Annotated in this window: 49 protein-coding genes and 3 pseudogenes (1 of these 52 only partly in view); 18 read left to right on the top strand and 34 right to left on the bottom strand. The window is 71.1% G+C overall.

Features of this window, described 5'->3' with window-relative positions; all coding sequences use genetic code 11:
• Positions 1-356 precede the first annotated feature (356 nt).
• Entirely contained in the window at positions 357-1,112 is a 756-nt protein-coding gene (locus tag IEZ19_RS35105; protein ID WP_189315433.1) for an LPXTG cell wall anchor domain-containing protein, read from the top strand.
• Positions 1,113-1,607: 495 nt separating this feature from the next.
• Here the strand turns inward: IEZ19_RS35105 and IEZ19_RS52745 are convergent, their stop codons facing one another.
• The 3 genes and pseudogenes from IEZ19_RS52745 to IEZ19_RS35120 all read right to left on the bottom strand — a co-directional run bounded on the left by IEZ19_RS52745 (position 1,608) and on the right by IEZ19_RS35120 (position 6,690).
• Positions 1,608-3,011: a DUF11 domain-containing protein gene (locus IEZ19_RS52745; protein ID WP_189315434.1), complete on the bottom strand. Its 1,404-nt coding sequence runs from the start codon at positions 3,009-3,011 to the stop codon at positions 1,608-1,610.
• A gap of 360 nt (positions 3,012-3,371) precedes the next feature.
• A pseudogene (locus tag IEZ19_RS35115) lies at positions 3,372-3,695 on the bottom strand (transposase); the annotation flags it as partial.
• Positions 3,696-3,963: 268 nt separating this feature from the next.
• A complete protein-coding gene (locus IEZ19_RS35120; RefSeq protein WP_189315435.1) occupies positions 3,964-6,690 on the bottom strand; it encodes a helix-turn-helix transcriptional regulator in 2,727 nt (908 codons plus the stop codon).
• 88 nt (positions 6,691-6,778) lie between these two features.
• Between IEZ19_RS35120 and IEZ19_RS35125 the strand changes: the two genes are divergently transcribed.
• Both IEZ19_RS35125 and IEZ19_RS35130 read left to right on the top strand, forming a co-directional pair.
• Positions 6,779-7,468 (top strand): alpha/beta fold hydrolase, encoded by a 690-nt coding sequence (locus IEZ19_RS35125; protein ID WP_189315436.1) that lies wholly within the window; start codon positions 6,779-6,781, stop codon positions 7,466-7,468.
• Positions 7,461-8,069, top strand: coding sequence for a sigma-70 family RNA polymerase sigma factor (locus IEZ19_RS35130; RefSeq protein WP_189315437.1), 609 nt, complete (start codon positions 7,461-7,463; stop codon positions 8,067-8,069). Before IEZ19_RS35125 ends, IEZ19_RS35130 begins: the two co-directional genes overlap by 8 nt.
• Positions 8,070-8,263: 194 nt before the next feature.
• On the opposite strand, the pseudogene IEZ19_RS35135 reads toward IEZ19_RS35130, so the two are convergent.
• Positions 8,264-8,572, bottom strand: a pseudogene (locus tag IEZ19_RS35135) (nitrile hydratase subunit beta); the annotation flags it as partial.
• A 348-nt stretch (positions 8,573-8,920) separates the two neighbouring features.
• Here IEZ19_RS35135 and IEZ19_RS35140 point away from each other — a divergent pair.
• Together IEZ19_RS35140 and IEZ19_RS35145 are read left to right on the top strand one after the other, a co-directional pair.
• Positions 8,921-8,998 (top strand): annotated as a pseudogene (locus IEZ19_RS35140) (3-oxoacyl-ACP reductase); the annotation flags it as partial.
• Between the two features lie 129 nt (positions 8,999-9,127).
• Positions 9,128-9,502 (top strand): YybH family protein, encoded by a 375-nt coding sequence (locus IEZ19_RS35145; protein ID WP_189315438.1) that lies wholly within the window; start codon positions 9,128-9,130, stop codon positions 9,500-9,502.
• A 220-nt stretch (positions 9,503-9,722) separates the two neighbouring features.
• On the opposite strand, the gene IEZ19_RS35150 is transcribed toward IEZ19_RS35145, so the two are convergent.
• Complete coding sequence (locus IEZ19_RS35150) at positions 9,723-10,079, bottom strand: SpoIIAA family protein (RefSeq protein ID WP_189315439.1); 357 nt, start codon at positions 10,077-10,079, stop codon at positions 9,723-9,725.
• 250 nt (positions 10,080-10,329) lie between these two features.
• Here IEZ19_RS35150 and IEZ19_RS35155 point away from each other — a divergent pair, with 250 nt between their 5' ends.
• Entirely contained in the window at positions 10,330-12,180 is a 1,851-nt protein-coding gene (locus IEZ19_RS35155) for an alkyl/aryl-sulfatase (protein ID WP_229841196.1), read from the top strand.
• A gap of 25 nt (positions 12,181-12,205) precedes the next feature.
• Here the strand turns inward: IEZ19_RS35155 and IEZ19_RS35160 are convergent, their stop codons facing one another.
• Positions 12,206-13,543 (bottom strand): aminotransferase-like domain-containing protein, encoded by a 1,338-nt coding sequence (locus IEZ19_RS35160; RefSeq protein WP_189315494.1) that lies wholly within the window; start codon positions 13,541-13,543, stop codon positions 12,206-12,208.
• Between the two features lie 91 nt (positions 13,544-13,634).
• Between IEZ19_RS35160 and IEZ19_RS35165 the strand changes: the two genes are divergently transcribed.
• A complete protein-coding gene (locus IEZ19_RS35165) occupies positions 13,635-14,258 on the top strand; it encodes a LysE family translocator (protein WP_189315440.1) in 624 nt (207 codons plus the stop codon).
• A 16-nt stretch (positions 14,259-14,274) separates the two neighbouring features.
• Here IEZ19_RS35165 and IEZ19_RS35170 read toward each other — a convergent pair whose 3' ends face one another.
• Together IEZ19_RS35170 and IEZ19_RS35175 are read right to left on the bottom strand one after the other, a co-directional pair.
• Positions 14,275-14,994, bottom strand: a complete 720-nt coding sequence (locus tag IEZ19_RS35170; RefSeq protein ID WP_189315441.1) for a TIGR03943 family putative permease subunit — start codon at positions 14,992-14,994, stop codon at positions 14,275-14,277.
• Positions 14,991-16,016, bottom strand: coding sequence for a permease (locus IEZ19_RS35175; RefSeq protein ID WP_189315442.1), 1,026 nt, complete (start codon positions 16,014-16,016; stop codon positions 14,991-14,993). Before IEZ19_RS35175 ends, IEZ19_RS35170 begins: the two co-directional genes overlap by 4 nt.
• Positions 16,017-16,178: 162 nt before the next feature.
• Between IEZ19_RS35175 and IEZ19_RS35180 the strand changes: the two genes are divergently transcribed.
• Positions 16,179-18,065: an NAD-binding protein gene (locus IEZ19_RS35180; RefSeq protein WP_189315495.1), complete on the top strand. Its 1,887-nt coding sequence runs from the start codon at positions 16,179-16,181 to the stop codon at positions 18,063-18,065.
• Positions 18,066-18,092: 27 nt separating this feature from the next.
• On the opposite strand, the gene IEZ19_RS35185 is transcribed toward IEZ19_RS35180, so the two are convergent.
• On the bottom strand, positions 18,093-19,880 hold the full coding sequence (locus IEZ19_RS35185; protein ID WP_229841202.1) for a S9 family peptidase: 1,788 nt from the start codon (positions 19,878-19,880) through the stop codon (positions 18,093-18,095).
• A gap of 171 nt (positions 19,881-20,051) precedes the next feature.
• On the opposite strand from IEZ19_RS35185, the gene IEZ19_RS35190 reads away from it, so the two are divergent.
• Positions 20,052-20,855: an SURF1 family protein gene (locus IEZ19_RS35190; protein ID WP_189315444.1), complete on the top strand. Its 804-nt coding sequence runs from the start codon at positions 20,052-20,054 to the stop codon at positions 20,853-20,855.
• A 27-nt stretch (positions 20,856-20,882) separates the two neighbouring features.
• Here the strand turns inward: IEZ19_RS35190 and IEZ19_RS35195 are convergent, their stop codons facing one another.
• The 7 genes from IEZ19_RS35195 to IEZ19_RS35225 all read right to left on the bottom strand — a co-directional run bounded on the left by IEZ19_RS35195 (position 20,883) and on the right by IEZ19_RS35225 (position 27,352).
• On the bottom strand, positions 20,883-21,935 hold the full coding sequence (locus tag IEZ19_RS35195; RefSeq protein WP_189315445.1) for a hypothetical protein: 1,053 nt from the start codon (positions 21,933-21,935) through the stop codon (positions 20,883-20,885).
• A gap of 113 nt (positions 21,936-22,048) precedes the next feature.
• Positions 22,049-22,723: a SigE family RNA polymerase sigma factor gene (locus IEZ19_RS35200; protein ID WP_189315446.1), complete on the bottom strand. Its 675-nt coding sequence runs from the start codon at positions 22,721-22,723 to the stop codon at positions 22,049-22,051.
• A gap of 360 nt (positions 22,724-23,083) precedes the next feature.
• Entirely contained in the window at positions 23,084-24,163 is a 1,080-nt protein-coding gene (locus IEZ19_RS35205) for an aspartate-semialdehyde dehydrogenase (RefSeq protein ID WP_189315447.1), read from the bottom strand.
• On the bottom strand, positions 24,163-25,440 hold the full coding sequence (locus IEZ19_RS35210; protein ID WP_189315448.1) for an aspartate kinase: 1,278 nt from the start codon (positions 25,438-25,440) through the stop codon (positions 24,163-24,165). Before IEZ19_RS35210 ends, IEZ19_RS35205 begins: the two co-directional genes overlap by 1 nt.
• A gap of 223 nt (positions 25,441-25,663) precedes the next feature.
• Positions 25,664-26,323 (bottom strand): DUF5063 domain-containing protein, encoded by a 660-nt coding sequence (locus IEZ19_RS35215; protein ID WP_189315449.1) that lies wholly within the window; start codon positions 26,321-26,323, stop codon positions 25,664-25,666.
• Positions 26,316-26,915, bottom strand: a complete 600-nt coding sequence (gene recR / locus IEZ19_RS35220; RefSeq protein ID WP_189315450.1) for a recombination mediator RecR — start codon at positions 26,913-26,915, stop codon at positions 26,316-26,318. Before recR ends, IEZ19_RS35215 begins: the two co-directional genes overlap by 8 nt.
• Positions 26,916-27,010: 95 nt before the next feature.
• Positions 27,011-27,352, bottom strand: coding sequence for a YbaB/EbfC family nucleoid-associated protein (locus IEZ19_RS35225; protein WP_189315451.1), 342 nt, complete (start codon positions 27,350-27,352; stop codon positions 27,011-27,013).
• A gap of 315 nt (positions 27,353-27,667) precedes the next feature.
• On the opposite strand from IEZ19_RS35225, the gene IEZ19_RS35230 reads away from it, so the two are divergent.
• The gene (locus tag IEZ19_RS35230) at positions 27,668-28,414 is read left to right on the top strand and encodes an SLATT domain-containing protein (RefSeq protein WP_189315452.1); all 747 of its coding nucleotides are present in this window, start codon (positions 27,668-27,670) and stop codon (positions 28,412-28,414) included.
• A 6-nt stretch (positions 28,415-28,420) separates the two neighbouring features.
• Here IEZ19_RS35230 and IEZ19_RS35235 read toward each other — a convergent pair whose 3' ends face one another.
• Positions 28,421-29,959, bottom strand: a complete 1,539-nt coding sequence (locus IEZ19_RS35235; RefSeq protein WP_189315453.1) for a substrate-binding domain-containing protein — start codon at positions 29,957-29,959, stop codon at positions 28,421-28,423.
• Between the two features lie 142 nt (positions 29,960-30,101).
• Positions 30,102-32,417: a serine/threonine-protein kinase gene (locus IEZ19_RS35240; RefSeq protein WP_189315454.1), complete on the bottom strand. Its 2,316-nt coding sequence runs from the start codon at positions 32,415-32,417 to the stop codon at positions 30,102-30,104.
• A gap of 255 nt (positions 32,418-32,672) precedes the next feature.
• On the opposite strand from IEZ19_RS35240, the gene IEZ19_RS35245 reads away from it, so the two are divergent.
• The 4 genes from IEZ19_RS35245 (at position 32,673) to IEZ19_RS35260 (ending at position 37,996) form a co-directional block, all read left to right on the top strand.
• Positions 32,673-34,028, top strand: a complete 1,356-nt coding sequence (locus IEZ19_RS35245) for an aspartate aminotransferase family protein (RefSeq protein WP_189315455.1) — start codon at positions 32,673-32,675, stop codon at positions 34,026-34,028.
• A 102-nt stretch (positions 34,029-34,130) separates the two neighbouring features.
• Positions 34,131-34,823 (top strand): GntR family transcriptional regulator, encoded by a 693-nt coding sequence (locus tag IEZ19_RS35250; RefSeq protein ID WP_189315496.1) that lies wholly within the window; start codon positions 34,131-34,133, stop codon positions 34,821-34,823.
• Complete coding sequence (locus IEZ19_RS35255; protein ID WP_189315456.1) at positions 34,820-37,279, top strand: dolichyl-phosphate beta-glucosyltransferase; 2,460 nt, start codon at positions 34,820-34,822, stop codon at positions 37,277-37,279. Before IEZ19_RS35250 ends, IEZ19_RS35255 begins: the two co-directional genes overlap by 4 nt.
• Positions 37,280-37,345: 66 nt before the next feature.
• A complete protein-coding gene (locus tag IEZ19_RS35260; protein WP_189315457.1) occupies positions 37,346-37,996 on the top strand; it encodes a putative DNA-mimic protein in 651 nt (216 codons plus the stop codon).
• A gap of 68 nt (positions 37,997-38,064) precedes the next feature.
• Here the strand turns inward: IEZ19_RS35260 and IEZ19_RS35265 are convergent, their stop codons facing one another.
• Complete coding sequence (locus tag IEZ19_RS35265; RefSeq protein WP_189315458.1) at positions 38,065-39,348, bottom strand: adenylosuccinate synthase; 1,284 nt, start codon at positions 39,346-39,348, stop codon at positions 38,065-38,067.
• A 212-nt stretch (positions 39,349-39,560) separates the two neighbouring features.
• Here IEZ19_RS35265 and IEZ19_RS35270 point away from each other — a divergent pair, with 212 nt between their 5' ends.
• A complete protein-coding gene (locus IEZ19_RS35270) occupies positions 39,561-40,397 on the top strand; it encodes a diacylglycerol kinase family protein (protein WP_189315459.1) in 837 nt (278 codons plus the stop codon).
• A 49-nt stretch (positions 40,398-40,446) separates the two neighbouring features.
• Here IEZ19_RS35270 and IEZ19_RS35275 read toward each other — a convergent pair whose 3' ends face one another.
• Positions 40,447-40,947 (bottom strand): GbsR/MarR family transcriptional regulator, encoded by a 501-nt coding sequence (locus IEZ19_RS35275; protein ID WP_189315460.1) that lies wholly within the window; start codon positions 40,945-40,947, stop codon positions 40,447-40,449.
• 74 nt (positions 40,948-41,021) lie between these two features.
• Between IEZ19_RS35275 and IEZ19_RS35280 the strand changes: the two genes are divergently transcribed.
• Positions 41,022-41,969, top strand: coding sequence for an ABC transporter ATP-binding protein (locus IEZ19_RS35280; RefSeq protein WP_189315461.1), 948 nt, complete (start codon positions 41,022-41,024; stop codon positions 41,967-41,969).
• Positions 41,966-43,570, top strand: a complete 1,605-nt coding sequence (locus tag IEZ19_RS35285) for an ABC transporter permease (protein WP_189315462.1) — start codon at positions 41,966-41,968, stop codon at positions 43,568-43,570. The genes IEZ19_RS35280 and IEZ19_RS35285 overlap by 4 nt, the downstream gene beginning before the upstream one ends.
• A 3-nt stretch (positions 43,571-43,573) precedes the next feature.
• Here the strand turns inward: IEZ19_RS35285 and IEZ19_RS35290 are convergent, their stop codons facing one another.
• The 8 genes from IEZ19_RS35290 to IEZ19_RS35325 all read right to left on the bottom strand — a co-directional run bounded on the left by IEZ19_RS35290 (position 43,574) and on the right by IEZ19_RS35325 (position 51,411).
• The gene (locus IEZ19_RS35290; protein WP_189315463.1) at positions 43,574-44,167 is read right to left on the bottom strand and encodes a Uma2 family endonuclease; all 594 of its coding nucleotides are present in this window, start codon (positions 44,165-44,167) and stop codon (positions 43,574-43,576) included.
• A 96-nt stretch (positions 44,168-44,263) separates the two neighbouring features.
• Positions 44,264-45,484, bottom strand: coding sequence for a cytochrome P450 (locus IEZ19_RS35295; RefSeq protein ID WP_189315464.1), 1,221 nt, complete (start codon positions 45,482-45,484; stop codon positions 44,264-44,266).
• 108 nt (positions 45,485-45,592) lie between these two features.
• Positions 45,593-46,258 carry a response regulator gene (locus IEZ19_RS35300; RefSeq protein ID WP_189315465.1) on the bottom strand — a complete coding sequence of 222 codons (666 nt, stop codon included), beginning with the start codon at positions 46,256-46,258 and terminating at the stop codon, positions 45,593-45,595.
• Positions 46,255-47,610: a sensor histidine kinase gene (locus IEZ19_RS35305; protein WP_229841204.1), complete on the bottom strand. Its 1,356-nt coding sequence runs from the start codon at positions 47,608-47,610 to the stop codon at positions 46,255-46,257. Before IEZ19_RS35305 ends, IEZ19_RS35300 begins: the two co-directional genes overlap by 4 nt.
• Before the next feature lie 104 nt (positions 47,611-47,714).
• Positions 47,715-48,605, bottom strand: coding sequence for an alpha/beta hydrolase (locus tag IEZ19_RS35310; RefSeq protein WP_189315467.1), 891 nt, complete (start codon positions 48,603-48,605; stop codon positions 47,715-47,717).
• Between the two features lie 189 nt (positions 48,606-48,794).
• Positions 48,795-50,012: a kynureninase gene (gene kynU / locus IEZ19_RS35315; protein WP_189315468.1), complete on the bottom strand. Its 1,218-nt coding sequence runs from the start codon at positions 50,010-50,012 to the stop codon at positions 48,795-48,797.
• Positions 50,005-50,853: a tryptophan 2,3-dioxygenase family protein gene (locus tag IEZ19_RS35320; RefSeq protein ID WP_189315469.1), complete on the bottom strand. Its 849-nt coding sequence runs from the start codon at positions 50,851-50,853 to the stop codon at positions 50,005-50,007. The genes kynU and IEZ19_RS35320 overlap by 8 nt, the downstream gene beginning before the upstream one ends.
• 144 nt (positions 50,854-50,997) lie before the next feature.
• Entirely contained in the window at positions 50,998-51,411 is a 414-nt protein-coding gene (locus IEZ19_RS35325; protein WP_189315470.1) for a DUF3151 domain-containing protein, read from the bottom strand.
• 127 nt (positions 51,412-51,538) lie between these two features.
• On the opposite strand from IEZ19_RS35325, the gene IEZ19_RS35330 reads away from it, so the two are divergent.
• The gene (locus tag IEZ19_RS35330; protein WP_189315471.1) at positions 51,539-52,099 is read left to right on the top strand and encodes a hypothetical protein; all 561 of its coding nucleotides are present in this window, start codon (positions 51,539-51,541) and stop codon (positions 52,097-52,099) included.
• Between the two features lie 27 nt (positions 52,100-52,126).
• On the opposite strand, the gene IEZ19_RS35335 is transcribed toward IEZ19_RS35330, so the two are convergent.
• The 6 genes from IEZ19_RS35335 to IEZ19_RS35360 all read right to left on the bottom strand — a co-directional run.
• On the bottom strand, positions 52,127-53,608 hold the full coding sequence (locus IEZ19_RS35335; RefSeq protein WP_189315472.1) for an MFS transporter: 1,482 nt from the start codon (positions 53,606-53,608) through the stop codon (positions 52,127-52,129).
• Between the two features lie 85 nt (positions 53,609-53,693).
• Positions 53,694-54,716: a class II fructose-bisphosphate aldolase gene (fbaA, locus tag IEZ19_RS35340; protein ID WP_189315473.1), complete on the bottom strand. Its 1,023-nt coding sequence runs from the start codon at positions 54,714-54,716 to the stop codon at positions 53,694-53,696.
• Positions 54,717-54,859: 143 nt separating this feature from the next.
• Positions 54,860-55,432 carry an orotate phosphoribosyltransferase gene (gene pyrE, locus IEZ19_RS35345; protein ID WP_189315474.1) on the bottom strand — a complete coding sequence of 191 codons (573 nt, stop codon included), beginning with the start codon at positions 55,430-55,432 and terminating at the stop codon, positions 54,860-54,862.
• A gap of 10 nt (positions 55,433-55,442) precedes the next feature.
• A complete protein-coding gene (locus IEZ19_RS35350) occupies positions 55,443-56,231 on the bottom strand; it encodes an aldose epimerase family protein (RefSeq protein WP_189315475.1) in 789 nt (262 codons plus the stop codon).
• Between the two features lie 36 nt (positions 56,232-56,267).
• Positions 56,268-57,098: an SRPBCC family protein gene (locus tag IEZ19_RS35355; protein WP_189315476.1), complete on the bottom strand. Its 831-nt coding sequence runs from the start codon at positions 57,096-57,098 to the stop codon at positions 56,268-56,270.
• Between the two features lie 63 nt (positions 57,099-57,161).
• Positions 57,162-57,396, bottom strand: partial view of a polyamine aminopropyltransferase gene (locus tag IEZ19_RS35360; protein ID WP_189315477.1) — the 3' portion only. Its footprint extends 1,418 nt past the window's final position; only the last 235 of its 1,653 coding nucleotides appear in the window; the start codon falls outside the window, past its right edge — the gene reads right to left on this strand; its stop codon occupies positions 57,162-57,164.

Below are 57,396 nucleotides of genomic sequence, written 5' to 3' on the forward strand. Positions count from 1 at the left end.
CCCCGGCGAGAAACCTGTTCGACTTGCATGTTCCATGATCGGTTGAGATACGGCTTCTCACTCCAGCGCAAGCGTGAGGCCCCCGGGGCCGGCACACCCCGAACCTCTGGCCCGTCCGGTAATGAGTGGTCGCGCGCGAAGGCGGCGGTCGAACACTTCCACAGGAAGCCCAGGATGGCCGCCGCCACGGCGACTGACGGGTGCTCACAGAAACTTCAAATTCCCGTACAACCACCCCCACTGGTGAGGGATCTGATCATGTGAGTCAAACAGACTCCATGATCATTTGGCCCCGCGCCGAAGGCGAACCGCGAGGAACGACCGGCGCCTGGCCCCTTTCTCCACCTGAGGAACGCATGCGTATACGAGTCCCCGTGGCCACCGTCTCCGGCGCCCTGGCCCTCTCCGCCCTCGCCATGCCCGCCGCGCACGCCACCGCTCCCGGTGACAACGGAACGGTGAAGATCCACGACGCCAAGACAGGCGAAGAGCTGCGCCGCAACGAACCGCACGTCTGCACGTTCTACCTCGACGCCTTCGGCTTCGACGCTGTCCAGCAGGTCGACTGGCACATCGAGGCCTGGGCCCCGACCGCCGCCACCAAGGGTGAGACCGTGAAGTCCGGGGCCATCGTCCTAGATACCAAGGGCCACGGCCGTACGGCGGACCTGTCCCTGCCCGACGGGCACTACAAGCTGTTCTGGAACTTCGACGGAGAGAAGGGGGCCGCCAAGCACAAGGTGTTTTGGACGGACTGCAAGGGCTCCGAGAACGGTGGTGGCGGTACGACGCCGTCTACCTCGGTGTCCCCCTCCTCGCCGGAGTCGTCCTCGCCTTCGGGCCCGGCAGATTCGACCGCGCCGAGCGACTCCTCCTCGTCGGCGTCGTCCGCGCCCTCGGGCCCGGCCGATACGACGGCGGCGCCGAGCGCCTCCTCTGGCGAGGGCGGGGCGGCCCCGTCGGCTACCGCCTCCCCGTCCGCGCAGGGCGGCGGCGATCTGGCCGAGACTGGTAGCAGCGCCCCGGTGGGCCTGCTCTCGGGCGTCGCGGCAGCGCTGGTGGCCGCGGGCGGTTACCTGGTGCTGCGACGTCGTAGGGCCTCCCGAGCCTGACTTCCGCCGTGCATGAGGGTGCCCCCGCGCTCGTCCGGGTGACGAGTATGGGGGGCACCGTCGTGTGCAGGGAGGCATCAACCGGCCCTGCACAGGCCGACGGCCACGCCGTTCATCTCTGCGCACTTTGTCGATCGCCTGACGGAGCGCCGGGACGCACGACGACAAAGGGGACCTTCCCGTCGGTGCCGCGAACGCGTTGGATGATCGTGCCGAGCACGTCGGCGAGCTCGGGGCTGACCAGCAGGAGACGTTCCTCGTCGGTCTTCGACGGTGTGATCTGCAGCAGCGGGGTGTGCTGCCGCGGTACGCCATGAAGAGCACCGGGGACTCCCCGACCAAACGTCACTTGGCCGGGGAGTCCCAGTCGGCCGGGTTCGGAAGGCCGCGCTCGGCGGCCACCACGGCTCCGAGCGGTGGGGTCAAGCCCGCGATGGGAGAGGGACGTTCCTGGCGCCGACCGGCGTTCTCGACAGTCGCCGGGGTGGAGGTTGGCTAGCTGCGGTCGTGCCCGGCGCGGTGACAGTGTTTGTTGCGTTTGACGGTGGTGGAGTTGGTGGCGGTGTGGGTGGTGGTGTCGCCGCCTCCGGTGACGGTGGCCTTGTTCTTGATCTTGTGGTGTGTGTCGCAGCCGCAGGAGACGTTGACCTTGAGGGTGATGGGCGGGTAGCTGCTGCCTGGTGTCAGGACGTCGCTGCGGGTGCAGGTGAGGGTGGTCCGGTGGCAGTTCCATCCGGTGCCGGTGATGCTGCGGGCGGTGAGTCCGCGCGGGAGCTTGTCGTGCACGGTGACCGTGCTGCCGTCGGTGACGCCCGGCCCGCTGTTGCCGACCCTGATGGTGTAGGTCCCCTGCTTGCCCTGGACGAACTTCCCGGTGTGGGTCTTGGTGATGGTCAAGGAGGGGGTGACCACCGTGTAGGAGATGATCACCTGACCGTTGTTGTTCGCCGTCCCGATCGCCGAGGCCGTGTAGCTCGTCCCGGTGCCCGTCGCGGTGGCGAAGCTGCTGCCTCCGCCGCCACCGCCACCACCCGCACGGCCGAGACCGCTGGTTCCGGGGGTGGCGGCGCCGCCACCCCCGCCGGCGAAGTATCCTCCGCCTCCGCCTCCGCCGGCCCCGGCGGCCACGCAGTTGCCGCCGGTGTTGTTGCCGCCGGTGCCGCCGGTGCCGACCGTGGTGCCGGTGAAGCTGCTTCCCGGGTTACCTGCGGCGGGCGTACAGCCTCCGGTGGGGGTGGCCGGCGTACCGCCGGCGCCGCCGGCCATGGTGGTGGTGCTGCCGCCTTGCCCGCCGGATCCCGGCGAACCACCGCTATCGGATGCTCCGGCGGTGCCGGCGGTGGCATCCGGTGTGCCGCCGTTGCCCCCGTTGCCCCCCGCGACTGTGCCGGAGAACGGGGCGCCGCCGTCGGCACCGCCGCCGCCGGCGACGACGAGGAGGCTGCTGCCGGTGCTGACGCTGGACGCCCCGCCTCCTCCGGAACCTCTCCGGAACTGGCCCGTGGGGTTGCTCGAGGTGCCGCCCGGGGCGCCGCCGTTGTATCCGCCGGCGCCGCTCGCGTTGCAGCCGGCGCTGCCGGTGCCGCCGACGTTGACGGTGTAGGTCGTCGGGGCGGTGGTCACCGGCAGCGTGGTGACGACGCGTGCCCCCGTCCCCCCGGACCCGGTGAAGCCGCAGACGGTGCCGGTGTTGTCGGCGCCGCCGGCGCCGTCCGCGGTGATGGTGACGACCGCGTTCGCGGGGACGGCGAAGGTCTGCGGGGCCCCGGTGAAGCTGAAGGTGGACGATGGGTCGGTTCCTCGTACCGTCGCTGGGGTGGTGGCCGGCCGGGCGACGGCCGGTGCGGCGGTCGCGGGCGTCAGCGCGGTGCCGGCCAGTGCCGCGCACAGTCCCGCCACGGCTCCTGCCCGCCGCCACTGCTCACGAGTACGGATGCCGGCGCGGGCTCGGCTTCGCTCTGCCTCCACTCCGGTGAGGGGGTGTTGTGGAGCGTGATGACTGGTCACTGATGTCTCCCGACGTGCTGGCTTGGGGTGAGGCGGCCTTCCGCCAGTGGGGCAGGTGGTCACCTCACCATCAATCACTTAGTGTGATTACTCATGCACGAAAAGTGATGTAAGAGGAGTTCGGGCCCGGCGACGTGTCATCGGGGTCTGGCGTTCGAGCTGCGCTCGGGCTCCACCGAACGGTTGACGCCAGGTCGGGGCAGCCCCGGTGGCCCCGAAAACCAGTGCCCCGGCCGCCGCCCCTCCCTACGCGCTGCCGCGTCTGTACGGCGGCAGGATCGCCGAGGAGAACCGCTTGCGCTCGCCGGTCGCCTCGTCGATGCGCTTGTCGTTCACCCGCGGGGCCGTCACCTCGACCACCCCGGCCGCGGTCGTAACATCCCTCGGCTGGTGATAGCCGTTGCGGACCACCAGGCGGCGCCCGCGCTCGTCGCGCTCATCGGCCAACTCGGCTATACAGGCGTTGACTTCAGCTTCCAGGGCGGAGGCCAGCATCCGCCTCCTACCCTCGCGGACGATGTCGTCGATCACGGAGCCGGTCTCAGTCGTTCCATCGGCATTCACTACGCTCAGCACGTCGCTGGCTGTGCTGCTCAACGGCCTTGTGGTGGTAGCCCTGTCGTGGGTCAGATGAGCTGTCACCCCTGACAGTCCAGGGGGCCAAACGGAGGGCCAAACGTCGCAGCGCGCCCCGGATGACCGTGGACAGCCACGTACGGGACCAGGGGCGTCGGACCAAGTCATTCGCCGCCCTCAGCAGGTCAACAACCCCCCGAAATCGCGTTCGGGACGAAAAGGTCGCCGCGTCGGCGACCTGACTGCCCGCACAGGCAGCCGCGACTGGTCAAGTTGCCGTGTTCAAACGGTTTGCGAGCTCGGTTCTCGACCGTATGGAGAGTTTGCGGTATATCCGGGTCAGATTGGCTTCCACGGTCTTGACGGACATGAAGAGTTCGGCGGCGGTCTCCTGATTTGATCGCCCTGATGCGACGAGCTCGGCGACCCGGCGTTCCGTCGCCGTGAGTGTGTCCGTCGTGGGGTACAGGCCCACCCGGCCGGCCTCGTCCCGGGCTCGCTGCGCCCAACGCGGTATGCCGAGTTCCTCGAAGGCGTCCACCGCCGCCTTGAGCGTCTGGTTCGCCTTGCCCTTGTATCCGGCGCGGCGGTAGACCTGTCCCAGGGCCAGCTGGGACCGGGCCGCCTCGAACGGGCACTCGGATCCCGGTTGGTCGACGATCCTGAGAAGCTCGCTCAAGGCGTCGTCCACGTCCCCACGCGCGGCCGTCAGCAGCGCCTGGCAGCGGTCCGCGGCGACCGCCGCTTCCGGTCTGCCGGCCGATCCTTGGCGTCGCAGAATGGAGATGGCCGCTTCGACGTCTTCCGTCGCGCCGACCTGCAGCGCGGCGTCGGCGTAGTCGACGCCCCACAACTGCGCCTCCAGGTCGACCATCCCGGTGCTCGCGAAGATCTCCGCGAGCTCGCGCAGCGTTTCGAGTGCCGCCTGCCAGTTCCGGGCGGAAGTCTCGACAAATCCGAGCTGCGCCAGGAAACCACCTCGCCAGTACGTCGATCCTTGGATCTGCGGCCGGTCGGCCGCACGCCGGGCCCACTCACGTGTCACGTCCAGATCGCCCGCATATGCGGTGACGATGATCTGGACCATGTCCGACTGGGACTTGTAAGCCCAGTCGCGGTCGGCCGGCGCCCACGCGCCCGACCGGGCCGCCTCATCGAGGGCGGCCCGGGCCTCGCGCACCTTCGACTTGCGCATGAGCACGAGGATCAGGCTGCTGTACAGCTTCGGCAGCTCACCGTACCGGCCGGCGTCGACGGCCCACTCGATGGCGTCCCGTACATGCTTCTCGGCTGTCGGGTCGTCCCAGGGGGCGTTGAAACTGCGCGTGAAAGCCAGATACGGCACGGGCAGTTGCGCGGTGCGGGCCAGCTGCTCGATGTCGCGTGACGACTGCTGAGCCAGGTCCACGCCCGCACCCCAATGCCGCTCGACCGAGACCCGCTCGATCAGCGCGGTGAGCTGAAGGTCCGGACGCTGCACCGCCGCCGCCTCGGTGACCGCCGTCCGGGCCAGTTCCAGGGCACGCGTACCGTCGCCCTGGATGCGGCAGATCGACGCAAAGGTGCCCATAGCTTCGGCGCGGGCTTCGCTGCCGGTGGGCGCAAGCTGAAGCACCTGCTCGGCGAGGGACCGAGCGGTCGGTAGGTCCTGGGCCAGGCGGATCCGCCGTACCAGCACCTGGGCCTGTTGCTCCGGGGCCGTGGCAAGCCCCGACCCTTTGCACAGGGCCGCCCGCGCCGCCACCGCGTCGCCGGCCTCGCTGTAGGTGTCCACCGCGCGCAGCCAGCGACCCAGGCCGGCGTCCTCATCGGACGGGGTGGCCAGAGCGGCTCCCTCCAGCAACTCGCCGGCCAGCTGTGGAGCTCCACGGCCCCTCGAGAGTTCGGCAGCCCGTTCCAGATCGGCCGCGACCACCTCGTTGGGGGCCGCGATCGACCTCGAACGATGGCGGGCACGCTCCACCGGATCCTCAAGCGTCTCCGCGAGCACGCGGTGCGCCCGGCGGCGCTCGGCCGACGTGGCGGCGTCGTACACGGCCGACGCCAGCAACGGGTGGGAAAAGCCGATCACCGACCCCGCACCAACCGTCGCCACGTCCGCATCGGCCGCCGCTTCCAGGGCGGGCCACAGCCGGGCCTGCTCGACAATCCGTTGCACCTGTGCCACCGTCAACCGCCCAGCCGCGGACGCCAGCAGGAGCACCTCGCGCGCGTCCTCCGTCAGCCGCGCCAACCGCTCACGGAGAAGTTCGGCCAGGCTCGGTGGGACCTGAACACGGCCGTGGTCGGACGCCCGCGCGATCTCCAGGGCCAAGAACGGATTCCCGCCGCTCGCCCGGGCCACCCCGGCGCTCACGGGCGGAGTCCATTCCGGGCCCAGGCGCGTGCGGAGCAGTTGTCCTAGCGCCTCGTCCGACAAGGGCCGCAGCACGAACTCATGCCGCGGCTCGGCCAGACACCGGATCAAATCCGTACCGGTGACCGGATCCGGCCTCGTCGCGACCAGGACGCTCAATCGGTGAGGTTCGGCGAAGACGCCGCGCAGCGCGAAGCCGAGGCTGCCGACGCTCGCCTGGTCCAGCCACTGCAGGTCGTCGATGAGAAGCGCGACCAGCTCGGATTCGCACAACTGCGTCAGCAGACCCCGGACCGCCATGGGCACGGCCAAGGCGTCGACCTCGCCCTCCGTGGGTTCGGCACGCTGCAGGGCAACGGCGAGCGCGCGCCGCTGCGGACCCGGAAGACCCTTGTCCGCTCCCTCCGGGAACCTGCCGACCAGTTCGGCGAGCCCCGCGAAGGGCAGTCCTTGCTCGAACTGCGTCGGAGCAACGGAAAGCACCCTTCGCCCCTGGCGCCGCGCCAGCTGAGCGGCGGCCTTCAGCAGGCTGCTCTTGCCGACGCCAGGATCGCCGACGGTGACCACACTGCCACCGCGGTCCATGAGGTCACGCACGACTCCCAGAGCGTCCTCACGCTCGAACAACCATTCGTCCACCCGGGCATCTTGCCCTATCCCCAGCCCTCGTGCCGTCGAGGGTTATCCCTGATGCCTCCCCGGCCATCCCGGACCGAGGCTACGTGGCATGACACAGATCAAGAACGTGGTGCTGGTCCACGGGGAGTTCGAGGACGGATCCGCGTGGCACCGGGTGTACGAGTTGCTCACTTCCGACGGATACCGGGTCACCGTGGTCCAGCACCCGGCTTTATCGCTCGCGGGTGACGTCCTGGCCACCCTGCGCGTCCTGCGCGCGCAGGACGGCCCGTGCGTACTCGTCGGTCACTCCTACGGCGGAGTAGTGATCACGGAGGCCGGCACCGACGACAACGTCGCCGCCCTGGTGTATGTCGCCGCGCTCGCCCCCGACTCCGGCGAATCGGTGCACGACCTCGCGCCCGGAGCCCATCCGCTACCGGTGCCCAGGGATGACTTCATGCGTATGGACCGCGCCCTGTTCCACGAGTCGTTCGCGGCGGATCTCCCACCGGCCGAGGCGCGCTTCATGGCCGACTCACAGGTCCCCTGGCGGGTCGACGCCCTCGACGGCCGGGTCTCCCGTCCCGCCTGGCGCACCAAGCCGAGTTGGTACCTGGTGGCCACCGACGACCGCGTGATCCCGCCGTCGATGCAGCGGGCCATGGCGAGACGGGCCGGTTCCACGGTGCTCGAAATCGCCGCGAGTCACTCCGTCCACATGTCCCAGCCGCGCGCCACGGCCGACCTCATCCGCCAGGCCGCCATGAGAGCAAAGGAGAGCCCAGAACGTGACTGACCACGATCTGGACGCGTTCGTCAGTGCGCGCCCACGCTTGTTCAGGATCGCCCACCGGATCGTCGGCAACGTGCACGAGGCCGAGGACATCCTGCAGGAGGTCTGGCTTCGCTGGCACCGCGCGGACCGCACCACGGTGATCAGCCCCGAGGCCTTCCTGGCGACCGCGACCAGCCGACTCGCGATCAACCACATCCAGTCCGCCCGTCACCGGCGCGAGACCCCCACCGTTCCCTGGCGGCACGAGGACCCGGTGGACCACGCCGCCGATCCGCAGACAGAGACCGAGCGAGTTGAAGCGATCGAACTCACCGTCCATCTGCTGCTCGAACGGCTGCCGCCGTCGCAACGGGCCGCGTTCGTGCTGCGGGAGGGTTTCGAGTACCCGTACCGGCAGATCGCGGAGATCCTGCAGATCAGTACGGTCAACGCGCGGCAGCTCGTGGCGCGCGCCCGCGTACGGATCTCCGCCGCCCGCTCCTATCCGTTCGACTCGGCGGCCCGCGGCCGTCTTCTGCGGGCGTTCGCGCCGGCCGCACGCGGCGGCGATCTGACACGCCTCGAGACTGTTCTCGCCGCCGGCCTCAAGCGAGCCGCCTGACGGGGAATCAGCTGTGCGAGGCCCGCACGGTTGTCGTGTTGGTCCAGAGGGACAGCGCAGGAGCAAACGAGCGTCCCGTCCGGGCGCTTCGTGCCATCGACGAGGGGCCTGGCAGCCGCGCGCAGCGAGCCCTCGGCGGTCGGCGTGTAGTCGGGCCGGGCGGGCTCCGGGATCGGCGGCTCCTCGACGTGTTCACCGCGCAGGTTGCGGGCGCGGGCGTCGATCGTCCCCGGCGCCAGGATGGCGCTGTCGGTGAGCATCAGCTCCCCGGCGTTGAGCCAGCGCCCGTAGTAGCCGTCGTCCAGGTAGGCGGCTCGGTCCAGGCGCTCCAGCGCGTGCCGGAAGGCGTCCGTGTTGATGCCACCGCACGCAACGCGGCTGGAGAGGATCGCAAGCGCGAATGCCTTGCGCTGCCAGGGCTCCTCGAAAACAGGTTCATCGCGTCTCGGCGGATGAACGGGACCCCATCCCAGGGTTCCCCCCATATCGGCAAGACCATCCATCACATAATCTCCCACACGTCTGCAACAGCGGGCATATCCACATGAATTGTAGGCGGGTGGTGTTCTCGGAATCGTGGCATCGGCCGCAGCAACTCGTAATGTGTAGGCCCTGGGTTCGAATCACGAAGCTGGCTCCGCTGGCCCATCTGGCATGAGCCCCATGGGCCGACCCTCCTGCCAAGATGCGGTCACGGCCGCGCGGGGATAGCGGGCCAAACAGGGGGCCAAGCAAGGCAGCCGCACCAAGACGCTCCCGGGCAATGGTGGACTGTTCTGAAGACGAATGAGCCGGTCAGGTGACCTCAAACCAAGGTCACAGTGGGTCTGATCCCGTTCGGGACAAAGAGGGTCGTCTTCCCGGAGAACGCCCCCTTCGTCACCGGCGAGATCCTCCACGTCGACGGCGGCATGAGCGCCGGTCACTGAGCAGTGCCGGCACGGGGCAGGACGGCCGGCAGCGATGCACCCATCACCGCTCGTACGCCGCTGCATGGCGCGTCGAGCCGCCGGCCGCCCTCCCTTCACCAGGAAATACACCCCAGGAGGAGAGGCACCATGAGCACCACCACCGACAGTGAACTGATCCTCCGGAACGTTCTCGACCAGTGGAAGGCCGCCGTCGACCGCCATGAACCGCGGCAGGCCGCGGCTCAGTTCACCGAGGACGCGATCTTCCAGGGGCTGCACCCCTACAGCGTGGGCAGGGCCGGCATCGCCGCGTACTACGACTCCCAGCCGGTCGGACTGACAGCGGCGTACCGCATCCTGGAGACCAGGGTCCCGGCCGACAACCTCGTGCTCGGGTACCTGGCCGTCGACTTCTCGTTCACCGACCGCCCCACCGTCAGCGTCAACCTCGGTGTGCTGGTGCAACGGACCGAGGAAGGATGGTTCATCAGCCACTACCAGGTCTCACGCCTCGACCAGTAATGCCCCGACTTCCGTTGCATGCACTGGAGTCGACGGGAACGCTGACCGTCCGTGGGCTGCCCTGAACCGGCAGCCCGGGTGGTGCGAGCTCATCCGTGCCTGGCGGGCCAGGTCCGCCACGGTCGGCGGCCGGCCGAGGCGTTCCCTCACCCGGGGCCGGAGCGCCGCCGGCGGGTGCTCCTCCCGGGGGCGGGGGGAGGCCGTCAGCTTCCGTGTGCCGTCATGGGCTCACCCAGGTCAGCGCCTCGTCCCGCCGCTCCGACGGAAACACCCGCACCTCGCCCGGCGTCATCCACCCGAACATGGCCGTCAGGTGGGTCATCCACTCGATGTCCGTCACCAGGGCGATGCGTTTCCATGCCCGGAGGTGTTCGACGCCGATCCTGAGGTCCTGCCAGAGCGCGCCCGGTGTCATTCCGGTGAAGTCGTGGACGACCAGGAGGAAGCGCACGTCGCCCGCCTCCGCCGCCGCGGTGATCGCGGGCAGGAGGACGTCGCGGTAGTCCTCGGCGTGCAGGGTGCCGGACGCCTCGAAGCCGACGACGCCCGCCGGCATGTCCTCGAGTTCTGTGATCACAGCCGCTCCTGTCCCGGTGTCCCCCCGGCCCACGCTAGGAACGACACCGCCCCGGCGCGCGCACGATTGGTGCTTTCGGGGGACACATGGGCGTGTCGTGGGGGCGGAGTGCGCGGGCGGGCTCTAACCCCGGCACCCTCCCACGGTGGAAGGAGCCGCTGCCCCGGCCGCTCCGCCGTGGCCGTACCGCACGGCGGGTCTCCCGGGGGCCGCTCGCTCGTCCCTCTGCCGGACCCGTTTGGAGGCCAGCGTGAACCGTGCAGCCGACACAGCCGACATCACGCCAGACTTCGCCGACCGTACCGACTTCGAGAACGCGGACCGGGGGTTCGTGGCGCCACCCGAGTCGGCGCTGGTCACCGGGGCCGACGGTCACGTGGTGTGGAACTTCGACGACACCGCCTTCCTCGACGGCGACTGCCCCGGGACCGTGCACCCCAGCCTGTGGCGGCAGGCCCAGCTGTGCGCCCGGGCCGGGTTGTACGAGGTGACGGAGGGCGTCTTCCAGATCCGCGGGTACGACCTGTCCAACATGTCGCTGATCGAGGGCGACCGGGGCATCGTGGTCGTCGACCCGCTCGTGTCGCCCGACTGCGCGGCGGCCGGACTCGCCCTGTACCGGGCCGAGCGCGGGGACCGCCCGGTGACCGCCGTGATCTACACCCACTCCCACATCGACCACTTCGGCGGCGTCCACGGCGTCCTGTCCGCCCGAGACCCCGACGGCTCCCCCGGCGGCAGCGACGTACCGATCGTCGCGCCCCAAGGCTTCATGGCGCACTCCGTCACCGAGAACATCTACGCCGGTACCGCGATGCTGCGCCGCGGTGACTACTACAGCGGCCGCGGCCTCGACCCCGGCCCCACCGGACTGGTCGGCACCGGGCTGGGCTTCACCGCCTCGAACGGCACCCCCGGCCTGCTCTCCCCCACCGTCGAGATCCGGCACACCGGCCAGGAGGCGGTCCTCGACGGTGTGCTGTTCCGGTTCCAGATGACGCCGGGCACCGAGGCCCCGGCGGAGATGAACTTCATGCTTCCCGAGCGGCACGCCCTGTGCGTGGCCGAGAACGCCGGGCACAACCTGCACAACATCCTGACCCTGCGCGGCGCCCTGGTCCGCGACGGGCGCGTCTGGTCGCGCCAACTCACCGAGGCGATCGAACTCTTCGCGCACGACGCGGACGTCCTCTTCGCCTCCCACCACTGGCCCACCTGGGGCCGGGACCGCATCCGGTCGTATCTGTCCGAACAGCGCGATCTGTACGGCTACTTGCACGACCAGACGCTGCGCCTGGCGAACCAGGGCCACACCGGCATCGAGATCGCCGAGATGCTCGAACTGCCGCCCGCGCTCTCCCGTGCCTGGCACGCCCGCGGCTACTACGGCTCGGTCAGCCACAACGTCAAGGCCGTCTACCAGCGGTACATGGGCTGGTACGACGGCAACCCGGCCTCCCTGTGGGAGCACCCGCCCGTCGAGACGGCGAAACGATACGTCGACTGCATCGGCGGCATCGACGCCGTACTGGAGAAGGGGCGCGCCTACCTGGACGAGGGCGATCTGCGCTTCGCCGCGCAGCTGCTCAAGCACGCCGTGTTCGCCGAACCCGACAACACGGACGCCAAGGAGCTGCTGGCCGACACGTTCGAGCGGCTCGGGTACGGCGCGGAGTGTGCCACCTGGCGCAACTGCTATCTGACGGGCGCGCGGGAGCTGCGCACCGGCATCCGGTCGACCCCCCTGCCGACGGCCGGGATGGCGGGCGCCCTGACCGTGGGGCAGGTCTTCGACGCGCTCGCCATCCGCGTCGACGGGCCCCGGGCATGGAACGAATCCCTGTCCCTGCACTGGCACTTCACGGACCTCGGCGAGATGTACCGCATGACCCTGCACAACGGCGTGCTGGTCCACTCCCGCACCACCCAGCCACCCGACAGCACGGACTTCGCCCTTCGCCTCACCAAGCCGCAGCTGCTTCGGCTGCTGAGCGGCAGGGGTCTTGACGGGGTGCGGTACTCCGGGGACCCGGTCGTGCTGAAGACGCTGATGGCGCTTCTCGACGAGCCCGACCCGGGCTTCGCCGTCGTCACGCCCTGAGCGTCGGTCGGTGACCAGGCGGACGTCAGTCGGTGACCAGGTCGTCCGGTGCGGTGTGGGCCAGGTCGGCGAGTGTGGTCAGGGCCTGGGCGAGGACGTCCGGCCGCGGGGTGGCCAGGCCCAGGCGTACGGCGTTCGGGGCGTGGTGGGCGTCCGTGGTGAAGGCGGCGGCGGGGACGACGGCGATGCCGTGCCGCGCGGCGGCGGCGACGAAGGTGTCCGCCCGCCAGGGGCGCGGGAGTTGCCACCAGCAGTGGAAGGAGCGCGGGTCGCCCCGCACGGTGAAGTCGGCCAGGCGGCGGGCGGCGAGTTCCTGGCGCCGTACCGCCTCCCGTTGCTTGGCCACCACCAGGGCCCTGAGGGTTCCGTCGCGCTGCCAGCGGTCGGCGGCCTCCAGGGCGAACCGCATGGGGGCCCAGCCGCCCGACCGCAGCGCGGTGGCGATGTCGGTGGTGAGGGCGGCGGGGGCCACGGCGAAGCCCAGGGTCAGGCCGGGGGCGACGCGCTTGGAGAGGCTGTCGATCAGGACGGTGTGCTCGGGCGCGAGGGCGGCGAGCGGCGGGAGTTCGTCACGCAGGAAGGCCCAGATGGCGTCCTCGATCGCGGGGATGCCGAGCCCGTACAGGGTCTCGGCCAGTTGCTCCATACGCGGCGCGGGCATCGAGAGGGAGAGCGGGTTGTGCAGACGGGGCTGGACGTAGATCGCGTGCAGCGGGGCCGTGGCGTGGGCCTCCGCCAGTGCCTCGGGGACGAGGCCCGCGTCGTCCATGGCGAGCGGGACGAGGGTGATGCCGAGGCGGGTGGCCACGGCCTTGACCACCGGGTAGGTCAGCTCCTCGACGCCGAGCCGGCCGCCGCGCGGGACCAGGGCGGTGAGGACGGCGGAGATGGCCTGTCTGCCGTTGCCGGCGAAGAGGATGCGTGCGGGGTCGGGGCGCCAGCCGCCTCGGGTGAGGAGGCCGGCAGCGGATTGCTGAAAGGCGGGGGTGCCCGTCGCGCCGACCGGGTGCAGAGCGGGGGCGAGGGCGTCGGGGCGCAGGAGCGCGGCCAGTGACTCGGCGAGGAGCGCGCTCTGCTCGGGTACGACCGGGTAGTTGAGCTCCAGGTCGATCCGGCCGGCGGCGGGTTCGGTGAGCGCGGGGGCGCCGGCCGGGGCGGTCGCGCGGACGAAGGTCCCGCGGCCCACCTCGCCGACCGTCAGGCCGCGGCGGGCGAGTTCCTGGTAGACGCGTGTGGCCGTGGAGTTGGCGATGCCGTGCCGGCGCGCGAACGCGCGCTGCGGGGGCAGCCGGTCGCCGGGGCGGAGGGCGCCCTCGGCGATTTCGGCGGCCACGGCGTCGGCGACGCTCTGGTAGTCCTTCACGACGTTCATCCCAGCACAGGATTACACCGAGTGCAATATAACTATTGCGCACTATTGCACCGAGTTATTGCACTGCCTAGGCTGGCGTTCCATGACGGACGTGAGCGGCATTCTCGGTGTGACGGTGGTGGCCCTCGGCATGGTGCTCACCCCCGGTCCGAACATGATCTACCTGGTCTCCCGCAGCATCACCCAGGGCAGACGCGCCGGGATCATCTCCCTCGGCGGGGTGGCACTCGGCTTCCTGGTGTACCTGCTCGCCGCGAACCTCGGCCTCTCCGTCGTCTTCCTCGCCGTACCCGAGCTGTACGTCGCGGTGAAGCTGGCCGGCGCCGCCTACCTCGGATATCTCGCCTGGAATGCCCTGAGGCCCGGCGGCCTCTCCGTCTTCGCCCCACAGGACGTACCGCACGACTCACCGCGCAGGCTGTTCACGATGGGCCTGATGACGAACCTGCTCAACCCCAAGATCGCCATCATGTACCTGTCGCTCATCCCCCAGTTCATCGACCTGGACCGGGGCCACGTCCTGCTCCAGGGGATCGTCCTCGGCTCGGTCCAGATCGTCGTCAGCATCGCGGTCAACCTCGCCATCGTCCTGGCCGCCGGCACGATCGCCGCGTTCCTCGCCCGCCGCCCCTCCTGGCTGAAAGTGCAGCGCTGTCTGATGGGCACGGTGCTCGGCGGTCTCGCCGTACGGCTGGCCGTCGACTAGGCCCGCGGCCCCGGGGTCAGTTGTTCCAGGTCTCGTCGTACGGATCGCGCGGCGCCGGCACAGGCTTGGCCGACGTGACCTCGAGGAACGGGATCGGCGCGCCGTTGACGGGATCTCGGGTCCGCTTCGCCGTGTACGCGCCCGTCACCTCCAGCCACGCGTCCGGCTGGAGGACCGGCGGTATCTTCCCGGTGAGCCCGATCTTCACCGGCTGGGCGTCCGCCGCACAGCAGTTGAGGGCCATGCGCACGAGGTAGGGGGTACCCGTGCGGTCCAGCGCGACGAAACCGGTGACGCGCACGCTACGGCCACCGAGGGAACGCCCGTGCCCGTACGCCGCCCGGCCCGCGTAGTCGACCAGGGTCAGCGGCACGGGATCGCCCGTCGGCAACTCCGTGTAGCCGTAGGGCTGTTGCAGCGCCGTACCCGTACGGACCGCGCTGTACGACCCGAGTGCGGGCGGCGCGACCAGGATCAGGGCGAGGAGGGGGAGGACCAGGAGCCAGGCGATGCACGGCTCGCGGTGGCCGTGGTCCTCGGTGCGCCGGCCGCGGCGTCCGCCCCGCCACTCGTACCAGGCCGTCGCCGACGCCGCCACGATCAGGACCGCGCCGGCCGCCAGCAGCAACGGGCGCAGGCCCGCCTTGACATAGCGCAGATACAGGTCGGTCAGGCCCGCGTGCAGCAGGGCCGCGCCGACCAGGAACAGGACCGCCGCCTGTGCCTGCCGGTTCACAGCAGCACCGCCCCGGTCAGGACCGCGCCGACGACGGCCAGGGCGAACGTGGCCGGGGCGAAGCGCAGGGCGAAGCCGCGGCCGAAGGTGCCGGCCTGCATCGCGAACAGCTTGAGGTCGATCATCGGGCCGACCACCAGGAACGCCAGCCGGGCCGTCAGCGAGAACTGGGTCAGCGAGGCCGCCACGAAGGCGTCCGCCTCCGAGCAGATCGACAGCAGGACGGCGAGAACGGCCAGGGCCAGGACCGAGAACACCGGGTTGTCGGCCGCCGTGCGCAGCCAGCTCGCCGGGGCCACCGCCTTCAGCGTCGCGGCGGCCACCGCGCCGAGCACCAGGAAGCCGCCCGCGTGCATCACGTCGTGCCGCACCGCCCCCCAGAACGCCTCCCCCTTGCTCTGCCCCTCGTGCGCGTGGTGCGCCGGTGGGCGCAGCCAGTCCGTACGGCCCAGGCGCTGCCACAGCCAGCCCATCCCGCACGCCACCAGCAGGCTCGCGGCGAACCGGGCCAGGACCATCTCCGGGGCGCGCGGGAACGCCACGGCCGTCGCCGTCAGGACGATCGGGTTGATCGCCGGGGCGGACAGCAGGAACGCCAGCGCCGCCGCCGGCGTGACGCCCCTTCGGACCAGCGCCCCGGCCACCGGCACGGACGCGCATTCGCAGCCGGGGAGGACCGCGCCGGCCATCCCGGCGACCGGCACCGCGAGCGCGGGGCGGCTCGGCAGGGCGCGGGCGAAGAACGACGGCGGTACGAACACGGCGATCACCGCCGACAGCAGCACGCCGAGGACGAGGAACGGCAGGGCCTGGACGACCACCGCGACGAACACCGTCATCCAGCTCTGCATCACCGGGGTGGACAGCGCCCCGCGGATCGGCCCCTGCAGCATCAGCACCACGAGCAGCAACAAGGTCAGGGCGAGCGGGGAGTCGAGGCGCCGGGTCTGCTTCTCGGCCGGGGCCGCGGGGACGTCGTCCCGCGCGGCTTCCCCGGGCGGGGCTTCTTCGGTGATGGCCACGGGTGGGATACCTCCGGCTTGCGTGTGGTCCCTCCCCCTTCGGTACGGCGATCCCGGCGCCGGTGTTCAGCCGGTTGTGGAACCACCTGTCCCGTTGGGGCAGTCTTTTCCCTCGTGGCGAGCGTTCCGAGTCAAGGCGGGTACGGCGGTGCGCCGGCGTACATGGTGGTGTGCGGGGACGACGGTCTCGCGCACCGGCTGGCGGCCGAACTGCGCGGCGTGTACGGCGAGCAGGTCACCCTCGTCGTACCGCCGACCGCGCGCACGGCACGGCCGCCGGTCGTCGGGCGGGCCCGGGCCGCGTCGGCGGCGCTGCTCGACCGGGTGAACGCCGCCGTCGGCCGCGCCACGGGCAACGGAAACGGCAGTCCGGCCGGCACCGGTGGTGAACCCCCGCGTGGCGAGCGGCTGTTGGAGGCCGGTGAGCCGACCGAGGCCGTGCTCGCCGAAGCGGGCGTGGAGCGGGCCGCCGCGCTGGCGCTCGTGTACGACGACGACGAGACCAACATCCGCGCCGCCCTCACCGCCCGCCGGCTCAACCCCCGGCTGCGGCTCGTCCTGCGGCTCTACAACCGGCGGCTCGGCCAGCACATCGAGGAACTCCTCGACCAGGCCGCGACGTTGGCGACGGGGAACGGGGCGAACGACGGCCCCGGCGGCGACGCCTCGACGACCGTGTTGTCCGACGCCGACACCGCCGCGCCCGCGCTGGCCGCGACCGCGCTCGCCGGGACCACGAAGGTCGTCCAGACGGACGGCCTGTTGCTGCGCGCGGTCGAACGGCAGCCGCCCGCGCCGGGGCAGGTCGCCGACCACGGGCTGTGCACCCTGGCACTGCTGTCGGCGACCAGCAGTGATCCGGCCGGGGCAGACGGGGCGGAGGGCAGCGGCGAACACGGGCCTCGGCTGCTGCCCGACGAGTCGGAGGTGGATTCGGCGACCGGGCGCGGGACGGTCGTCCTGGAGCAGGTGTCGTACGCCGCCGGGCCGCCGCTGCCCGCCGGGCGCGGCGGGGTCGTACCGCCGTTCGCCTCCCTGTTCTCGCGGCGGCTACGGTGGTCGCTGGCCGGGATCGTGGGGTGTGTGGTCGCGCTGGCGGTGGCGCTGTCGCTGGTGACGGAGATCCATCCCCTGAAGGCCTTCTATCTGACGCTGCTGGATCTGTTCGCCATCGACGAGCCTGCACTCGGGGCGTCGCTGGGGCGGCAGATCCTGCAACTGCTGTCCGGGCTGGTCGGGTTGCTGTTGTTGCCGGTGCTCCTTGCGGCGGTGCTCGAGGCGCTCGGTACCTTTCGGACGGCGTCCGCGCTGCGGAAGCCGCCGCGGGGGCTCGGCGGGCATGTGGTGCTGCTCGGGCTGGGGAAGATCGGGACGCGGGTGCTGACGCGGCTGCGGGAGCTGCACATTCCGGTGGTGTGCGTCGAGGCGGATCCGGAGGCACGGGGGCTGGCCACGGCGCGGCGGCTGCGGGTGCCGGTGGTGCTCGGGGACGTCACTCAGGAGGGGGTCCTGGAGGCGGCCAAGATCCATCGGGCGCATGCGCTGCTCGCGGTGACCAGTGCGGACACGACGAACCTCGAGGCCGTGTTGTACGCGAGGTCCGTACGGCCCGACCTGCGGGTCGTGCTGCGGTTGTACGACGACGACTTCGCGACCGCCGTGTACCGCACCCTCCGGGCCGCGCATCCGCGTGCGCTGACCCGGAGCCGGAGTGTGACGCATCTGGCCGCGCCCTCCTTCGCCGGGGCGATGCTGGGGCGGCAGATCCTGGGGGCGATTCCGGTGGAGCGGCGGGTTCTGCTGTTCGCCGCGGTGGATGTGGGCGGGCATCCACAACTGGAGGGGCGGACGGTGGACGGGGCGTTCCGGGCCGGGGCGTGGCGGGTGCTGGCGCTGGAGGGGAAGCCGTCGGTGTCACCTGGGTACGAATTGCGGGCGGGCGACCGTGTCGTACTGGCCGCAACCCGAAGAGGCCTGGCGGAGTTGCTCGGCCGCCCCGGGGCTCCGCCCCAGACCCCGGCTTTCCCACCCGCCCACCCGTCTCGGTAGGGGGTGGGCAGGCCGAGAGGCTGCCGCCTAACCCCCCAAGTGCCGTTCCGCGAAGTCCAGTTCCAGGCTCACCTGCTTGATTCGTTCCTCCACCACCAGGGAGCCGTGGCCCGCGTCGTAGCGGTAGACCTCGTGGGCTGCTCCCCTTGATTCCAGGCGCTTGACGTAGTTGTCGATCTGGCGGATCGGGCAGCGGGGGTCGTTGACGCCCGCCGAGATGTAGACCGGGGACTTCACGTCGTCCACGTACGTCAGCGGGGACGAGGCCTCGAAGCGGTCCGGGACTTCCTCGGGGGTGCCGCCCAGGAGCGTGCGGTCCATCGCCTTCAGGGCCTCCATCTCGTCGTGGTACGCCGTGACGTAGTCCGCGACCGGGACCACCGCGATGCCGAGCGTCCACGCGTCCGGCATGGTGCCGAGGCCGAGGAGGGTGAGGTAGCCGCCCCAGGACGCGCCGGTCAGGATCAGTCGGTCCGGGTCGGCCAGGCCCGACGTGATCGCCCAGTCCCGGACCGCCGCGACGTCCTCCAGCTCGATCAGGCCCACCCTGTGCTTGAGCGCGTCCGTCCAGGCTCTGCCGTAGCCCGTCGAGCCCCGGTAGTTGATGCGGATCACCGCGTACCCGTGGTCGACCCAGGCCGCCGGGCCCGCCGCGAAGGAGTCGCTGTCGTGCCAGGTCGGACCGCCGTGCAGGTCGAAGACCGTGGGCAGGGGGCCCGTCGCCCCGGCCGGCTTCTGGATCAGGGCGTGGATGCGGCCGCCGGGACCCTCCACCCACGCGTCCTCCACCGGCATCGAGTGCGGGCAGGCCATCCCCGGCGGGTCCAGGACCACCTTGCCCGTCGTCGAGCGCACGGCCGGCGGCTCGGCGGCCGAGGACCAGAGGAACTCCACGCTGCCGTCCGGGCGGGCCGTCGCGCCGGACACCGAACCCCGTGGGGTGGAGATCGGCGTCAGCTCGGCCGTCGACAATTCGTAGCGGAACAGCTCGCTGCGGGCCTCGAAGCCGTGGGCGATCAGCAGGGCGGAGCCGTCCGGGTACCACTCGGCGCTCACGTCACCGGGCAGGTCCAGGGCCAGGTCGGTGTCCTCGCCCGTCGCCACGTCCCAGACCATGGGTTCCCAGCGGCCCCGGCGCTGGTGGCCGATGAGCAGCCGGGTGTCGCCGCCGACCGGGGCGAAGCCCAGCACCTCCAGGCCCAGCTCCCGCGTGCCGCCCTTCGTGTCGTCCAGGTCGGCCACCGTCGTGCCGTCCGGGCGCAGGACGCGCAGCGCGGAGTGCATGGCGTCGCCGTGCTCCGTGTGCTCGATCGCGATCAGGGAGCCGTCGTGCGAGAGGTCGCCGACGCCCGCCGACTCACGGTGGCGGTAGAGCTCGAACGGGCTCCGGCCCTCGCGCGCCACATGGATCGTCGTACCGTCCTCGTCCGTCGAGCGGCCCACGATCGCCGTACGACCGTCCCGCGAGAGGGCGAGGCCGGCGGGGTAGGAGGGTTCGAGGCCCGGTGTCGCCGGTTCGTCCGCGCCGCCCTCGAAGGGCTGGCGGCGCCAGACGCCGAACTCGTCGCCGTCCTTGTCGTCGAACCACCAGATCCACGCGCCGTCCGGGGAGAGCAGGCCGTCCGTCGTGCCGTTCGGCCGGGCCGTCGCCTGGCGTTGCTCTCCCGTGGCGCGGTCCCAGGCGTACAGCTCGTACGTCCCCGTCGCGTTCGACACGAACAGGGAGCGGTCCGGCGCGTCCTCCGCCCAGTCCGGCAGCGACACCCGCGGCGCGCGGAAGCGCTTCTCCCAGTCCGGCATCTTGCTCTCACTCATGGCCCCAGTCATGGCCCCATACTGCCTGGCCCGGCCCACAATCCGCTGCCGAGCACCCCCAGCCTGTGGATAACTTTGCGTTCCCGCACGTCATCGGTCCGCGCCCGCACCCCGTCAGGCGGTACCACCCCGCGCCCGAGCCCCGTGCGGCGGCCCCGTACCGTTGGTGGCGTGTACCGGTTTCTGCTGACTCCCCGCTGGTGGGGCATCAACGTCTTCGTGCTGCTCGCCATCCCGATCTGCATCTTCTTGGGGTCGTGGCAGCTGAGCCGGTTCGAGGGCCGGGTGCAGGACCACCGCACCGCGACCGAGCAGGTCGAGGCCGGCAGCAAGGAGGCGGCCCGGCCGCTGGCCGAGCTGCTGCCCGTCGACAAGGCCACCTCGGGCAGGCGGGCCACCGCGACCGGCCGGTACGGCGAGCAGCTGCTCGTCCCCGACCGGGACCTGGACGGCAAACGCGGCTTCTATGTGCTGACGCTTCTGCGCACCGGCTCCGGCAAGGCCCTGCCCGTCGTGCGCGGCTGGCTGCCCGGGTCCGCGGACGCCGCGAAGGCCCCGGCCGCGCCCACCGGTGAGGTCACCGTCACCGGGGCGCTGCAGGCGTCCGAGACGCCGGGCGACAACGGCGTCAACGCTCAGGGCGGGCTGCCGCGCGGGCAGACGGCGGCGATCAGCGCGGCATCGCTGGTGAACCTCGTGCCGTACCGGCTGTACGACGCGTGGATCACGCTGGACAAGGGCGACTCGGGGATGACGGCCGTGCCCGCGGCCGCGCCGGACAACACCGGGCTGGATCTGAAGGCGTTCCAGAACCTCGGCTACACAGGTGAGTGGTTCGTCTTCGCGGGCTTCGTGGTCTTCATGTGGTTCCGGCTGCTGCGCCGCGAGCTGGAGTTCCTCCGGGACGCGGAACTGGGCCTGACTCCGGACGAGGCGGGCGAGAGCCGGAGTGTGGCCGACCCGTCCGGGGTCTGAGGTGAGCGACCCGCACCAGGTCCGGGGCTACGACGCCGCCAGCGGGCCCGTCCAGTAGACCGTTCCGGCGCAGGCGCCCGCCACCGTCGTCGCGGCCGTCGGTGAGCCGGCCTCCGGGGTGTGGGAGACCTCAATGCTGCCGTCGGCCGGGCCCTCCTCGGTGACGAGCTGAGTGGTGACGCCGGACGAGGTGCTGCCGGCCGCGCTGGTGCCGCCGCCGGCCGCGCTCGCGTCCCCCGAGGGGCTCGGGCCGGGCGAGGGGCCGCCGGTCGCGGAGCCGTCGGTGCTGCCACCGGGTGTGGGGCAGGCCGCCGAGGGCACGAAGGCGAACTTCTCTTCGTAGGCCGAGCCGGGCAGCAGGACCAGGCCGGTGACCTCCAGGGACGGGTCGGGCAGGCCCGTCGCCGCGTCCCCGGCCACATGCCGGGCCGTACCGATCTTCGTGGGGTCCGCGGCGCCCTGCGCGAGGACGCCGACGCTGCCCGCGCCGCCGACCGTACAGCTGGTGGTGGAGATGTTGGTGACCCGGAAGCTGCCGTAGACGATGCCCGCGGAGTCGGGTGCGGCGGCGGTCGCGGTGGGCGAGCCGAGCTGCTCCGCCGTGCACACCGGGGTGCCGCCGGTCGTGCTGGCCGAGGGGCCCGTGCCGCCGGTCGCGCCGGTGCCCGTGCCGCCGGTCTTGCCCTTGCCGCTGTCCTTCTTGCCGTCCTGGCCGTGCTCGGAGGCCTGGCCACCGGTGCCGCCCGCGGTGCTCGCGCCGCCGGTCGGGTTCTTGCCCTGCCCGGCGCCGCCCTGGGCCTGTGAGGCGTCGCCCGCGATGGAGGTGTTGGGGTTGGAGCCGCCAGAGCTGGAGACGTGCACGAGGGCCGGGATGGCGGTGCCGAGGAACAGGGCCGCGGCCGCCATGCCGACCGTGGCCTGCCGCTTGCGCGCCCGCCGTACGGGGACCGCGCGCCGCAGGTGGTCGAGCGTGCCGTCGCCCGGCTCGATGTCCTGGACCGCCGAGTGGAGCATCCGGCGCAGGGCCAACTCGTCCGAGTCGAGCCCCTCGGGGCCCTTTTCGTCGGGGCCGTGGTTCACAGTTCCGTTCCCAGCGTGCGATGAGTGGTGCTCTTGCTCGTGCTTGCGTGTCGGCTCGTGCCAAGCGTAGGGCTCATGGCGTTCATGTGAATCGCCTTCCCTGCCACCGTCGTTCATGCCGGCGTCTCCATGGCTACGCGCAGGGCCGCGATACCGCGGGAGCCGTACGCCTTCACCGAACCCAGGGAGATCCCGAGCGTCTCGGCGACCTGCGCCTCCGTCATGTCCGCGAAGTAGCGCAGCACCAGGACCTCGCGCTGGCGGCGCTGCAGGCCCTTCATCGCCTTGATGAGGTCACGGCGCTCCAGCTGGTCGTACGCGCCCTCCTCCGCGCTCGCCATGTCCGGCATCGGCTTGGAGAGCAGCTTCAGGCCGAGGATGCGGCGGCGCAGGGCCGAGCGGGACAGGTTGACGACCGTCTGGCGCAGATAGGCGAGAGTCTTCTCCGGGTCCCGGACTCGTTTGCGGGCCGAGTGGACGCGGATGAAGGCCTCCTGGACGACGTCCTCGCAGGAGGCGGTGTCGTCGAGGAGGAGAGCGGCGAGGCCGAGCAGCGAGCGGTAGTGCGCCCGGTAGGTCTCGGTGAGGTGGTCTACGGTCGTGCCGGCCGCCTCGGTCTCCTCGACGCCGTCGCGCTGGCTGGGGATGCGGGCGGGCCGCGCTGCGGGCATGGGCGCGATCACCGGCATGCCGCCGGACGCGCCGGGCATGCGGGGTCGGAGGGGCACGGGGCGGGGCCGTAGGGCCGTGCCACGCGTCGCCACAGTGAAGTCGAGTACCTCTGCCACGTCAGTTGGACACGCTTCCCCCCGTCCGGGTTGTACGTGCCGCGCGTCACTTTTGCGTCCGGTGACGCACCCGACAACGTTTCCGCGTCGGGCGGCACGGCCGACGGTGCCTCACAAGCCGTCATGCGTCCCGCTCTTCCCTCATGTCCCATACGAACAGGCGCCCCCACGCCCTGATCACGGCGCCCCTACGCCTCGATCCTCGCGTCCCACGCCCTGGAAGGGCGTCCGCAAAGACGCTCCCAGCCCTCCGCGCGGTTGCGGAGGGCTGGGAGGAAAATCCTCGGACGCCGAGGCGGTCCGTTTCAAGTGGTCCGGACCATGGACCTGGCCACATTTCTTACTCGCGCCCTGGAGGGCTCACGAGAACTCCGCCGCCACCAGTTCGGCGATCTGCGCGGTGTTGAGCGCGGCACCTTTGCGCAGATTGTCCCCGCAGACGAAGAGTTCGAGCGCGGTCGGGTCGTCGAGGGCGCGGCGCACCCGCCCGACCCAGGTGGGGTCGGTGCCGACCACGTCGGCGGGCGTGGGGAACTCGCCGGCCTCCGGGTCGTCGAACAGGACGACACCGGGCGCGGTGGCGAGGATCTCGCGGGCTCCGTCGACGGTGACCTCGCCCTGGAAGCGGGCGTGCACGGTGAGGGAGTGCGTGGTGACCACGGGGACGCGCACGCAGGTCACGGCCACGGGCAGCTTGGGCAGTCCGAGGATCTTGCGGGACTCGTCCCGCACCTTCATCTCCTCCGACGACCAGCCGTCCTCCCTGAGCGATCCGGCCCACGGTACGACGTTCAGCGCGACGGGCTCCAGGAACGGCCCGGTGTTGTCGCCGACGGCCCTGCGCACATCGCCGGGGCTGGTCCCCAGCTCCGTGCCGGCCACCAGCGCCAGCTGAGCCCGCAGCGTCTCGACGCCGGCCCGCCCGGCCCCGCTCACCGCCTGGTACGACGACACCACCAGCTCGCGCAGGCCGAACTCGGCGTGCAGCGCGCCCAGGGCGACGATCATCGAGAGGGTCGTGCAGTTGGGGTTGGCGATGATCCCGCGCGGCCTGACCCGTGCCGTGTGCGGATTGACCTCGGGCACCACGAGGGGCACGTCGGGGTCCATCCGGAAGGCGCCGGAGTTGTCGACCACCACGACGCCCTTGGCGGCGGCGATGGGCGCCCACTGCGCGGAGACCTCGTCCGGTACGTCGAACATGGCGACGTCGACTCCGTCGAAGGCCTCCTCCGACAGGGCCACCACCTCGACCTCCTCACCGCGCACGGTCAGCTTGCGGCCGGCCGAGCGCGGCGAGGCGATCAGGCGGATCTCGCCCCAGACGTCCGCGTGCTGGGACAGGATCTGGAGCATGACGGTGCCGACGGCCCCGGTCGCGCCGACGACCGCGAGCGTCGGACGTACGGGTCCGGGTACGGCCCCGGTGGTGCCGGCCATCAGCGGCCGGTGCCCCCGTAGACGACGGCCTCGTCGCTGTCGGAGTCGAGCCCGAACGCGGTGTGCACGGCGCGGACGGCCTCGTTGACGTCGTCGGCGCGCGTGACGACCGAGATACGGATCTCGGAGGTCGAGATCAGCTCGATGTTCACGCCGGCGTCGCTCAGCGCCTCGAAGAACGCGGCCGTGACCCCGGGGTTGGTCTTCATACCCGCGCCGACCAGCGAGATCTTCCCGATCTGGTCGTCGTAACGCAGGGAGTCGAAGCCGATTCCGGACCGGTTGGCCTCCAGCGCGTCGATGGCCTTGCGGCCCTCGGTCTTCGGCAGGGTGAAGGAGATGTCCGTCAGGCCGGTGGCGGCGGCGGACACGTTCTGCACGACCATGTCGATGTTGATCTGCGCATCGGCGATCGTACGGAAGATGGAAGCGGCCTCGCCCGGCTTGTCGGGCACGCCGACGACCGTGATCTTGGCCTCGGAGGTGTCGTGCGCGACACCGGAGATGATGGCCTGCTCCACCTTCTTGTCCCCTTGCTCGATCGGCTCACTGCTGACCCACGTGCCCTTGAGCCCGCTGAAGGAGGAGCGGACGTGGATCGGGATGTTGTAGCGGCGGGCGTACTCCACGCAGCGGTGGAGCAGCACCTTGGACCCGGACGCGGCCAGCTCGAGCATGTCCTCGAAGGCGATCCAGTCGATCTTCCGGGCCTTCTTCACCACGCGCGGGTCGGCGGTGAAGACGCCGTCGACGTCGGTGTAGATCTCGCAGACCTCGGCGTCGAGGGCGGCGGCGAGCGCCACGGCCGTGGTGTCACTGCCCCCTCGGCCGAGGGTGGTGATGTCCTTCTTGTCGGCGCTCACACCCTGGAACCCGGCGACGATGGCGATGTTGCCGTTGTCGATCGAGTCTCGGATCCGGCCCGGCGTGACGTCGATGATCCGGGCCTTGTTGTGGACCGAGTCGGTGATGACGCCTGCCTGGCTGCCCGTGAAGCTCTGGGCCTCGTGGCCCAGGTTTTTGATGGCCATGGCCAGCAGGGCCATGGAGATCCGCTCTCCGGCGGTCAGCAGCATGTCGAACTCACGCCCGGCCGGCATCGGGGATACCTGCTCGGCGAGATCGATCAACTCGTCCGTCGTGTCGCCCATCGCGGAAACGACGACAACCACCTGGTTGCCGTTCTTCTTCGCTTCCACGATCCGCTTGGCGACGCGCTTGATGCCTTCGGCATCGGCTACGGAGGAGCCTCCGTACTTCTGCACGACAAGGCCCACGTGCGCTCCTCGCTCAGTCCGTCGATTCCGAGCTCAGTCTAACGAGCGTCCGAATTTCCCCTCTGCGGTACCGCATGGTGAGATGTCCGGTCGCGCGTCCTGAACTCCTTCCGTACGGTTTCCTGCCCGGTGAGGCGTGGGTGATGGGTGTGATGTGCGTTACAGTGCGGGCGGGGTGGCCCGGTTGGGGAGTGTCCGCTCGCAGTGGTCGACGGGAACCCGGTCAGCGGGCCGGGCGCATGCCCAAGGGTCCTGCGATCTCCTGTTGCATGACCCTGCCCGCCTCGAACTCCAGGGTGTCGTCGCCCACTCCCTGGTCCGTGTCCAGGCCGTCCAGTTCCTCCAGGGGCTGGTCCAGGCGGATGTGGGCCAGGATCGAGTGGAGGGCGCGGAGGGTTGCGGAGGCGGTGGAGCCCCAGTTGGAGAAGTACGAGAACTGCCACCACCACAGCGCCTCCGAGGTGCGGCCGGCGCGGTAGTGGGCCATGCCGTGGCGGAGGTCGGTGATGACGTCGGCCAGGTCGTCGGAGATCCGGGCCGGCACGGGCGCCTTGCGGGGCTCGTACGGGTCGAAGACCTCCGAGTAGACGTCGATCGGCTCCAGGAGGCGGGCGAGGTTCTCGCGGAGTCCGTCGACGTCCGCGTCCGGGCCCGTGTCCGGCTCGTAGCGCTCGTCGGGGACGATGTCCTCGTGCGCGCCGAGGCGGCCGCCGGCCAGGAGCAGCTGGGAGACCTCCAGGAGGAGGAAGGGCACCGCCGAGCCCGGCTCGTCACCCTTCGCGACCTCCGAGACGGCCACCAGGAAGCTCTCGACCTGGTCCGCGATCTGGACCGCGAAGTCGTCAGGGTCCTGCGTCGTGGAGTGCAGCGTGGCGTCAGACATCTAGGAGTCGTCTCCCCTCGAAGGCGCGGCCGAGGGTGACCTCGTCCGCGTATTCCAGGTCGCCACCCACCGGGAGGCCGCTGGCCAGGCGGGTGACCTTCAGGCCCATGGGCTTGATCATGCGCGCGAGGTACGTGGCGGTCGCCTCGCCCTCGAGATTCGGGTCCGTGGCCAGGATCAGCTCCGTGACCGTGCCGTCGGCCAGGCGGGCCAGGAGTTCTCGTATGCGCAGGTCGTCCGGGCCCACGCCCTCGATCGGGCTGATCGCGCCGCCGAGGACGTGGTAACGGCCCCGGAACTCACGCGTGCGCTCGATCGCGACGACGTCCTTCGGCTCCTCGACGACACAGATGACCGACGGGTCACGGCGGGCGTCGCGGCAGATGTTGCACAGCTCCTCCTGCGCGACGTTGCCACAGGTCGCGCAGAAGCGGACCTTCGCCTTCACCTCGAGGAGGGCCTGCGCGAGGCGCCGTACGTCCGTGGGTTCCGCCTGGAGGATGTGGAAGGCGATCCGTTGCGCGCTCTTGGGACCGACGCCGGGCAGCCGCCCCAGCTCGTCGATCAGGTCCTGGACCACGCCTTCGTACAACGGACTGCCTCTCCTGGAATCTTTCCCGGTACGTACGGTAGTTGGCTGCCGCCCGTCCTAGGAAGGCGGTGCGGGTGTCGCGCGCGTGGCGAACGTCAGAACGGCAGTCCCGGGATGCCGCTGCCGCCCAGACCCTGCGCCAGGGGGCCGAGCTTCTGCTGCTGAAGGGTCTGCGCGTTCTCGTTGGCCGCGTGGACGGCGGCGACGATCAGGTCCGCGAGCGTCTCGGTGTCTTCGGGGTCCACCGCCTTGGGGTCGATCTTCAGCGCGCGCAGCTCGCCGGCGCCGGTCACGGTCGCCCGCACCAGACCGCCGCCCGCCTGCCCGTCGACCTCCGTGTTCGCCAGTTCCTCCTGGGCCCTGGCGAGGTCCTGCTGCATCTTCTGGGCCTGCTGAAGCAGCTGCTGCATGTTGGGCTGGCCACCACCGGGAATCACGATCAGCTCCTGGTTCGGTTCTCGTCTTCCTCCGCTGTGCATGAGCCTACGTGGTCCACGTGGGCATCGCCCCGCCACTCTTTCGAGTGAGAACAACCCTCGCCCTATACCTGATCAACACCTCCTTCCGGGCGGAAAGGCGGCGAAAGCTACGGCATCGCCACCCATTGGGCGGTAGGAAGGGTGCCGCGCGTCAGCGTTCAGTGTCACGCAACGTGACCATTCGTTTCGTTTGTGATCAGTCGTGGTCAGTAGTTTCGTGATCAGCCGTGGTCAGTAGTTTCGTGATCAGCCGTGGTCAGTAGGGAGTGCCGGGTGGGTCAGCCGGAGATGCAGCCCGAGGGTCCGCCTCAGGACGGGTGGGGCGAGGGTGCGGCCGGACTGCGGCCGGGCGACCTGGCCGGGCGGGCATTTCCGCCCGGGGACTGGGGAGAGCCCGCCGAGCGGCTCGACGAGCTGTACCGGTGGGTGGAACGGGGAGCCCTGGAGACGGCGGCGTGGTATCTCGCGGACCGGGTGTGGAAGCGGCGGGGGGCCCGGGCGCTGCGGATGGGGGCAGCGGTGACGGCGGTGTGCGGTGCGGCGCTTCCGGTGCTGGATCTGACCGGGGCGGTCGGTGGGGCGGCGCCGTGGGGGTATCTGGCGTTGCTGGTGGCGGTCGCGTGTGTGGGGGTGGACCGGTTCTTCGGGGTGACGTCCGGGTGGATGCGGGACGTGGCCACGGCGCAGGCGGTGCAGCGGCGGTTGCAGGTGCTGCAGTTCGACTGGGCGTCCGAGTGCGTGCGGGAGGTTCTCGGGCCGGCGGAGGGAACGGCGAGTGAGGCGGCGGAGCGGTGCCTGGGGATGCTTCGGCGGTTCTCCGAGGATGTGACGGAGTTGGTTCGGGCGGAGACGGTGGGATGGATGGTGGAGTTTCGCAGCGGGGGTGCGGCGCTGGGGATCCATGGGGCGGTGTGTGGCGGGGGGCGGGTTGATTCGGTGGGGGCGGTGGGGCGCGTGGCGATGCCTGGGGGTGCGGCTCGGCCGAACATGCCGCGGCAGCGGCCACCGGAACCTCGGTGAGGGTGGCTACGGCTTCTTGCCGCACAGCCTCATTCCCTCCGGGCTGTAGCAGGGGATGTGGCGGCGGTGTCTGATGGTGCTCTGGCCCGGGCCTTCGATGAGGTAGTCCAGGAATCTCTCTGCCAGGGACTTGTCCGCCGGCCAGTCGTAGGTGTAGGCGTACTCGGTCTCGCGATAGGGGTACGTGCTGCGGCCGTCCGCTATCGCCTCCGCCGAAGGGGCCTCGCCGTCGAGGCTCAGGATGTGGAGGCCCTTGGCCCCCATCGCATTGTCGAGCTCGCTGTATCCGATGGCTCCCTTGAGTTCGGCCACCTTGTCCAGAACCTGGTCGGTGCCGTCCAGCTCGCAGCGCGTCACCGGAGCCGGGTAGTCCTTGTGGACGCAGTCGACCGACGAGTTCGCCATCTCGCCCCGCCCGAGCACCCGGTGCTGGAGCACCTGTCGGGTACCGGAGTTGGCGTCGCGGCTGACCAGACGGACCGGGAGGTCGGGGCCGCCCAACTGGTGCCAGTTGGTGATCTCGCCGCGGTAGAGGCGCTTCACCTCGTCCGTGGAGAGGTTCTTCAGGGGCACGTTGTCGTTCACGACCAGCGTGAAGACCACCAACGCGACGCTTCTCTCCTTCAGCCGGAGCATGCCGGGGGGCTTGGGTCCGTCCGAGAAGACGACGAGCGGCGGGGACCCGTTCTTCGTCCACTTGGCCCCCTTGGCGTCCAGGTCCCGTAGCCCTGCGGTCGATCCGTGCGGCGAGTTCACGTTGATGGACGCACCCTCGCAGTCGGCCTCGTAGCTCTTCTTCACACCCTCCATCACGCGCTCGAAGGCCGTCGACCCGGTGACCTCCAGCGAACCCTTCGCGCAATCGATCGGCGGCGGGGTGTCGTCGCGGGCCACGACGATCGTGGCGAGCGTGACCACGCAGACCGTGAGCATGATGGTGATGAGCCGGGAGGCCCGGCTGAACAGGGGCGGCTTGTCGTCCGGCGTGGCGCTGCGGTTGGGGTGGAGCTCGCCGTCCCGGATGCCGCCGACGAGCCGTATGTCGCAGCCCACGTCCCCACCGGACAGCAGCACCAGCAGCTTGAAGTGCTCGCCCCGGTTCAGCGGGACGCGCGGGATGCGCAGGGTGTTGCCGGAGTAGCCGAAGCCCCGGTCCGGGCTGAAGTGCTCCATCAGATGGTCGGTGTCGTCCGGCTGTGTGACCGACACGCCGCGGATGGTGCGGTCGGTGAACACCGCCGTCAGGCCGTGCCGTTCGGGACTGGTGTAGTCGTCGCGCCCGATGCCCTGCGAGCCGTCGTTCTCGATGCGGAGCAGCACAAGTGTGGCGTCGGTCATGTCCGGCGCCTCGTCGAACAGGCCGAGACGGCGGTTGGCGCGGCCCGAACGGACGTCGTCACCTATCGGGTTGTCCATCTGCACGCGGTAGCCGATGCGTTTGCGGCGCGGTACCCGGCGCTCGTACCAGACCATGCCCGCGGACGCGATGATGCCCAGCACCGCCGTACCCACGGCTACGACATTCTCCGGACTCAGCCAGTCCATATGGGTACCCCCGCCACTCCCCGGAGCCGGATGGTGGGGTCACCGTACGTGCACCGAAGGGGACATTCCGGTCACGTTCGCTGAAGTTCGCCGGACGTTCAACGGGCTTATGCGCAAGGGGACTTCAGTACGGTGCTGCGCCTCACTGCCGCGTGTACGTCAGGCTCTCCCCGCCGCCCTGCCGCTCCCGGCGCAGGCCGCCGTCCGGCAGGAGGCTGACCTCGGTCGACTCACCGGGACTGCAGGAGGACAGCGGCTCGCCCGAGGTGACGGTGGACGGGCCGATCCGCAACGGGCCGTCTCCGCCGGGGCGTTCGGTCAGCTTCGCCTCGAAGACGCAGTGGTACGTGCCGCCGCCGTCCACGGGGCCGTCGGCGACGAGCCTGAGCACCGTGTCGCCCACCTCGCCCTGGGTGAGGGTGAGTTCACGGGTGCTGTGGCCGGTGGCGTTGTCGATCGACGCCGTCCAGGTCCCCAGGTAGGAGTCCGGGACGGCTCCGTCCGACGGCGACTCGGACTCCGTCGGCGTCGGGGAGGGACCGGGGCTGGTGGGCGTCGACGTGGTGGGTGGTGCGGAGGTGGTCGGGGCGGGGGTGACCGTGCCGCTGCCCTTGTCGTCCCTTCCGGTTCCGCCCTGCAGCAGCGCGTACACCGAGCCGCCGGCGGCGAGCGCCACCACCAGCGCGATCACGACGAGCAGCGCGGTGGACCGCCCGTTGCCGCGCGGTGGCTCCTGGGGCGGGAAGCCGGCGGGGCCGTAGGGCTGCGTGGCGCCGGCGGAGGGCAGGCCGTACGACGGGGCCGAACCCGGTCCGCCGGCATAGGGGTTGTACGGCTGCGGGGCTCCCGGCCGGCCACCGGGCGGCGCGGGCTGCTGCGGATGGGCGTGGGCGGGCGGGACCTGGGGGTGCGATTGCGGGTAGCCGTAGGCAGGATGCGCCGGAGGCGGCGTCTGCCCGGCGTCCTGCGTGGGCAGGCGATGCACACCGCCGGGCTGCCCGGGCGGCGCAACGACCCCACCGTCGTCCGAGACGGGAGCGTGCTCCGGCGAGGCGATCGGCGCGGGGCCCTGACCGGACGCGGGGGCCTGGCCCGGCGCGGAGGCGGGGACTTGGCCGACCGCAGGCTCTCGGCCGGGCACGGAGCCCTGACCGGGCGCAGGGTACTGGCCGGGCACGGGACCCTGACCAGCGGTGAGGGCCTGGCCGGGCACGGGACCGTGACCCGGTGCGGGGACGGTCGTACGGTCAGCGGCGGACTCGGGGGCAGAGCCGTGACCGGAACCGGAGCCCGAGCCGGATTCAGTGCCCGAGTCGGCGCCAGGGCCGAAGTCGGAACCGGAACCGGCATCAGCCGTGCGTCCTGCCGCCTCCGCTCCTCCGCCCGCACCAGCCACGGGAAAGGCCCCGGCACCGGCCGCCGCACCAGACCCCGAGCCGGCCCCGGCGCCGCCCATCGGAGCACCAGCCCCCGGGACGGCTCCCGAACCCCCCGCCAACTCCCCAGCCACGATCGTCCGCCCCTCCCCCAGCGTCCCCTCCGGGTCCTCCACCTCCAGCAACTGCACCGCATGTCGCCCCAGTTGCGCCACCAGTGAACCCGGCAGCCACGGGTCCCGGGAGCGGCCCCCCGACACCGTGTCCTCCGCGCCCGTGCGCTCCAGGATGCGGTCCAGCGTCGGGCGGGCCGCCGGGTCCTTGCGGAGGCACTCGCGCACCAGGTCGGCGATGCCCTCGGGGACACCGGTGAGGTCGGGTTCCTCCTGGGCGATGCGGAACATCAGGGCGTGCAGCCCGCTGTCGGCGTTTCCGAAGGGCAGCGTGCCGGTCGCCGCGTAGGCGAGCACCGAGCCGAGGCAGAAGACGTCGCAGGCCGGTGTGATCCGGTCGCCGCGCACCTGCTCGGGAGCCATGAAGCCGGGCGAGCCGACCAGTGATCCGGTGCTGGTGAGCCCGTCCCCGGCCATCGTCTCCAGCGCCCGTGCGATCCCGAAGTCGATGACACGGGGGCCGTCGATGGTGACGAGCACGTTGGACGGCTTGAGGTCGCGGTGGACGATCCCGGCGGCGTGGATGTCCGTCAGGGCGTGTGCGAGCCCGGCCGCGAGGATGCGGACCGAGCGCTCGGGCAGGGCGCCGTGGTCGTGGCCGACCACCTGCTGGAGGCTCGGCCCGGCAACGTACCCGGTGGCCACCCACGGCACGGCGGCCTCGGTGTCCGCGTCCAGCACGGGCGCGGTCCAGTACCCGCCGACCCGCCGCGCCGCCTGCACCTCGTGACGGAACCGCGCCCGGAACTCCTCCTGGGCGGCAAGTTCCTCGCGCACCAGCTTCACCGCGATGGTACGGCCCCGGTCCGACCGGGCGAGATACACGTGCCCCATGCCGCCCGCACCGAGCCGCGCCAGCAACCGGTACGCCCCGATCCCCTTCGGATCCCCGGCCCCCAGCTTCTCCATGGCCCGCCCCGCCTTCCCCCGCCGTGGACAACAGCCCGAGAATAGTGCTGCCTCCCGGAGAGTCGCGGGCGAGGTGCCCACGGTTCCGCAACCGCCCCTCGACCACCCGGCCGCGCTGGTCCACGGCTTTCGGCGGCCATTCCGGGCCCACCATGGGACAGGCACCTCCGGTCGACACCCTGTCGCAGAAACCTCCCGAGCACGCAGCAGGACGCCGATGTCGCGTCCGTATCGCGGACATTTACGCTCACCGGCATGACCCCTCAGCCCAATCCCGAAGCCGGCGCCGCGGTGAAGGCCGCGGACCGTGCTCATGTGTTCCACTCCTGGTCCGCGCAGGAACTCATCGACCCGCTCGCCGTCGCCGGCGCCGAAGGGTCGTACTTCTGGGACTACGACGGCAAGCGGTACCTGGACTTCACCAGCGGGCTCGTCTTCACCAACATCGGCTACCAGCACCCCAAGGTCGTCGCCGCGATCCAGGAACAGGCCGCGACCCTGTCCACGTTCGCGCCCGCGTTCGCCGTCGAGGCACGGTCCGAGGCGGCCCGGCTGATCGCCGAGCGGGCCCCCGGCGACCTGGACAAGATCTTCTTCACCAACGCGGGCGCCGACGCCGTCGAGCACGCCGTGCGCATGGCCCGGCTGCACACCGGGCGGCCCAAGGTGCTGTCGGCCTACCGGTCGTACCACGGTGGTACGCAGCAGGCCGTGAACATCACCGGCGACCCGCGCCGCTGGCCCTCCGACAGCGCGACCGCCGGTGTCGTCCGCTTCTGGGCGCCCTTCCTCTACCGCTCCCGTTTCTACGCGGAGACGGAGGAGCAGGAATGCGCGCGGGCGCTCGAGCACCTCGAGACGACGATCGCCTTCGAGGGGCCCGGGACCATCGCCGCGATCATCCTGGAGACCATTCCGGGCACGGCCGGGATCATGGTGCCGCCCCCCGGTTATCTCGCCGGGGTGCGGGAGCTGTGCGACAAGTACGGGATCGTGTTCGTCCTGGACGAGGTCATGGCCGGGTTCGGGCGCACCGGTGAGTGGTTCGCGGCCGATCTGTCCGGCGTCGTACCGGACCTGATGACCTTCGCCAAGGGCGTGAACTCGGGGTATGTGCCGCTGGGCGGTGTCGCGATCTCCGGGAAGATCGCGGAGACCTTCGGCAAGCGGGCCTACCCGGGCGGGCTGACGTATTCCGGTCATCCGCTCGCGTGCGCCGCGGCCGTCGCGACGATCAACGTCATGGCCGAGGAGGGCGTCGTCGAGAACGCCAGGCATCTCGGTGAGTCCGTCGTCGGGCCCGCGCTGCGCGAGCTGGCCGAGCGGCACCCCAGCGTCGGTGACGTGCGCGGTGTCGGCATGTTCTGGGCGCTGGAGCTGGTGAAGAACCGGGAGACGCGGGAGCCGCTGGTGCCGTACAACGCGGCGGGCGAGGCGAACGCGCCGATGGCCGCGTTCGGTGCCGCCGCGAAGAAGCACGGCCTGTGGCCCTTCGTGAACATGAACCGCACCCATGTGGTCCCGCCGTGCACCGCGACGGAGGCCGAACTGAAGGAGGGATTCGCCGCGCTCGACGCGGCGTTGGGCGTGGCCGACGAGTACACGGAGTAACTCCCCCGGAGCTGCCACCGGGGGAACCCGAACGCGTAAGGTGGCGTGCTCGTAGACATAAACGAGTACGTCACCCGCACGTGTGAGGAGAGACCCCCGACCATGCCGGGCAACGGCACCGTGACCCGCAGTACGCTGCGCCAGCAGATCGCGGACGCGCTTCGCGACGAGGTGCTGGCCGGGCGGCTCCAGCCGGGGCGCGCGTTCACGGTGAAGGAGATCGCCGAGCAGTACGGGGTCTCGGCCACCCCGGTCCGCGAGGCTCTGGTGGACCTGTCCGCGCAGGGCATCCTCGAGGCGGACCAGCACCGCGGCTTCAGCGTCCCGGAGTACTCCCTCGACGACTACCGCGGCATGATCGAGGCCCGCTGTCTGGTCACGGACGGCATCTTCCACGCCCTCGGCGCCGGCCATCCGGCGTTCAAGGACCCGGACGACCCGCGTACGGCGGCGGCGCTCGCGACGGTGCGGCGACGAGGCGACGAGGCGCAGCGGGCCGCCGCCGCGGGCGACCTCACCATCCTCATCGGCTACGACCTGCGCTTCTGGCGCGAGCTGAGCGCCGTGTTCGGCAACCCCTACCTCGGCGACTTCCTCCACCGGCTGCGTGTGCAGTCCTGGGTGTGCGCGGTGCAGCACCTGCGCCGGCTGCCGGACCTGCGCGGCCTGCTGTGGGCCGGGCACACCCGGCTGGTCGACGCGCTGACCCAGCGGGACATCGAGGCGGCGCGCGCGGTCGTGGCCGAGTACAACGCGCAGAACCTCGCCCTGATCGAGCGACTGGCCGCAGGGTGAGCGGCCACCGTCCCGAGGCCGTCCGTGAGGCGAGCGGCCGACCCGAACTCGTCGATCTGTCCGTCGTCGTCCCCGCCTACAACGAGGAAGCGCGCCTCGGCCCCACCCTCGCCGCCGTCATCGCCTACCTCGACGCCAACGAGGGCCGGTGGGGCGAGTGGGAGCTGATCGTCGCCGACGACGGCTCCACCGACGGCACCCGTGACGTGGTCACCGCCCTCGGGCATCCGCGCGTGCAGCTCGTCTCCGCTCCGCACAACCGCGGCAAGGGCCACGCCCTGCGCCTCGGGGTCGCCGCCTCGCACGGCCGCCGGGTACTGGTGACCGACGCCGACCTGGCCGCGCCGATCGAGGAGCTGGAGCGGCTCGACAAGGCGATCGGCGAGGGCAACGCAGCGGCGATCGGCTCGCGCTCGGTGCCGGGCGCCGACATAGCCAACCACCAGCACCCGCTGCGTGAACTGCTCGGCCGCGCGGGGAACCTGCTGATACGGACGACCGCCGTGCCCGGCATCCGGGACACGCAGTGCGGCTTCAAACTCTTCGACGGTGACCGGGCCCGCGAGGCCTTCGGCGCCTCCCGGCTCGACGGCTGGGGCATCGACGTCGAGGTGCTGAGGCACTTCCACCGCGCGGACTGGCCGGTCGCCGAGGTGCCGGTGCGCTGGAGCCACCAGCCCGGCTCCAAGGTCGGCCCCCTCGACTACGGCCGGGTCCTCGCCGACCTGGCCCGCATCCGCGCCCGCGCCGTCCGTCCCGCCGACCTCCTGGCCGTCGTCCTGTTCCTGCTCATGGCGGGCGCCCTCTACTCGGGCCGCTTCTTCGACCCGGCCCACCGCTATCTCCCCGACTCCCTCCAGGACCAGAACCAGTGGGAGTGGTTCTTCGCGGTGACCGCCGACAACGTGGCCCACCTGCGCAACCCGCTCTTCTCCGACCTCCAGGGCTTCCCCGACGGCGTGAACCTCATGGCCAACACGGTCATGCTGGGCCTGTCCGTGCCGTTCGCCCCGGTCACGTGGGCGTTCGGCCCGGCGGTCGCGCTGAGCGTCTGCATGACCCTGGGCCTCGCGGCGACCGCGGCCGCCTGGTACTGGCTGATCGTGAAGCGGGTCGTACGGCACCGCCCGGCGGCCTTCACCGGCGCCTGCCTGGCCGCGTTCGCGCCGCCGATGGTCAGCCATGCCAACGCGCACCCCAACTTCGTGATCCTGTTCATGATCCCGCTGATCATCGACCGCGCCCTGCGCCTGTGCGCGGGCACCCGGGTCGTGCGGGACGGGGTCGTGCTCGGCCTGATGGCGGCGTACCAGATCCTCCTGGGCGAGGAGCCGCTGCTCCTCGCGTCCATCGGCATGGCGCTGTTCGCCCTCGGCTACGGCGTCCTGCGCCGGGAGGAGGCCCGGCAATCCTGGCGCCCGCTGCTGAAGGGCCTGCTGATCGGCGGTGCGGTCTGCCTGCCGCTCGTCGCCTACCCGCTGTACTGGCAGTTCGCCGGCCCGCAGAGCTACAAGAGCGTGCTGCACGGCGACAACGCGGGCAACAGCCCCCTCGCCCTGATCGCCTTCGGCGAGCGTTCGCTGATCGCGGGCAGCGCCGAGCGGGCGAACGCCCTGTCCCTCAACCCGACCGAACAGAACGCCTTCTACGGCTGGCCGCTGGTCGCACTCGCTCTCGCCATCGTCGTACGGCTGTGGGAGCGGGCCCTGGTCAAGGCGCTGGCGTTCACGGCGGTGGCCGCCGCGCTGCTGTCGCTCGGCCCGAAGATCCGCATCCCGCTCACCGACACCGTCTACCCCGGCCCCTGGGCGCTGCTCGCGCACAAGCCGCTGTTCGAGTCGGTGATCGAGGGCCGGCTCGCGATGATCTGCGCTCCGGCCCTGGGCATGCTGATCGCGATCGCCCTCGAGCGGCTGGCGGCGACGCGCCGCCCGACGAGGCAGTACGTCGGCCTGCTCGGCGTGGCCCTCGCCCTGTTCCCGCTGGTCCCGGCGCCGCTGAAGTCCGAGCCGCGGGCCGAGGTGCCGGCGTTCATCGCGGACGGCATGTGGAAGCCGTACGTCCACAAGGGCGAGTCGCTCGTCCCGGTGCCGCTGCCCGACCCCGGCTCCGCCGAGGCCCTGCACTGGCAGACGGCCGCCCACCTGGGCTTCAAGCTCCCCGGCGGCTACTTCAACGGCCCCTACGGCGAGGACCGCATCGGCATCTACGGCGCCTCCCCGCGCTACACCTCCAACATGCTGCGGGACGTCCGCTACACCGGCAAGGCACCCGAGATCGGCCGGAACTGGCGGGCGCAGGCACAGCAGGACTTCGCCTACTGGAAGGCGGGCGTCCTGGTACTCGCCCCGCAGCCCAACGACGGTCCCCTGCGCGAGACCCTGGAGAAGTTGACCGGGCGGCCCGGGAAGTGGATCGGCGGAGTGTGGGTATGGGACCTGCACGGGGGGAGCTGACCTCGCGCCGCCCCCATTACTCTGCTTACCCGTGACTTGAGCACCGCGCTGTGTGAGGAGCCCTCTTTGGCCTGTGACCTGTGGCTGGTACCGCTCGTCGACGTGTTGTGCCACACCCCCGACAACCCGTTCGCCGAGGAACTCGCGCAATACAACAAGGCGCTCGCCGAGGCCGGGCTCCCACCGGTGCCGGTGTACCAGTACATGCCGGGCCTGTCCGGCGAGGTCGCCCCGGTGGCCGGCTTCGACTACGACGCGCTGCACTTCCTGCGTCGCGTCTATCTCCTCCAGATGTGCGGGCTGCCGGTGACACCGGTGGACGAACTGGGGGGTGACTACGGGCAGTTGCTGGAGATGTTCGAGTCGACGGCCCAGCAGTCGCACCTGGTGTGGCACTACGACCACGCGGGCGCCTACGTTCCGGTCGACTTCCCGCACCCGCTGTCCAACGACGAACTCCTGGAGGGCGGCGGCCCGTTGGGCTCCTCGCACGCGCTGCTGAGGGAGCTGGAACTGGTCGCCCCGTCGATCGGCATCGACCCCGCCAACCCCCCGGCGGCCCCCGCGCCCCCACAGGCCCCCACGGAGCTCGAGGAACCGGCGCTCCCGCCGCCCTACGACCCCAGCCCCTTCGCCCGGGAACGCCACGTCTGGCTGGGCCTGCACGCGGCGGCGACCCGGTCGCTGGCCCAGGGCTCGATGATCGTCTTCAGCTGACGGTTCCTGCGACGACGCACGCCCCCAGCCGACGAAGACCGGCTGAGGGCGTGTCACGGCACCGGGGTCTACAGGAACGAGTTGATCTCGATCGTCTCGTCGCGGCCCGGTCCCACGCCGATCGCGGAGATCGGGGCGCCGGACATCTCCTCCAGCGCCTTGACGTAGCTCTGGGCGTTCTTCGGCAGGTCGGAGAAGGACTTCGCCTTGGTGATGTCCTCGGACCAGCCCGGCAGGTTCTCGTAGACCGGCTTCGCGTGGTGGAAGTCACTCTGCGAGTACGGCAGCTCCTCAACGCGCTTGCCGTCGATCTCGTACGCCACGCAGACGGGGATCTGCTCCCAGCCGGTGAGGACGTCGAGCTTGGTGAGGAAGAAGTCCGTGAGGCCGTTGACGCGGGTCGCGTAGCGGGCGATCACGGCGTCGAACCAGCCGCAGCGCCGGTCACGGCCCGTGGTCACGCCCCGCTCGCCGCCGATCCGGCGCAGCGCCTCGCCGTCCTCGTCGAACAGCTCGGTCGGGAAGGGACCGGCGCCGACGCGGGTCGTGTACGCCTTCAGGATGCCGATGACCCGGCTGATCTTCGTCGGACCCACGCCGGCGCCGGTGCAGGCACCGCCCGCGGTGGGGTTCGACGAGGTGACGAACGGATACGTGCCGTGGTCGATGTCGAGCAGCGTGCCCTGGCCGCCCTCGAACAGGACGACCTTGTTCTCCTCCAGGGCCTGGTTGAGCACCAGCACCGTGTCGGCGACGTACGGCTTGATCTGCTCGGCGTAGCCCAGCAGCTCCTCGACCACCTGGTCCACGGCGATCGCGCGCCGGTTGTACAGCTTGGTGAGGATCTGGTTCTTGACGTCGAGGGCCGCCTCGACCTTCTGGGTGAGGATCGACTCGTCGTACAGGTCCTGGACCCGGATGCCGACGCGGTTGATCTTGTCGGCGTAGGTGGGGCCGATGCCGCGCCCGGTCGTGCCGATCTTCCGCTTTCCGAGGAAGCGTTCCGTGACCTTGTCGACGGTGACGTTGTACGGCGTGATCACGTGCGCGTTACCGCTGATCAGGAGCTTGGACGTGTCGACGCCTCGCTCGTTCAGACCGCTCAGCTCGGAGAGCAGGACCGACGGGTCGACGACAACGCCGTTGCCGATGACCGGCGTACAACCGGGAGAGAGGATTCCGGAAGGGAGCAGGTGGAGTGCATACTTCTGGTCACCGACGACCACCGTGTGGCCGGCGTTGTTGCCGCCCTGGTAACGGACGACATAGTCCACCGAGCCGCCGAGCAGGTCGGTGGCCTTCCCCTTGCCCTCGTCACCCCACTGAGCACCGAGCAGCACAAGTGCGGGCACGCGCGTACACCCCTTCCGGGCGGGGCATGTCCAAGGTCAGGGGCGTACGCGTAGGGTTCACCGCCGCGCACCACCGCGACCGTCGTTGGCCGCACAACCGTCGGACCGGATGCCCCGGAATAGACGAAGCCCCTGGCGCAATAGCGCAAGGGGCTCTTGCACAAAGATGCTACCCGAGGAAGCGAGGCAGGACCGAGGTGGCGACTTTCGCGATGTCCGATCAGCTGCTGGTGATCATCGACCCGGTCGCCCGGCGGACGGACGGCGAGTCCGTTCGAATCGCGAAAGACGTGCTCAGCGCGGGTGCGACGACGAAGGTCTGCCTGCCGGACGGGCCCGAGGAATTCGCCCGCGCACTGGAGCGACGCGGCTCGCGGCGCCCCGTGGTGGTGGGCGACGACCGGGCGCTGGTCCGTGCGGTGTCCCTGCTGCACCGGCGGCGGGAGCTGGCCGGATGTGCGCTGTCGGTGGTGCCGGTCGGGGGTGTGCTGGCGCTGGCGGAGGCCCTGGGCGTGCCGACGGGGGCGGTCGCGGCGGCGCGGGCGGTCCTCGACGGGGTCGAGCGCCGGATGGACCTGCTGGTCGACGACAGCGACGGCGTGGTGCTCGGCGCGCTGCGGATCCCCCCGCTCGCGGCACATGAGGCGACGGCCGCGGAACCCATGGTTTCCCCGCCGGGACGTCCGTGGCTGCGCACGACGTACAAGTCCCTGGTCCGCACCCTGGGTCCCCGGCCGGCGCCGGCCGCGCCCGCGCCGGTCGCGGCCCGGCTGCGGGTGGAGGTCGACGGGGAGACGGTCGTCGGCCTGGACCGCCCGGTGGAGGGCGTCTCGGTGACACCGGGCTCCGCCGGCCTGGCCGAGATCGAGATCCACCCCCTGCCGAACGGCACGGAGGCCATACCGCTCCGAGCGACCGGCCAGACGGTGACCGTGACGGGCCCGGACTTCCGCTACCGCGCGGACGCGACGGTGGCGGGACCGGTGCGGAGGCGGACCTGGCGGGTGGTGGAGGGAGCCTGGGGGCTCACGGTGCCGGTGGCGGGGTGAGCCGGCAGGCCTCGTCTTCTTCGTCGGGGGCCTGGTGTGATCAATACGCCTAGGACTCCACTCCCCCTCCGAAGACCCGGTCGCGGTGGGCTCGCCAGCGGTCCATCATCATGGCGATCTCGCCGTCGAGGAACTCGAAGAACGCCAGCGTCTCGGCAAGGCGCCGGCCCGCGGGGGTGGCCTCGCCGAGGCTGTCCACGCCCTCGCGCAGCGCGTGCTCCCAGCGCTTGATGACGGCTTCACGGCTGGTGAGGGCCTCGTACCACTGGTTGCTGTGGACCCGGTAGCGCTCGCGGCGCGAACCGGGTTCACGCTCGCGCGCGACCATGTGCTGCTGGGCGAGGTAGCGCACGGCGCCGGAGACGGCGGCCGGGCTGACCTGGAGCAGGTCCCCGAGTTCGGCGGAGGTCAGGGAGCCTGAATCGGAGGACAGCAGGGCCGCGAACACGCGCGCGGGCATGCGCTGCATCCCGGCCTCGACGAGCTGCGCCGCGAATCCTTCCACGAACTTCGAGACCGCTTCCGGGTCACGCCTCGCTGTTTCCGTCATCCCACCACCTTAGCCGGGAGTTCATACGCTTCCTTAACTTCACAAATTTCTGAAATTAGCGTACGTTCCGAAGCATGACGAAGGCAATCACCGTCTCCGGACTGCACAAGTCGTTCGGCAGCACGCACGCCCTGGACGGCCTCGACCTGGAGGTGGAGACCGGCGAGGTCCACGGCTTCCTCGGCCCCAACGGCGCCGGGAAGTCCACCACCATCCGGGTCCTGCTCGGCCTGCTGCGCGCGGACGCCGGCGGCGCGCAGATCCTCGGCCGCGACCCGTGGGCGGACGCGGTGGAGGTCCACCGCCGCATCGCCTACGTCCCGGGCGACGTCACGCTGTGGCGCAACCTCTCGGGCGGCGAGGTCATAGACCTCTACGGCCGTCTCCGTCAAGGGGGCCGCGCGAAGCGCGTCAGGCAGGGTGGTGGTGGGCGACGGGCGGGCGGACTCGACGCACAGCGCCGCGCGGACCTGATCGAACGCTTCGAACTGGACCCCACGAAAAAGGGCCGCACCTACTCCAAGGGCAACCGCCAGAAGGTCGCCCTGGTGGCCGCCTTCGCCTCCGACGTCGACCTCCTCATCCTGGACGAGCCGACCTCGGGTCTGGACCCGCTCATGGAGGAGGTCTTCCAGCGCTGCGTGGAGGAGGAACGCGACCGGGGCCGGACGATCCTCCTCTCCTCGCACATCCTCAGCGAGGTGGAGGAGCTGTGCGACCGGGTGAGCATCATCCGCAAGGGCCGCACGGTGGAGAGCGGCTCCCTGGCGGACCTGCGTCACCTGACCCGCACCACCGTCAAGGCCGAACTCGCGGGACCGCCCAACGGCTTGGCCCGCCTCCCCGGTGTCCACGACCTCGACGTACAGGGCCACCGTGTCCACCTCCAGGTGGACACCGACAAACTCGACGCCGTGCTACGGCAGTTGAGCGACTCGGGGGTACGGTCCCTCACCTCGACGCCGCCCACCCTGGAAGAGCTGTTCCTGCGCCACTACCAGGACGAGGTGGACGCGCGATGACGGCCACGACCTTCGCCGCACGCTCCGGCGGCACCCGCCAACTGGCGGGGACCGGCACCCTGTTGCGCTTCGCCCTGCGCCGGGACCGGGTGCTGATCCCGGTCTGGGTGGCGGTGAACACGCTGATGGTCCTCTCCATGCCGAACTCGCTGAAGACCCTCTACGGCACCGCGGCCGAACGGGCCGACCTGGCACACCAGATGAGCACCAACGCCTCGCTGCGCGCCCTGGTGGGCCCGGTCTTCGACACGTCACTGGGCGCGCTGACGGCATGGCGTATCGGGATCTACGCCGGCGCACTGGCGGCCGTGACGAGCCTGCTGGTGGTCGTGCGCCACACCCGGGACGAGGAGGAGAGCGGCCGCCAGGAACTGGTGTCGTCCGGCATGGTGGGCCGCCGGGCCCCCCTGACGGCAGGCCTCCTGGCGGCGACGGTGGCGAACGCGGCCCTGGCCCTGCTGGTCACGGCGGGCCTGTCGAGCTACGGAACCGCAGGGGCCCTGTCCTTCGCGCTGGCCCTCTTCGGGGTGGGCATGGTCTTCGCCACGATGGCGGCCATCGTCTCCCAACTCACCGAGAGCGCACGCCTGGCACGAGGCCTCACGGCCGCGGTTCTGGGCGCAGCCTTCGTGCTACGGGCGGCAGGCGACTCGGCGACAACAGACGGCTCTTCGGCGGTGACCTGGCTGTCCCCCCTGGGCTGGCTGGAGAACACCCGCTCCTTCGCGGACGACCGCTGGTGGGTCCTGCTCCTGTTCGTCGCGGCGGTGGCAGCACAGGCGGCAGCCGCGTACACGCTGGCCGGCCGCCGGGACATCGGCATGAGCTTCCTGCCCACCCGCCCCGGCCCGGCCACCGGAAAGCTGGCATCCGCCGGAGCCCTGGCCTGGCGCCTCCAGCGGGGCAGCGTCGTGGGCTGGTCGATCGGCTTCTTCCTGGCGGGGGTGATCTACGGCGGCCTGACGGACGGCGCGGCAGACCTGGTCGGCGACAACAAGCAGGCCAGGGAGATGTTCGAACGGCTGGGAGGCCACGCAGCCCTGACGGACGCGTTCCTGGCATCGATGGTGGGCCTGATGGGCCTGATCGCGGCCCTGTACGTGGTGGCATCCACCCTCCGTCTGAACGGCGAGGAAACGTCGTCCCGAGCGGAACCTCTCCTGGCGGCGGCGGTGGGCCGCCTGCGCTGGGCGACAGGCCACCTGCTGATCGCCTTCGGCGGTGCGGCACTGCTCATGCTGCTGACGGGCCTGGGCTTCGCGGTGGGCTACGGCAAGCAGGTGGGCCCGATCCTCGGCGCCTGCCTGATCCAGGTACCGGCGATCTGGGTGATCGGTGGAGTGGCCGTACTCCTCTACGGCCTGCTGCCGCGAGCGGCGATGGCGTCCTGGGGAGTGGCGGGCGCGGTCCTTCTGATCGGCTGGATCGGCCCGGCGCTGAACCTCCCCCGAACCCTCCTGGACATCTCCCCCTTCGGCCACCTGCCGAAGATGCCGGGCGGCGACATGTCATGGCCTCCGGTACTGATCCTCACGGCCCTGGCGGCGGCACTCGTGGCGGCCGGACTGGCGGGGCTGCGGAGGCGGGACATGATCTCTTGACGATCAATCGACGAACTGCTTCAGCTTCTCCGTGTCGAGTTCGATGCCCACTGGTTCGGGGATATGGAGCTTGGCGCCGAAGGGCTCCTTGCGGATGTCGTGATATCCGACGCTCGAGTCAGGGTCTCCGTAGAGGGTGATCGTGCAGTCGTCACGGTCGACCAACAGATAGAACGGAATACCGGCCGCGCCGTACGCCATGGGCTTCTCCTTGCGGTCGCGCCGGTCGGTATCCGAATCGTACGAGGTCACCTCGAGGACCAGAAGCGCACCGCTCGGGTCAGCCCACTCCCCGTGACCGGCGAAGTGCTCCTCGGGCACGAGCACGGCGTCGGGACGGGCGCGCCCCTCCCGATACTTCTCCACCCTGAGCCCCTGTCCCTGGTAGAGATCCAGGTCGGGCCTCGTCTGCATGCACCGCCGCATCAGCCACAGCACGATGGTGTTGTGATCGCCGTCAGGCACTTTCTTGACCCCGATCCGTCCGTTGATGAACTCGAACCTGACGGCGTCGTCGGTCTCTTTGGCCGCGAATTCAGCGATCCTCTCAAAGTCTTCCACCGACATCTGGGATGTCTGCGAGGCGCTCTCTGTCATAACCGTCATGGTGCCTCCCTTCACAGGCAGGCACCAGCGTGGCGAACCGCACGCGCGCATCGCCCGAAGTCGTCCAATGATCATCCGAAGGGGTGATCACCCCACTTCCACGGACAGCCCCTTCAACCCCCTGATCACGAAGTTCGGCTTCCGTTCCGGCTCCGCGGCCAGGGTCAGGGTGGGGGCCTCCTCCAGCAGGGCGGTCATGGAGGCGGCCAGTTCGATACGGGCGAGGGGGGCGCCGATGCAGTAGTGGATGCCGGCGCTGAACGAGATGTGGGGGTTGTCCTCGCGGGACAGGTCCAGCCGCCCGGGCTCCCGGAAGACCTCCGGGTCGTGGTTGGCGGAGCCGAAGAGCATGGCGACCTCCGCACCGCGCGGAATGACGACCCCGTCGATCTCGATCTCGTCCAGCACCCACCGCTCGAACAGCTGGAGCGGGGTGTCGTACCGCATCAACTCCTCGACGGCCGTGGGCACCAGGGAACGATCGGCACGTAGCAAGGCCAACTGCTCGGGATTGCGGAACAGGGCCCACCACCCGTTGACGGTGGCGTTGACCGTGGCCTCGTGCCCGGCGTTGAGCAGCAGCACGGCGGTGGAGATCATCTCCTGCTCGCTGAGCCGGTCCCCTTCGTCGTACGCGGCGATGAGCCCGGAGATCAGGTCCTCCCCGGGAGCCTTGCGCCGTTCGGCGATCAACTCCCGCAGATAGTCGGAGAACTCGACGGAGGCGCGCACGGCTTTGGCGGCGGTGTCCTCCCCGGGGTTCAACTCGTACATCCCGCAGATGTCGGCCGACCAGGGCCGCAGCAGGCCCCGATCAGCCTCAGGAATCCCCAGCATCTCGGCGATCACGGCAACGGGCAACGGCTCGGCGACATCGGCCAGCAGATCCCCGCCCCCGGCCTCGACGAGCCGCCCGACCAGTTCCTGCGCGAGCGCGTGGACGTACGGCTTGAGCCGCTCCACGGTCCGGGGCGTGAACGCCTTCGAGACCAACCGCCGAATCCGGGTGTGGTCCGGCGGCTCCAGATCGAGCATGCCGTGATCGTTCAGCGTGTGGAAGGGTTCGTGCTCGGCGGGCGGAGCGGTACGCCCGAAGTCCTCGTGCGAGAACCGATGCTGATAGGTGCGCCCGAGCCGCCGATCACGCAGCAGGGCGGAGACATCGGCGTGATGCGGAACGAGCCACTGCCCGGTGGGCGCGTAGTGAAGTACCCGCCCGCGCTCGCGCAGCTCGGCGTAGGCCGGATAAGGGTCGTCGAGGAACCCGGGGTCCCAGGGGTCGAAGGAGAGGTCAGGAACATCAGCCATGACCGGACGCTAACCGATCGGCGCATTCATGCCACCGGACCCGGCCCGAAACGGGCCCTTCGAGCGGCGGTCAGGGCGACGCCTTGCAGAGATTGCCGCCCTCACCTCTCACCCCGGCGTGACCAACCGCGCCTCGTAGGCGAACACCGCCGCCTGGGTCCGGTCCCGCAAGCCCAGCTTGACCAGGATCCGGCTCACGTGGGTCTTGATCGTCGACTCCGCCACCACCAGGCGCTCCGCGATCTCCGCGTTGGACAGGCCCTGGGCGATGAGGATCAGGACCTCCGTCTCCCGCTCCGTCAGGTCGCCGTACGCCGCATGGGCCGTCGGCATCAGCCGCGGCGTGTCCGCGAGCTTCGAGAACTCCGTGATCAGGCGTCTCGTCACCGAGGGGGCCAGAAGGGCTTCGCCCGATGCCACGACCCGCACCCCGTCCGCCAGTTGCCGCGCCGACGCGTCCTTCAGCAGGAAACCCGACGCCCCCGCGCGCAGCGCCTGGTACACGTACTCGTCCAGGTCGAACGTCGTCAGCACCAGCACCTTCGCCGCACCGTCCGCCGCCACGATCTCCCGCGTCGCCTCGATGCCGTTCAGCTCGGGCATGCGGATGTCCATCAGCACGACGTCGGGGGACAGCTCGCGAGCCCGGTCCACCGCCTCGCGCCCGTCGACCGCCTCGCCCACCACCTCGATGTCCGGCATCGCGCCCAGCAGCACCGAGAAGCCCTCGCGCACCATCATCTGGTCGTCCGCGATCAGTACCCGGATCGTCATGCCCGGCCCTCGCTCCCCTCGCTCACCACGGCGACGGGCAGGAACACCGCCACCTCGTACCCGCCCTCGTACGCCCCGCCGTCGATCCGCCCGGCCGTCATCTCACCGTTCAGCATGGAGACCCGCTCCCGCATCCCGGTTATCCCGTGCCCGGCACCCGGCGACGGCTTGATCAGGGCCGGCGCGGGCGGCGGGCCGTTGACGATGCGCAGGCCCAGCCCGCCCAGCACGTACCCGATCTCCACCCGCGCGCTCGCGCCCGGCGCATGCCGCAGCGCGTTGCTCAGCGCCTCCTGGACGATCCGGTACGCCGACAGTTCCACCCCCTGGGGGAGTTCCCGCACCGCGCCCGTCACCACCTTCTCGACCGCCGGTCCCGCCTCCCGCACGTTGTCGAGCAGCCTGTCCAGGTCGGCCAGCGTGGGCTGCGGGGCGTCCGGAGCCTCGTAGTCCTCGGCCCGTACGACACCCAGCACCCGACGCAGCTCCGTCAGCGCCGCCACCGCGTTCTCCCGGATCGTCGCGAAGGCCTTCGCCAGCTCCGGCGGCGGGTTCTCCACCCGGTAGGGCGCGGCCTCCGCCTGGATGGCGACCACCGACATGTGGTGGGCGACCACGTCGTGCAATTCACGCGCGATGGTGGTGCGCTCCTCCAGCAGGGTGCGGCGCGAGCGCTCGTGCGCGGTCACCGTCTGCTGGGCGGTCACCTCCTGCTGGGCGTCGCGGCGTATGTGGCCGACGGTGACGACGAGCAGGACCAGGGCGGAGAGGAACAGCATGGGGGCGTTGTCGCTGGCGAAGCCGCCGACGAGGGCGTCGGCCAGGAAGCCGTAGCCGGCCGTCACCAGCCACATCCAGGCCGCCGTACGCGGACGGGTGCGGATCGCCACCACCGTGAGCACCAGCAGGTGGGAGACGAAGTTGCCGGGCAGCCACGGCCAGTCGTTCCAGGGCGAGCTGAACGGCACGATCAACGTGGTCCCCAGCAGCGACAGCCAGAAGGCTCCGACCGGACGGACCAGCGTCAGCAGGACCGGGGCCAGGGCGAGAAGGCCGCTCAGGAGGCCCTTGCCGTCGTTGCTGCTGCTGGCCATCCCGGCGAGCAGCGCGACCGCCCCGCCCGCGACCACCGCCGCGTGCGGGGTCCAGGCCGCCCATTCCCGCTTACGGCCGCGCAGCCGGCGCGTGACGGGGCCGTCGACGCTCATACGGGGCAGCGGGCGGTAGGCGAAGGCGTCGTGGAACAGGTCCTGCCGCAGCCCGCGCAGGGCCCCCGCCACCGCCCGGACCTCGGGGCTGCGCCGTTTGTACACCTCGAACGTGCTCTGCGTGTGGGTCGTCTCCTCGGTCACGTTCAAGACGGTAGGCGGCGGGCAGGGGCGCGGTCGTCACCTGTGAGGCGGGTCATTCGGGGTCCGTCTCAAGTACTACGGCCGCCGGCCGGACATCACCGCGCTCACCAGGCCAGCTGCGCGATCTCCTCCGCCACCACCGCGCACGCGTCCGCAACCGGGTCGATCAGCGGGAAGTGGCCGACGTCCTCGAGGAGCGTCAGCCCCACCACCTCGCCGGCCTTCGCCGCCGCCTCCGCGTACGCCTCGGCGACGGCCTGCGGGACGACGATGTCGCTACGGCCCTGGACCAAGGTCGTCGCGATGCCGGTCGGGAGGAGCAGGGCGGGGTCGGCATACGGCTGCCGGTCCGCGAACTGGGCCTGGCCTCCGAGGAGTTGGAGTGCCGCGTTGCCGCACACGTCCAGCTTCTCCGCGACGGCGAAGTCGGCGATCGGGGCGAGCGCGACCACGCCTCGCAGGGCGGCGGGGGCGGCGGTGCGCCACGGGGCGTCGGCGGGGAGGACGTGCCGGGACGCGGCCCACAGTGCGAGGTGGCCGCCCGCCGAGTGGCCGGTGATCACCGTGCGGCGGGCGTCGGCCTGCGGTAGTGCTTCGCGGACGAGTGCGGGCAGGGCGTCCAGTGCGGCGGCCACGTCGTCGAAGGTGTCCGGCCAGCGGCCCGCGACCGGGCCGTCGCCGCCCTGGGACGGGAGGGCGGCGCCGCGGCGGTACTCGACGTTGGCCACGGCGAAGCCCCGGCGGGCCAGGTAGTCGGCGAACGGGGTGATGTGGTGGCGGTCGTACGGGGCCCGCCAGGCGCCGCCGTGCAGGACGACGATCAGAGGGGCCGGGGTGGACGCCGGTGCGGGTTCTTCGGTGCGCGGGGTGTAGAAGTCGATCACCTGGTCCGGGTGGTCCCCGTACGTGGCGGTGACGTCGGGGGCGACGGGCGGGTGCGAGAAGGCGGACTCCTCTTCGGCGGCGGCCCTGGCTGCGGCGGCGTCGTCCGGCATGCTCCAACCTCTCAGCGGCGTAACGGGGTTCGGCGGACCCGGGTGAGCTGGCGGTGACGGTACCAGGACCGTGACGTGGGTGTTTGTGCGTGGGGGTGGGGTGACTTGACGGTGTGGGTGCGTGACCCTGCGTGGGGGCGAGGGGTGGGCGCCGCTCTCAGCGGAACCCACCCCGCAGGCGGACGGAAGTTACAGAACCTCCCCGAGCACCCTGGCCGCCCTCTCCGCGTCCCCGAAGCCCACATACAGCGGGGTGAAGCCGAACCTCAGTACGTCCGGGTGGCGGAAGTCCCCCACCACCCCCCGCTCGATCAGCCGCTTCATCACGTCGCCGGCGATGGGGGCACCTCCCGCTCTAGCGAAGCCGAGAGTGGGGGAGCAGCGCAGGGCGATCTGGCTGCCGCGCTCCTCGTGCGCCTCCGGCGTCAGGGACTCGACGAGGCCCTCCGGGACGTACGCCCTGACGCACTCCAGGAAGAAGTCCGTCAGGGCGAGGGACTTGGCGCGGACCGCCGTCACCGTCACGCCCTCCCAGACCTCCAGCGCCGCCTCCAGGGCGAGCATGGAGAGGATGTCCGGGGTGCCGACCCGGCCGCGCAACGCGCCCGCCGCCGGTTCGTACGAGGACCGCATCCCGAACGGCTCCGCGTGCGAGTTCCAGCCCGGCAGCGGCGAATCGAAGCGGTCCTGCAGCTCACGGCGGACGTACAGGTACGCCGGTGAACCCGGGCCTCCGTTCAGGTACTTGTACGTGCAGCCCACCGCCAGGTCGACCCCGTGCTCGTCCAGCCCCACCGGCAGTGCGCCCGCCGTATGGCACAGGTCCCACACCGACACCGCGCCCGCCGCCCGCACCGCCGCCGTGAGCGACGGCAGGTCGTGGAGCCGGCCGGTGCGGTAGTCGGCGTGGTTGAGCAGGACGGCCGCCGTACGGTCGCTCAGCGCGTCCGCCACCTCGGCCGGCGTCACCGGACGCAGCACGCATCCCGTCATCCGGGCCGCCGACTCGGCGATATAGCCGTCCGTGGGGAAGGTCGTCGCGTCCACCAGGATCTCATCCCGGCCCCCACCCGCGAGCCGCACCGCACCCACAAGTGCCTTGAACACGTTGACACTTGTCGAATCACCCACCACGATCTGCCCCGGCGCCGCACCGACCAGCGGAGCGATCCGGTCGCCGATCCGCTCGGGCGCCGTCCACCAGCCGCTCTCCTCCCAGGAGCGGATGCGCAGCTCGCCCCACTCTCGGCGGACCACGTCGGCCACCCGGCCGGGGACGTTCGCGGGGAGCGCGCCGAGCGAGTTGCCGTCCAGGTACACCACGTCGTCGAGCACGAACCGGGAGCGCACCGGCGCCAGTTCGTCGGCGGCGTCCAGCTTCTCGGCGCGCAGCAGCAGCTCAGACATGGGACCTCGCCGTCCACAGCTCCGGGAACACGTTCTTCTGCGCGCGCTTCTCCAGCCAGGCCACCCCGGCGGAGCCGCCGGTGCCGGGCTTGGCGCCCATCGCGCGGCGGGTGGCGACCAGATGGTCGTTGCGCCAGCGCCAGACGAGCTCAGCGACGTCGGTCAACGCCTCGCCGAGCCGGGCGAGTTCGGCGTTCTGGTCGCCGGAGTAGACCGCCGTCCAGGCCGCCTCCACCGCGTCCGAGGGTTCGTGGCGCCGCGAGACATCACGTCCCAGCACCTCCTCCGGAATCGCGTACCCGCGGCGCGCGAGCAGCCGTACGACCTCGTCGTACAGGCTCGGCTCGTGCAGGGCCTTCTCCAGTTCGGCGTGGACGCGCGGGGCGCCCCGGTGCGGGACCAGCATGGACGCGGACTTCTCGCCGAGCAGGAACTCCATGCGGCGGTACATCGCCGACTGGAAGCCGGAGCCCTCGCCGAGCGCGGAGCGGTACGAGTTGAACTGGGCCGGCGTGAGCTGCCCGAGCGGCTGCCAGGAGGCGTTCAGCGCCTCCAGCTCACGGACCGACCGCTTCAGCGCGTCGATCGCGACCTGCACGTCGTCGGATCGCAGGGCCCGCGCGGCGGTCTCCCACTCGTGGACGATGACGGTGAACCACAGCTCCATGACCTGGGTCGTGACCAGGAAGACCATCTCTCCGGGGTCGTCGGAGAGGGTGTGCTGGAGGTGGGTGAGCACGTCCGCCCTGACGTAGTCCTCGTACGGCGTCGTGCCCGCGAAGTCGAGATGCGGGGTCTCGGGCTCAGCGGCCTCGGAAAGGGGGTGAGCCTGTTGGGACATCGCTGTCTCCTGTTGTACTCCGGGTAGCGGTCCGCCCCTGCCGATGCCGGCACGGGGGCCCCGGTCCCCACCGGCATCCTCCGTAATCACGCCGGTCACGGCAAGGCCCGCCTGCCGCCAGACGGGCCACACCGGGTACGACACTCAGCCCAGCGTCTGGGCCGCCGTCGGCGAGGAGTCCTTCAGGAACTGGCTGCAGCGCTCGTACTCCTCCTGCTCGCCGATCGCCTGTGCGGCGCGGGCGAGGGCGTGCAGGGCGCGCAGGAAGCCACGGTTGGGCTCGTGCTCCCACGGCACCGGGCCGTGCCCCTTCCAGCCGCTCCGGCGCAGGGCGTCCAGGCCGCGGTGGTAGCCCGTACGGGCGTAGGCGTACGACTCGACGACCGCGCCCCGCTCGAACGCCTCGTCGGCCAGCCGGGCCCAGGCGAGCGAGGAGGTGGGGTACTTGGCGGCGACATCGGCGGGCGCGGTGCCGTTCGCGAGCAGCTCCCGCGGCTCCGGGTCGTCGGGGAGGTGGGTCGGGGGCGGGCCCCCGAGGAGGTTCTCGTGAATGGTCATGGGTTCCAGTCTGCGTCATTGTCCTTGATCGGTAACAGTTGCGTGCGGCTCAGGGGGAGGCGGGGATTCCGGGCTCAGGCTGCGGCCACAGGACCGACGATCATGTCCATATCAACCGGGGGACCGCATGCGCACGCCGGCCGCCGCCGACCGTCGCAGGCTCCTGGCCCTCGGCGCCCTCACCGCCGCCGTCCTGACGACGGCCACCGCCTGTCAGCCGGACGGGAGCAGCGCAGAGCCCGCCCCGGCACCGACGTCCGCCTCCCAGGCACCCGCCACCGCCGCCCCGCCACCCTCTTCCGCAACGCCCACGGAGTCCGCCGAGACCCAGGACCAGGCCTGCCAGGGCGACTGGAACGACATCGACGTGCAGCTGTACGGCCACACCATCAGCAAGGACATCTTCCTGCTGACCGCCCAGGAGGGCCGCTGGACCTGTGCGAACCCGGACGCGCCGGTGTGGCACACGATCGGGCCCAAGCACCCGGTCCGGCTCGCCGATACGGCGCGGATCAGCGTGAACACGCCCTTCTACGACACGAACGTCAACAAGCCGATCGACGTCCAGACGTTCCTCGACAAGCTGGAGAGCGCGGTGGTGGCGGACGGGAACCGGCTCGTCTTCCGGTTCACCGCCGACCCCGGCAGCGGCTCGCTCACCATGCTCGATCAGCGCTGGAAGCCGTAGCCGGAAGCCCGTGTACGGGCGGTGCGGTCAACGGTGGAGGCCGTAGTCGGGCTCCGTGGCTCCTCGGCGCGGCTCCAGCGGGGGTGTCGTCACGTTGCCGTGGACGCGGCACTGCCTGTGCGTGCAGTCCGAAGGCGGGCGGCGGACCGTGGCGAAGGCGAGCAGAGAGCCGAGGACCAGGACGCCCGCGCAGATCGGCATCGCCCGGTCGAACGCGGCGTTGAAGGCGTCCGGCGAGCGGTAGGCCTCCGGGCCCATCCCGGCCAGCAGCGGCAGCGCGGCCACCGCGATCAGGCCGGCCGCGCGGGCCGCCGCGTTGTTGATGCCGCTGGCCAGGCCCGCCCGGTCGGTGTCCACGGAGGCCAGGACGGTGGAGGTGAGCGGGGCCACCAGGGTGACCATGCCCGCGCCCATCACCACCAGCGCGGGCAGCACGTCCACGAGATAGTGCGCGTCCTTGCCCACGCGCAGCATCAGCAGCAGCGCCACCGCGCACAGCAGCGGGCCCACGGTGAGCGGGATGCGCGGGCCGATCTTGTCGGCGAGGGCGCCCGAGCGGGCCGAGAAGAGGAGCATCAGCGCGGTCGTGGGCAGCAGGGCCGTACCGGCCTGGAGGGCCGAGTAGCCGGCCACTACCTGGAGCTGGAGCGCGGTGAGGAAGAAGAAGCCGCCGAAGGCCGCGTACACGCACAGGGTGACCAGGTTGACCGCGGTGAACTGGCGCGAGGCGAAGATGTCGAGCGGCATCATCGGATCGGGGCGCCGCTTCTCGACGTACACGAAGGCCACCCCGGCCGCGATGCCGGCCACCGCCATGACGGCGATGATCACCGAACCGCTGGTCGCCTCGATCAGGGCGTATGTCACCAGGGCGAGCGACAGCGCGCCCAGCACCGCGCCGAGGACGTCGAAGCGGCCGTGGCTCTTGCTGTCCCGTGACTCGGGTACGTGGCGCAGGGCGACGGGGGCGCAGACGAGGGCCAGCGGGACGTTGAGCAGGAACACCCAGCGCCAGCCGGGGCCGTCCACCAGCCAGCCGCCCAGGAACGGGCCGACGGCCGCGCCGATGCCCCCGAACCCGGACCACAGGCCGACGGCCTTCGCGCGGTCGTCCTCGTGGAAGGAGGCCTGGATGAGGGCGAGGGAGCCGGGCGTCAGGAGCGCGCCGCCGACGCCCTGGAGGGCGCGGGCCACGATGAGGGTGATGTCGTCGGGGGCGAGGCCGCACAGCAGGGACGCGGTCGCGAACCAGACGACACCGATCACGAACACCTTGCGGCGGCCGTAGTGGTCGCCGAGGGAGCCGCCGAGCAGGATCAGCCCGGCCAGGGTGAGCATGTACGCGTTGACCGTCCACTGGAGCGCGGCCAGGCTCGCGTTCAGGTCACGGCCGATGGTGGGTAGCGCGACGTTGACGACGGTGGAGTCCAGCATCGCCATGCTGGAGCCGAGCACCGTGGTGAACAGGATCCATTTGCCCTGGGGCGAGGCCAACCGGACAACGGGCATGCCCCTAGGTATACAGCGAGCCCGGCACCTGTGGCGCGGGCTCGCTGCGAATACGTCCGGGAACCGCGGGAAATGCAGCCGGGGTTTACTTGATCTTCGTGCCGGCCGACCGCAGGTTCTGCGTCGCCTCGACGACACGCGCGGCCATCGACGCCTCGGCGAGCTTGCCCCAGGTGCGCGGGTCGTAGGTCTTCTTGGAGCCGACCTCGCCGTCGACCTTCAGGACGCCGTCGTAGTTCTTGAACATGTGGTCGGCGACCGGCCGCGTGAAGGCGTACTGCGTGTCGGTGTCGATGTTCATCTTGACCACACCGTTCTCCAGCGCGGTCGCGATCTCCTGCCCGGTGGAGCCGGAACCGCCGTGGAAGACGAAGTCGAACGGCGACTGCTTGCCGAACTTGGCGGCGACGCCGTCGCTCAGCTCCTTCAGCAGCTCGGGACGCAGGACCACGTTGCCCGGCTTGTAGACGCCGTGCACGTTGCCGAAGGACGCGGCCAGCAGGTAGCGGCCCTTCTCGCCCAGGCCCAGCGCCTCGGCGGTGCGGATCGCGTCGTCGACCGTCGTGTACAGCGAGTCGTTGATCTCGTGCGAGACGCCGTCCTCCTCGCCGCCGGTCGGGGTGATCTCCACCTCGAGGATGATCTTGGCGGCCTGCGCGCGCTCGAGCAGCTCCTGCGCGATGGCGAGGTTGTCGGCGAGGGTCTCGGCGGAGCCGTCCCACATGTGCGACTGGAAGAGCGGGTTCTGCCCGGCCTTCACGCGCTCCTCGGAGATCGCGAGCAGCGGGCGCACGTACCCGTCGAGCTTGTCCTTCGGGCAGTGGTCCGTGTGCAGAGCGACCGTCACCGGGTACTTCTCGGCGATGATGTGCGCGTACTCGGCCAGGGCCCGGGCGCCGGTCACCATGTCCTTGCTGTACTGGCCACCCAGGAACTCGGCGCCGCCCGTGGAGATCTGGATGATGCCGTCGCTCTCCGCCTCCGCGAAGCCGCGCAGCGCCGCGTTCAGGGTCTGGGAAGAGGTGACGTTGATGGCCGGGTAGGCGAACTTGCCTGCCTTCGCCCGGTCGAGCATCTCGTTGTAGACCTCGGGGGTTGCGATGGGCATCTGTCCGCTCCTTGGGTGTGCGGGTCGGCGTTCTGCGTTACTACGGCCCTGACCTAGACCTGGGGTGACATCGTCGTCGTCCCCATCTTTCCAGACATGAGGGCCTGCTCGATGCCCGTGTCGAGGTGTGGTCGGGCGCCGCGTCAGTCGAGACCGAGGTCGTCCTTGGAGTAGGCGTAGAGGTACGGGACTCCCGTGCCCTGCTCGATCTTCTCGGCGGCGCCGGTCGCCCGGTCGACGATGGTCGCGACGGCGACGACCTCGGCGCCCGCCTCGCGGACGGCCTCGACGGCGGTCAGCGGCGAGCCGCCGGTGGTGGAGGTGTCCTCGACGACCAGCACCCGCCGGCCCCTGATCTCCGGACCCTCGACCCGGCGCTGCAGCCCGTGCGCCTTCGCGGCCTTGCGGACGACGAACGCGTCCAGCCTGCGGCCCCGGGCGGCGGCGGCGTGCAGCATCGCGGCCGCGACCGGGTCGGCGCCCATGGTGAGCCCGCCCACCGCGTCGAACTCCAGGCCGGCGGTCAGATCCAGGAGCACCTCGCCGACCAGCGGGGCGGCCTCGCCGTCGAGGGTGATGCGGCGCAGGTCGACGTAGTAGTCGGCCTCCAGACCCGACGACAGGGTCACCTTGCCGTGCACCACGGCCTTGTCCTTGATCTGCTGCAGCAGCGCGCCGCGTGCGCCTGGCCGCGTTGCTTCGTTGACGTCCGTCATGCCGACCAGCTTAGAGGCGGAGCCAGCGCCAGGTCGTCGAGGCCTCCAGCGGCTCCAGCGGTGTGACCAGGCGCGGGAGGGTGTTGAGGCCGTTGGGCGGGCCGGTCTGCGGCTCGACGCACACGGCGGCCTCCTGCTCGTCGTACACCACGACCCACTCCTCGCGGCTGGTCACCTTCAGCTCCAGCTGCCCCGGCCAGGTGAGGGTGACGTCGACGCCGCCGGGCATGCCGAAGCAGTCGTCCCAGGGCCCGGGCTCGGGGTCGATACGGTTGCCGGTGGGCAGATGGTCCTCGCCGCGCTCCTCCTGCCAGGCCGGGGTGAAGTCGACGCGTACGTCCTCGCCGCCGAGGTTCCGGTTGAACCAGGGGTGCCAGCCGATCTGTGCCGGGAAGGACGAGTCGTACGTCTCGACGGACATCGTCAGTGTCAGCGAGTCCTCGGTGAGGCCGACGACCTCGGTCACGCGGGCCGGATAGGGCCAGGGCTCCACCAGGTCGTAGGTGAGGGACGCCTCGTCCTTCGTGACGCGGGCGGTGCCCCAGGCGCCGTCCCGTGCGGTGCCGTGGATGGCGTGCGGCGGGGAGTTGAGCGGCATCTGGTGGACGGTGACGCCGTTCACGAAGCGGCCGTCCCTGATGCGGCCGCACCAGGGGACCATCGGGAAGCAGCCGAAACGGTCGCCCTGGCGGAGGAGTTCGGTACCGGCGATCCTCAGGCTTCCGATACGGCCACCGTTGCCGGGCCGCACGGCCACTTCGGCGTCGCCCGCGGTCAGCGTGATGTCTTCGTTACTCACGGGACGACTGTACTGGGGCGGTCGTTCCGGCGTCGGTCAGCGGCGTTTGCGCAGGGCTCGGCCGACGATGATCACCGAGGCGACGACGAGGGCGGCGGCGGGGGCCGCCCAGCGGAGGGTGGAGGCCGCGGCGACGGTCTGAGGGGCGGGGACGGGGGCGTAGCGGCCGCGGGGTGGCGCGTGGTCCACCTCTTCGGCGCTGCGGCCGATCATCGTGCGGCGTGCGTGCGCGGCTTCGGCGGGGGGTTCGTTGTCGTAGGCCGGCGACTCGGCTTCGCCGTCGCCGCCGTTCCGGCTCCCACCCGCACCACCCGTACCACTTTCGTCCTCGGGTGCGGGTGGCCCCTGCGCGGCGTCCTCGCCGTCGGCGGCCGCGGGGACATCCTCCCTGGCGTCCTGCTCCGCCGTCTCGCCCGTGGGCCCGGCCCCGGGTTCCGCATCCGCCCCCGGCGTCTGCGCCAGCCCCTCCACGAAACGGTTCAGCAAGCGGGTCGTCGACGCGAGCACCGAGTCCTGGGGCAGTTCCGACAGGCGGCCGTCCGCTGTCGCCGTGCCGTCGATCCTGATCGTCGTACCGGTCTCCGTCGGGTGGAGGCGGAGGGTCAGGGCCAGTTTCACCGTGCCGGTGCCCCGGGCCTCCGTCGCGTCACCCTCGATCGCATACGTACCGTCGTCACGCCTCGCCAGCCGTACGGCCCCGCGATACGTCACCGAGTGGCTGCCGACCCGGACCTTCAGGCGGCCGGCGATCGGTTCGGCGCCGGCGTCCTGCTGGAGCCCCGGCACCGCTCGCGCGACCCGCGCGGGATCGGCGAGGGCCTCCCTGAGCCGCTCGGCCGGAACCGGAACGAAGACCTCGTGCTCCATGTCGCCTGAGCCTACCCAGGAGTGGGCGGGAAGTATCGTTCCCTTCCCCGTAACTTCGTGTCCTCAATACCGCGGGTGCACCAACGTCGACGCCGGGAGTCGTTCCGGAACCCGGCTGCGTGCCGCCGACTCCTCGTCCGCGGTGAGGTCCGCCTGCGTCAGGGTGCGGAGGCGCGGGCCCCCGGGGTCCAGGGACAGACGGGGCGCCCGCTCGCCGCCCGAGGCGTCCACCGCCAGGATGAAACCCCAGTCGTGCGGGCCGTGCGACGCGGCGGCCGAGCGGTCGGGGCCCGGGGGG

The sequence above is a fragment of the Streptomyces brasiliensis genome, from assembly GCF_014647875.1.
Taxonomy (GTDB): domain Bacteria; phylum Actinomycetota; class Actinomycetes; order Streptomycetales; family Streptomycetaceae; genus Streptomyces; species Streptomyces brasiliensis.

Coding starts and splice junctions, on each gene's coding strand:
- IEZ19_RS35325 (WP_189315470.1), bottom strand. CDS start 51,411: ATGACCATTCACGAGAACCTCCTCGGGGGCCCGCCCCCGACCCACCTC.
- IEZ19_RS35275 (WP_189315460.1), bottom strand. CDS start 40,947: ATGACGGAAACAGCGAGGCGTGACCCGGAAGCGGTCTCGAAGTTCGTG.
- kynU (WP_189315468.1), bottom strand. CDS start 50,012: ATGTCTGAGCTGCTGCTGCGCGCCGAGAAGCTGGACGCCGCCGACGAA.
- IEZ19_RS35285 (WP_189315462.1), top strand. CDS start 41,966: ATGACGGCCACGACCTTCGCCGCACGCTCCGGCGGCACCCGCCAACTG.
- IEZ19_RS35295 (WP_189315464.1), bottom strand. CDS start 45,484: ATGGCTGATGTTCCTGACCTCTCCTTCGACCCCTGGGACCCCGGGTTC.
- pyrE (WP_189315474.1), bottom strand. CDS start 55,432: ATGACGGACGTCAACGAAGCAACGCGGCCAGGCGCACGCGGCGCGCTG.
- IEZ19_RS35145 (WP_189315438.1), top strand. CDS start 9,128: ATGAGCACCACCACCGACAGTGAACTGATCCTCCGGAACGTTCTCGAC.
- IEZ19_RS35290 (WP_189315463.1), bottom strand. CDS start 44,167: ATGACAGAGAGCGCCTCGCAGACATCCCAGATGTCGGTGGAAGACTTT.
- IEZ19_RS35300 (WP_189315465.1), bottom strand. CDS start 46,258: ATGACGATCCGGGTACTGATCGCGGACGACCAGATGATGGTGCGCGAG.
- IEZ19_RS35185 (WP_229841202.1), bottom strand. CDS start 19,880: ATGAGTGAGAGCAAGATGCCGGACTGGGAGAAGCGCTTCCGCGCGCCG.
- IEZ19_RS35240 (WP_189315454.1), bottom strand. CDS start 32,417: ATGGAGAAGCTGGGGGCCGGGGATCCGAAGGGGATCGGGGCGTACCGG.
- IEZ19_RS35330 (WP_189315471.1), top strand. CDS start 51,539: ATGCGCACGCCGGCCGCCGCCGACCGTCGCAGGCTCCTGGCCCTCGGC.
- IEZ19_RS35280 (WP_189315461.1), top strand. CDS start 41,022: ATGACGAAGGCAATCACCGTCTCCGGACTGCACAAGTCGTTCGGCAGC.
- IEZ19_RS35355 (WP_189315476.1), bottom strand. CDS start 57,098: ATGGAGCACGAGGTCTTCGTTCCGGTTCCGGCCGAGCGGCTCAGGGAG.
- IEZ19_RS35250 (WP_189315496.1), top strand. CDS start 34,131: ATGCCGGGCAACGGCACCGTGACCCGCAGTACGCTGCGCCAGCAGATC.
- IEZ19_RS35245 (WP_189315455.1), top strand. CDS start 32,673: ATGACCCCTCAGCCCAATCCCGAAGCCGGCGCCGCGGTGAAGGCCGCG.
- IEZ19_RS35105 (WP_189315433.1), top strand. CDS start 357: ATGCGTATACGAGTCCCCGTGGCCACCGTCTCCGGCGCCCTGGCCCTC.
- IEZ19_RS35205 (WP_189315447.1), bottom strand. CDS start 24,163: ATGGCCGGCACCACCGGGGCCGTACCCGGACCCGTACGTCCGACGCTC.
- IEZ19_RS35270 (WP_189315459.1), top strand. CDS start 39,561: ATGTCCGATCAGCTGCTGGTGATCATCGACCCGGTCGCCCGGCGGACG.
- IEZ19_RS35235 (WP_189315453.1), bottom strand. CDS start 29,959: ATGGACTGGCTGAGTCCGGAGAATGTCGTAGCCGTGGGTACGGCGGTG.
- IEZ19_RS35320 (WP_189315469.1), bottom strand. CDS start 50,853: ATGTCCCAACAGGCTCACCCCCTTTCCGAGGCCGCTGAGCCCGAGACC.
- IEZ19_RS35215 (WP_189315449.1), bottom strand. CDS start 26,323: ATGTCTGACGCCACGCTGCACTCCACGACGCAGGACCCTGACGACTTC.
- IEZ19_RS35125 (WP_189315436.1), top strand. CDS start 6,779: ATGACACAGATCAAGAACGTGGTGCTGGTCCACGGGGAGTTCGAGGAC.
- IEZ19_RS35180 (WP_189315495.1), top strand. CDS start 16,179: ATGGTGGTGTGCGGGGACGACGGTCTCGCGCACCGGCTGGCGGCCGAA.
- IEZ19_RS35310 (WP_189315467.1), bottom strand. CDS start 48,605: ATGCCGGACGACGCCGCCGCAGCCAGGGCCGCCGCCGAAGAGGAGTCC.
- fbaA (WP_189315473.1), bottom strand. CDS start 54,716: ATGCCCATCGCAACCCCCGAGGTCTACAACGAGATGCTCGACCGGGCG.
- IEZ19_RS35165 (WP_189315440.1), top strand. CDS start 13,635: ATGACGGACGTGAGCGGCATTCTCGGTGTGACGGTGGTGGCCCTCGGC.
- IEZ19_RS35335 (WP_189315472.1), bottom strand. CDS start 53,608: ATGCCCGTTGTCCGGTTGGCCTCGCCCCAGGGCAAATGGATCCTGTTC.